Source organism: Nonomuraea sp. 3N208, assembly GCF_052245935.1.
In the GTDB taxonomy this organism is placed as follows: domain Bacteria; phylum Actinomycetota; class Actinomycetes; order Streptosporangiales; family Streptosporangiaceae; genus Nonomuraea.
This window is the reverse complement of record NZ_JBQQBR010000068.1, coordinates 1-42,937: the sequence shown is the minus strand read 5'-3', so window position 1 is coordinate 42,937 and position 42,937 is coordinate 1. Positions and strand designations below refer to the sequence as shown.

Below are 42,937 nucleotides of genomic sequence, written 5' to 3'. Positions count from 1 at the left end.
GGATCGCGATCGCGAACGACACCGACGCCTGCACGATCAGCACGGAGCCGATGTTCGGCAGCACGTGCCGGACCGCGATCGCGGTCCGGCGCCGCCCGGCGGCCCGGGCGGCGAGGATGTAGTCGGTGACCATGACCTGGAGCGTGGCGGCGCGGGCGACGCGGGCGAACGCGGGCACGGTGGCCACCCCGATCGCGATCATCGCGGTGAGCGTGCCGGCGCCGTAGACGGCGCCGAGCATGACGGCCAGCAGCAGCGCGGGGAAGGCGAAGACGAGGTCGTTGACCCGCATGATCAACTCCGAGAGCCAGCCCCACGGCGACATGCCGGCGATCATTCCCAAGGGCACCCCGAGCACGGCGGCGATGCCGACGGCCACGATGCCGACGTACAGGGTGGTGCGGGCCCCCACCATGAGCTGGCTGAAGGTGTCGCGGCCGAACTTGTCGGCGCCGAGGAGGTAGCCGTCGCCGGACGCTCGGAGCTTGCGTGCGGCGTCGACGAGCGTCGGGTCGTGCGGCGTCCAGAAGAACGACACCAGCGCGGCCAGCACCACCAGCGCCACGAGCGTGCCGCCGACGAGCAGCGCGGCGTTCATGCGGCCTCTCATCGCAACCTCGGGTCGAGCAGGTGGTAGGTCACGTCCACCACGAAGTTGATCAGAAGCACGGCGGCGACCAGCACCATCACCACACCTTGGACGAGCAGCAGGTCGCGCCCGGCCACGCCGTTGAGCAGCAGGTCGCCGAGCCCGGGGATGACGAAGACGCGCTCGACCACCACCGCGCCGATCAGCAGCGTGGCCAGTTGCAGGCCGAGCACGGTGACGACCGGGATCGAGGCGTTACGCAGGCCGTGCCGCCACAGCGCGCCGGTACTGCCCCTGCCCTTGGCGCGGGCGGTACGCAGGTAGTCGTCACGCATCACGTCCAGCACGGCGCTGCGGACGTAGCGAGTGAGCACCGCGCCCTGGACCAGACCGAGCGACAGCCAGGGGAGAATGAGGCTGCGCAGCCACTCCCCCGGGCTCTCGGTGATCGGCACGTACCCGCCGGACGGCAGCGCCTGCGCCTGCACCGCGAACACGAACACCAGCAGGATGCCCGCCAGGAAGGCCGGGACGGCGATGCCGACCTGACTGACCGCGCTGATGGCGGCGCCCAGGGGGTTGCGGTGGTGCACGGCGGCGAACGTGCCGAGCGGCACCGCGATGACCAGCGCCACCACCATGCCGCCGAGCACGAGCACCGCGGTCACACCCAGGCGGTCGCTGATCTGCGGGCCGATGGGCGAGCTGGTCACGTACGAGGCGCCGAAGTCGCCCTGGACGAGCCCGCCGAACCAGTCGAAGAACTGCGCGACGGCCGGCCGGTCGGTGCCGAACTGCGTGCGCAGCGCGGCCACCGCCTCCGGGGTGGCGTTGACGCCGAGCGCGATCTCGGCCGGGTCGCCGGGCAGCAGCGCCATGAACGCGAACACCGTCACTCCGGCCACGGCGGTGCTCGCGAGCAGCACCACCAGCCGCTTGAGCAGGTAAACGATCACTGCTTGGCGAGCGCGGTGAAGTCGAAGGCCTCCGCGATGGCGTTCTTCGGCAGCCCGGTGACGCCCTTCTTCGCCACGATCAGGTTGGGGAACAGGAACAGCCAGTCGGCCGCGGCGTCGTCGGACAGCAGTGTGGCGGCCTTTTTGAGGTCGTCGGTCTGCTGCTGCTCGGTGCCTTCGTCGGCGGAGGCGAGCAGCTTGCCGAACTCGGGATTGTCGTAATGGAAGTAGTACGACTTGTCAGCGAATATCCCCATGTCGCGGGGTTCGACGTGGTTGATGATGGACAGGTCGTAGTCGCCCTGCTTGAACACCACGTCCAGCCAGCGGGCCGGGAACTCCAGGGGCTCGATGTCGGCGGTGATACCCACCTGGGCCAGCTGCGACTTGACGACCTGGGCGCTGGCGACCGCGTACGGCAGGTTGGGGATGCGCATCTTGACGGTCAGCGTCTTGCCGCCGAGCAGTTCCTTGGCCTTGGCCGGATCGTACGGGTAGTCGCCGGTGCGGTCCTCGTACCACGGGTCGGTGGGCGGCACCATCGAGCCGATCAGCTGGCCGCGCCCGGCCCAGGCGGTGTCCAGCAGCGCCTTGTGGTCGATGGCGTGGCGGACGGCCTGGCGGGCGCTCTTGTCGTTGAACGGCGCGCGGGCGTTGTTCATCGACAACACGACCTCGCCGTTCGTCGTGCCCTCCACCGTCTGGAAGCGGTTGGGGTCGGCGAACTGCTGCAGCGACTCCGGTGCCTGGACGCTGGAGATGACGTCGATGCCGCTGGTCAGCAGCGCGTTGTTCATCGCCGTGGCGTCCTTGAAGTACTTCAGCGTGATCGACGACAGCGGCGGCTTGGTGCCCCAGTAGGAGGGGTTGGCGTTGAGCTGGATGGAGTCGCCGCGCCGCCACGAGCCCAGCACGTACGGACCGGTGCCGACGGGCTTGTTGGCCAGGTCGGCGACGCCGGTGCGGCTGAACATCGCGCCGAGCCTGGTCGCCATCGAGTAGAGGAAGCCGTTGCTGGGCCGTTTGAGTGTGACGACGGCGGTGGAGTCGTCCTTCTTCTCCACCTTGTCGACCACGTCGAGCTGCGACTTGATCTTCAGCTTCCAGTCGCTCTTGACCCGGTCGAGCGAGAACACCACGTCATCGGCGGTGAACGGCGCCCCGCTGCTGAACTTCACGTTCTTGCGCAGCGTGAACGTGTAGGTCTTGCGGTCAGCCGAGACGTCCCACTTCTCGGCCAGCAGCGGCACGACCTTGCCGGTCTGATCGAGCTTGACCATGCCCTCGTAGACGTTGACGAGCAGCGCCTGCGGGATGGCGGCGCCTTCGGTGGAGGTGAAGTCCAGGTTCGCGGGCTCGGCCACGAAGCCGACGGACAGTGATTGGGCCGCGGGGGTGGAAGTGCCGCCGCCGGAGTCGCCGCCACAGGCGGCCGCGCTCAGCAGGAGACCGCCTACGGCGATCCAGATTCCGATGCGCCTCATGTCTTGCAGCCTCCTGGCTAGTGCACTGGTCGGACCAGTAGGCTACGCACATTGCCAGCCGACGGCGGCTCGGGTCAAGGGGGACGTCCATGAGTGGTCCGCAGTTCGAGCCGGTGCGCACCGTACGTGCTTATGAGCGGATCGTGGAGCAGATCGAGGGGGCGATCGAGAGCGGCGCTCTCTGCCCGGGCGGGCGGCTGCCCAGCGAGCGCGAGCTCATGGTGCAGTTCTCGGTGAGCCGGTCCACCGTGCGCGAGGCGCTGCGGGTGCTGCAGGCACGCGGCCTGGTGCGCTCGCGGCCCGGCGACCCGAACGGCGCCGAGGTGCTGCCGTTCTCACCTGCCGCCTTGCACAAGTCGATGACCACGCTGGCTCGGGTGGCGGAGCTGTCGCTGGGAGAGCTGGTGCAATTCAGGATGGTGATGGACGGGGCGGCCATCCTGCTGGCGGCGCGGCTGCGCACCGAGGAGCAGCTCGCCGAGATGGCCGCGGCCGTGGAGCGCATGAAGGAGGCGGACAGCGAGTCCTTCAGCGCCGCGGACGTCGCCTTCCACGACGTGGTGGCGCGGGCCAGCGGAAACACGCTCATCCAGGTCTGCACGGACGTCGTGCGGTCGGTCGTGGTCGACCTCGTCGCCGGTAGGATCGCCGTCGCTCCCGACCAGGAGGCGCTGATGCGCCGGAGCATCGCCCACCACGAGGAGGTTCTGGCCGCCGTGCGCGCCGGCGACGGCCCGCTGGCCGCCCGGCTTTCGCGCAGGTCGATGTACGACTACTACGCCGGCTACGTTCTCGAGGAAGAGCGAATCGCCATGCAAGCCCTCCTAGAGTGATTTGCCCCACACAGTGCTATCTTGCACGCGTGGGCCGCGGGGATGAGAACGGGCTGACAGAGGCCTTCCTGCGCGAGCCGCGCCGCTACACCAGCCACCAGGTCGCCGAGATGGCGGGCGTGCCGGTCTACCGCGCGCGGCGCTTCTGGCGTGCCCTGGGCTTCGCGAACGTGGCCGACGACGCCGTCGAGTTCACCGATTCGGACGTCGAGGCGCTCAAGACGCTGCTCGGCATGGTCAGCTCGGGCCTCTACGACGAGGAACACGTGCTGCTGATGGCCCGCTCGCTCGGCGGGGCCACCGCGAGGCTGGCCGAGTCGCAGGCCGAGCTGGGTGTGGAGGCCCTGGACCAGGCGGGCGTGCCGCTGGCCGACCGGCCGCGGGCCTGGCGCCGGAGGGCCGAGCGGGTGGTGCCCGACCTGGCGAAGCTGCTGGTCTACGCCTGGCAGCGCCAGCTCGCCGCCGCCGCGGGCCGCATGGCCGACCAGGACATGAGCGCGGTACGGCTGGCCGTCGGCTTCGCGGACCTGGTCGCGTTCACCCGGCTGAGCAGGCAGATCACCAGCAGCGAGCTGGCCCGGCTGATCGACAGGTTCGAGGGCGGCTCCGCCGACGTCGTCACCTCCACCGGCGGCCGGGTGATCAAGACGCTGGGCGACTCGGTGTTGTTCGTGGCCGACAAGGCGCACGTGGCGGCCGAGATCGCGCTGCGCCTGGTCGAGACGCACGCGCGCGTCAGGGGCCTGCCGGAGCTGCGGGTGGGGCTGGCGTCCGGACCGGTGATCTGGCGGATGGGCGACGTGTTCGGCACCACCGTCAACCTGGCGAGCAGGCTCACCGCGCTGTCGCTGCCCGGCTCGATCCTGGCCGATCCGGCGATGGCCGAGGAGCTGGAGGGCGACCGGGCCTTCCGGCTGCGGCCGGTCGACAGGCTGTCGGTACGCGGGCTGGGCGAGATGGCCCCCTTCACCATCATGCGGGCCGAAGCCGGTTGACGGGCGTCTCCGCCAACCGGGCGGGAGCCGGTCGGCGGACAGGCAACCTGGCATCGCGCTCGATGCGTCACTACCGTCAGCAAGCTCTGACGGGAGGCATTCACGTTGGCTGATAGAGCCATATTTCAGGACTTCGTGGTGGCGAGGTCCGACCGGCTGTTACGCACCGCGTATCTGCTGACCCGCGACTGGGGCACGGCCGAGGACCTGTTGCAGGAGTCGCTGGCCAAGGCGTGGTTCGCGTGGCCGGGCATCGACGAGCCCGAGGCGTACGTGCGCAGGGTGCTGGTGACGACGTACACGTCCTGGTGGCGGCGCCGATGGCGCAGGGAGCTGCCCAGCGCGGATCTGCCGGACGCGGCGGTCGCGTACGACCCGGCGGGACCGCGTGAGGAGCTCTGGCAGGCGGTGGGCCGGTTGCCGGCCAGGCAGCGGGCGGTGATCGTGCTGCGGTTCTACGAGGACCTACCGGTGGCCGAGGTGGCCGGGCTGCTCGGCTGCCAGGAAGGAACGGTCAAGAGCCAGACCGCCAAGGCGCTGGCCAAGCTGCGAGTGGACGAGTCGATCGTGAAGGAGCTGCACCGATGACCGTGCAAGACCTGCGTGACGTCCTGCGGGAGCGGGCCGGGGCGCCGTCGCCGGCGAACCCGTACCGCCACGACCAGGTCCGCGCCCGCGTTCGCAGGACCCGCCTGCGCCGCCGGGTGGCGGCCGGCGTCGCAGTGGCGGCGGCGGTCGTGGTGGGGGTGGCGCTGCTGCCCGGCGAGCAGCCGCGCGAGACAACGGCGGTGGCCGCGCAGGCCGGGCCGGAGCTGCCCGAGCGCTTCACGGCCGAGGACGGCACGGAGTACCGCCTCCTGGCCTCGGCCACGATCAAGGCCAAGGGCCCGGAGAAGGCGACGGTCACCGTGCCCGTCTCCGGCAAGCCGCTGGACGTGGCAGCGGTATGCGACGGCGACTTCGCCAACGTGTCCCCACGGATCCGGATCGACGGCCGCGCCACTGAAGGCCCCGATTTCTCGCCGTGCATGAGGAAGAACTGGAGGGACCTGCGCCCGCTGACCGTGCCCGAGGGCGTCAGCGAGGTCACGGTCGAGTTCGACACGACCGTCCGCGGAGGGGGATGCGTCAGCGCCAAGCGGGGCGCGCCGTGCCGGCCGGTCGAGATCGAGCGGGCCGACTGGAGGCTGGCCGTCTACGAATGGACGCCGCCCGCGCGCCCGGTCGACCCGGGAGCCCTCCGCGACTTTCCCGGCAAGCTGGGCAGCATGAGGCTGGCCGACACGGCCTCGGGCCTGTGGGATCGGGACTCGTCCTTCACGCTCGTGGTCGAGAGCCGGGGCGGGAAGATCGGCATCGAGCAGCTGTGCGCGGGCGACCTGAGTCAGCGGACGTGGTTCACGTACGAGATCGACGGCAAGAGCACCAACTCGAGCGTGAACTGCGGCGTATGGACGAAGGGGCCGTACCCGTTGGCGATGAGCGAGCACAAGGTCCCCAAGGGCAAGCGAGTGACGATCACCGGCAGGGTTGGCCTGTGGGGGGAGTCGACGAACCGTCCGGTCCGCTGGTCGGCAGCCGTGTACGCGAAGTAGCTCACGTGATGGGACGCGCCGCCGCGATCGAGGGCAGGCCGGTGGGCGATGTCGAGCTGCGGCAGGACGGCGAGCCGATGGCGTCATCGCGGCTCAGAGTGGGCATGGACTTCCGGCAACGACTCACCCCAGGGACATCCCCCGTCCCCGTCGCGAGAGGCCGCTGACCGCATGCCGAGCTTTCCCGAGATCATGCATCGCACGTTCTTCCGCACGCTGTCGCTGCTCTCGCCCGCCGCGCAGGGGGTGCTCCTGCGCCGCTACTTCGATTGGTGGCATCGCAACCCGGACCCGTGGAAGCTCGCGACCGACAGCTACGAGCAGCAGAGGTACCTGTCCACGCTGCAGCATCTGCCGCCCAGGCCGTACCGGCGGATCATCGAGGTGGGCTGTGCCGAGGGGGTGTTCACGCACGCGCTCGCCACGGCGTACCCGGACGCCGAGATCACCGGGGTGGACGTGTCCGAGCGGGCGCTGGCGCGGGCGCGCGAGCGGGTGCAGGGCAACGCGCGGGTGCGCTTCGTCCAGGCGGACATCCTCAACCACCGCCCCGACGAGCGCTTCGACCTGGTGATCTGTTCCGAGACCCTCTATTACCTGGGCCGTACGGATCGCCTCCGCCGGGCCTCGGCGCGGCTCGGCGAGCTGCTCGCGCCCGGCGGCGTCCTGGTGGCGGTCCACCCGTGGCCGGAGGCCACCCGCCTGCACCACTACCTGGACAGGTCGCTGCCCCGGCTCGGGGAGGAGGTCTACACGGCGACGTACCGGCCGTTCGCCATCTCGATCTACGGCACGGAGCCGGCCTGACGTTTGCCCAGCAGGTCGGCGGCGAGCTGCCGCACCACCACGCGCTGGATCTTGCCGGTGGCCGTCTTCGGCAGCTGGTCCACGACCAGCACCTCGCGCGGGCGCTTGAAAGAGGCCAGGCCGTCACGGCAGAACGCGACCAGCTCCGTGGCGTCCACGGCGCGGCCCGCCGCCGGCACCACGCAGGCCACCGGCTTCTCCAGCCCGTCGGCGTCGATGTAGGCCACCACCGCGCACTCCCCTACCGACGTGTGCTCCAGGAGCCTGGCCTCCACCTCCATCGGTGACACCCAGATGCCGCCGGCCTTGATCAGGTCGTTGGAGCGGCCCAGGCAGTGGTAGAAGCCGTCCGCGTCGCGGGTGTAGGTGTCGCCGGTCCGGAGCCACTCCCCCTGGAACACCTGGCGGGTGGCGGCGGTGCGGCACCAGTAGCCGGTGGCGATGGAGTCGCCCCGCACGTACAGGTGGCCGGGCTGCCCGTCCGCGGCCGGGACGCCGAGGTCGTCGAGCAGCCTGGCCTCGTAGCCGGGCACGACCGTGCCCGAGCTGCCCGGTCGTACCTGGCCGGGCCGGTTGGAGATGAAGATGTGCAGGGCCTCGGTGGAGCCGAGCCCGTCGATGATGTCCACGCCGAACCGCTCGGTGAAGCGCCGGTAGATCTCGGCGGGCAGGGCCTCGCCGGCCGAGACGGCCAGCCGTACCGACTGGAACGCGTCGTCGGGGGCGTCGGGGGCGAGCAGGGCCGCGTAGAACGTGGGGCCGGCGAAGAACAACGTCGGCCGCTCCGCCGTCACACGCGCGATCACCCCGGCCGGGGTGGGCCTGGCCGGGTCGAGTATCGCGGTGGCGCCCGCGGCGAGGGGGAAGAACAGGGAGTTGCCGAGGCCGTAGGCGAAGAACAGCCGGGCGACGGAGAAGCACCGGTCGCCGGGGCGGATGCCGAGGACCTGATGCCCGTAGGTCTCGCAGACGTCGCGGATCGCGCCGTGCCGGTGCATGGCGGCCTTCGGTGCTCCGGTGGTGCCCGAGGTGTAGAGCCAGAGCGCGGGCGAGTCGCGCCAGCTGTCATACGCGGCCCCGGCGTCCTGGCCCTGCACTGCCACGGCGCCGCGGCCGGCCTCCAGCACGTCCTCCCAGCGCCGGACCCGCACCCCGGCGTCCGGCACGCCCGTGTCCGCTCCGGCCGCTTCCGCATCGGCGGGGTTGGTCAGGACGAGTGTCGTCACATCGGGGGCGGTCCGCAGCGCCTCCCGCACGGCCGGCTCGAACTCGGGGGTGGCCACCACGACCCGCCCCCGCGCGTCCCGGAACAGGGCGGCCAGCTCGGTGCCGTTGTACATGGTGGAGATCGGCACGGCGACCGCCCCCATCCGCATGACCGCCAGGATGGCCATCACCGTCTCGGGGCGGTCCGACATGACGAGCAGCACCCGCTCCTCCGGCCGGACGCCCACCTCCCGCAGTCCGGCGGCCAGCTCGGCGACGCGGGCGGCGAGGTGCGCGTACGTGACGGAGCTCGGAGCGCCCGCGGGCCCCGTCACCGCGACCTGATCGCCTCGGCCGGCTTCGACCTGCCGGTCCACGAGGTAAACGCTGGCGTTGAACGACTCCGGCATCATGGCCGTCCCCATCCGCAGGCGGACATTCGTAGGCGCATCCTCTACAGAGAACGGATAAGCCGTCAACCGCGCGTAGCATCAGAGATGCACGTACTCGTAGTCGAACGGCCGCCCGTTGATCCCGTTGCGCGGCGGCGCCACCCAGGCGGCGATCTTCCCCGGCTCGTACACCGGCCGCATCAGCGCCTCCACGTGCGCCTTGTCCGCGGCCGTCGGCAACCACCGGCCCCCGGCCGCCTCCCATGACGCCTCGTCGAGCACCCGCCCGTCCGGCGAGATGTGGTGCCCGGCGAACACCCCGACCCGGCGGTTGAACCCGACGTGCGGCAGGTAGAGCGTGGCCTCGAGGCCGTGGCCGGCGAGGATCCGGTTCCACCGGTTCACGCCGGTGGCGCAGTCGGCGACGTACTCGCCGCGCAGGTCCGCGTTGAGCGCGGTGAGCGCGGGCAGCTCCACGTCCACCAGCCGGCCCCGCTCGATCCCCGGCACGACGGCGGAGGCGTCGGCCAGCCGGTGGTCGTCGGCGCGCCGCTCCTCCTGCCAGCGGCCCTTGAGCCCAGCGCTGAAGTAGTTGGCGACATTGGTGGACGTCTCGCTGCCGAAGAGGTCGAGACTCACGCTGTAGTGGAAGTTGATGTACTTCTGGATGACGTCGAGCGGGATCCCGCCGTACGGCCCGATGTCGCCGGTGTCGTGCTCGCGCGTCAGCTGCGCCGTGCGCTCCACCACCCGGTCCACGCCCGTGGTGCCCACGAACATGTGGTGGGCCTCCTCCTTCAGCATGAACTCGCAGGTACGGCTCAGCGGGTCGAACGCCGACTCCTTGAGCGTGCCGAGCTGATACTTCCCATCGCGATCGGTGAAGTACGTGAACATGTAGAACGACAGCCAGTCCGGGGTCTCCTCGTTGAAGGCGCCCAGGATGCGCGGGGAGTCCTCGCTGCCCGAGTTGCGCAGCAGCAGCGCGTCCGCCTCGTCCCGCCCTGACCGGCCGAAATAGGCGTGCAGCAGGTAGACCATCGCCCACAGGTGCCGCCCCTCCTCCACGTTCACCTGGAAAAGGTTGCGCAGGTCGTACAGCGACGGGGCGGTCAGCCCCAGCCGGCGCTGCTGCTCGACGCTCGCCGGTTCGGTGTCACCCTGGATGACGATGAGTCGTTGCAGGTCGGCGCGGTGTTCACCGGGCACCCGCGGCCAGACCGGCCGGCCTTTGTGCTCGCCGAACGCAATGCGTCGATCGTCGTTCCGCTCGGCCAGGAAGATGCCCCAGCGGTAGTCGGGCAGCGGCACGTGGTCGAAATGCGCCCACCCTTCGCGGCCGACCGAGACGGCGGTGCGGAGATAGACGTCCCTGGTCGGCAGCGCCGGACCCATCTCCGCCCACCACTGCAGGAAGCGCGGCTGCCACGACTCCAGCGCCCGCCGCAACCGGCGGTCCTCCGAGAGGTCGACGTTGTTCGGAATGCGCTCGGTGTAGTCGATGGACACCTCAGACTCGCTTCCCGCCTAGGCTCACCTCTTCAAGGGCAACATCGTCATGTAGCTACGTCAAGGGGATGTAGACCAATGGTGCTGGGCGAACGGGATCCGGGCGAGGATGTTCGCGATGGCCGCGGCCGGATAGTCGATCATGTCGGCAGGTAGCGCACGGACGGGCCACCAGGTGATCTCCGAGCACTTGTGGGGCTCGGCGTTGTACGGCTCGCCGGTCCACTTCGCACGAGCACGAGGTGAACGTCGACGATGGCCCGGAAGCGGCTCGGCTCGGCGGATGGGCCGCGATCGACGGGCGAGCCGCCGTCGGCGGATGGGCGGCGGTCGAGGGCCTGAGTCCACTTCACCGCGACGGCGGCCACCTGGATCAGCTCGGCACGCAACCGGCCCGGGTCGGTCTCCGCGAACGCCTCCAGCACCTCCTCGGCCAGGACGTGCCGCCGCTGGTCGCGTATTCTCGCGGGGACTTCGTCACCACAGTCCTCGCCGTACGGAGCGGCCGAATCCGTCTCATCCCTGACCAGGTCCGACTCAGCCGCCGTACGCTCGCCTCCGGTGCCGTCGGGCAGCTCCTGCATGCCCCACCTCTCGTCCTGGGCCGCCCGCTCGGCGGTCACATCGGCGAGCACCCTCGCCAGCGAGCCCGGCACGCCCGCGTCGCCGTCATGTGTCATGACCCGGAAACGTAGCAGCTCACGACCGGGCAGGCCGGAAGCCGGGACCCAGGTCCATGGCTCCCGAGCACACATGGTCACGGAACGCCCGCGCCGCCGGAGTCAGCCGCTCCCCCGCCGGCCAGCTCACCCCGATCGTCCGGAACGCGGGAGGCGACAGCGGGATCTCCACAACGCCCGAGCCCGGTATCACCGGGCGGGGTCCGGACTGCGAGCGGGGTAGGACGGCGACGCCGAGACCCGCCGCCACCAGGCCGCGGATGGTCTCCGACTCCTGGCACTCGAAGGCGATCCGCGGCTCGAACCCCGCCGCCGCGCACAGCTCGTCGGTGATCTGCCGCAGGCCGTACCCGTGCTCCAGGGCCACCTGCGCCTCCCCCGCCAGCTCGGCGGCCCGTACCCGCTCGCGCGTGGCGAGCCGATGCGCCGCCGGCACGGACAGGACCAGCTCCTGGTCGGCGAGCGGCCGGCTGTCCAGGTCCGGGTCGTCCAGCGGCATCGGGGCGACGAACACCAGGTCGACCACGCCCTCGCGCAGGTTCGTGAGCATGTCCTGGCGCGAGCCCTGCGCCAGGCTGAAGCGGGCGCGCGGGTGCCGCTCGCGGAAGCCGCGGATGAGCGACGGGACGAGCGTGCGGCCGAGCAGGTGCAGGAAGCCGAGCACGATGCGGCCGCTGTCCGGGTCGATCTCCTCCCGTACCTCGCGGGCGGCGCCGGTGACGGTGCTCAGCGCGCGGGCGGAGGCCGCGGCCAGCGTACGGCCCGCCCTGGTCAGGCGGATGCCGCGGCCGGACGGCAGCACCAGCGGGGCGCCGACCAGGTCGGACAGGGCGGCGAGGCGGCGGCTGGCGGTGGGCTGGGGGATGCCGAGGAGCTCGGCGGCGCGCGTCACGTGACCGGTCTCGCCGACGGCGGCCAGCAGGGCGAGGGCGGGCGCGAGGTGGGCGGCCAGCAGTTCATCGGATTCATCCATCACAGTATGAATTATCGCCTATTTCAGTATTAGACGTATTTATTAGCCTTGCTTAGCGTTGTGCAGGTGGTCATCCAAGCGCAGAGCGCTCCTGCACAGGTGGACACCCGGCGGGTGAGCGCGGCCGTCGCGGCGGCGGGGCTGTCGTCGTTCGCGCTGCTGTACGCGCCGCAGCCGGTGCTGCCGCAGCTGGCCGCCGCGTTCCGGCTCGATCCGGGCAGCGCGTCGCTCGCCATCGGCGTGGCCACCGGTGCGCTGGCGGTGGCGGTGCTGCCGGTGGCCGCACTGGCCGAGGCCGTGGGGCGGCGGCAGGTGATCGTCTGGTCGGTGGTGGTCTCGGCGGTGCTCGGGCTGCTGCTGCCGCTGGCGCCGTCCTTTCCTGTGCTGCTGGCCATGCGAGCGGTGCAAGGGGTGGCGATCGCCGGGTTCGCGGGCGTCGCGGCGGCGTACCTGGCCGATCACGTCGGGCCCGGCAGGCTGGCCGGCGCGGTGGGTGCGATGATCGCGGGGAACTCGGTCGGCGGGATGACGGGGCGGCTCGGCACGGGGTTCGCCGCCGGCCCGCTGGGCTGGCACGGCGCCCTGGCCGTGGTGGCCGGGGTCGCGCTGGCGTGCGCATTGTTCGCAGCCCTGACGTTGCCCCGCACACCGGGTCCCCAGCACGCCCCCTCGCCCGCCCATGACCCCGCGTCCTCCGGCGAACCGGCCGACGAGGCGCACGTCGAGCAGGTGCCGCGGGCCCATTCGCGTGCCGAGCGGGTGCGGCACGACGCGACGTGGCCCGGGCGCTCGAGGATGGACAGCACGCGGGCCGGGCGGAGAGGTGCCACTGTGGGGGTGCTCGTTCCGTGTGTGGTCGGCGCGCTCGCCACGGGCGCGTTCGTCGCGCTCTACAACGCCGCCGGCTTCCGTCTGGCCGCGCCGCCCCTCGCGCTCAGCCCCGCCGTCGCCTCACTGGTCTTCCTCTCCTACGCCATGGGCACCGCCTCCTCGGCCGCCGCGGGGCGGCTCGCGGCCCGTCTGGGGCGCACGGCGGCCCTGGTCACGTCCCTGATCCTGACGATGACCGGCGCCGCGCTCACCCTGCACCCCTCGCTGCCCGCGACGGCGCTCGGCTTCGCGATGCTGACCGCGGGATTCTTCGCGGCGCACGCCATCGCCAACGCCTGGGTGGCCGCCCAGCCGTCCCCACGGGCCCGCGGCCGGGCCGCGAGCCTCTACACCCTCTGCTTCTACCTGGGCAGCGGCGCGGGCGGCACGGCAGGCGCCATCGTGTACGGCCACGCCAGCTGGCCCTGGCTGATCGCCCTGACCTCGGCCTGGCTGCTGCTGGCCACGCTGGCCGTCCTCCTGAGAGCTAGGCGGGACCCAGCCGCGTGACGGTCACCGTGATCTTCTGGCGGCTCTCCGGCGGGCCCTGGTAGATGCCTTTGAGCGGCGGCACGTCCGAATAGTCCCGGCCCCGGGCCACCACCACGTGCGCCTCGCCCACGTACGTCTGGTTGGTGGGATCGAGCGGCAGCCACTCCCCCGCCCAGTACTCCACCCACGCGTGGCTCTGCCCCTCGACGGGCTCGCCGATCTCGGCGCTCGGCCGTGGATGCAGGTAGCCGGAGACGTAACGGGCCGGCAGCCCGGCGGACCGCAGCAGCCCCGCGGTGAGCTGCGCCATGTCCTGGCAGACACCCTTCCCCAGGTCCCAGGCCTCCTGCGCGGAGGTCTGCACGCCGGTCGAGCCGGGCATGTACTCGACCCGCGCCGCGACCAGCTCGCAGATCGTCGCGGCCGTCTCGTGCGGGTCGCGGCCCAGCGCCTGCGTTCTGGCCAGGTCCTCCAGCTCGGCGTTCACGGCGGTCATCGGGGTGCGCCGCAGCAGCTCCTCCATCGACGGGTCCGCTGGCGTGACGGAGGACTTGGGCCGGCGTGGCCCGCTCGTCTCGACCCTGCTGACGGCCTCGACGGTCAGCGACCTGTGCGGCTCGGGCACGTCGAACGCCGTCACCGTGGTGCCCCAGTAGTCCTCGTACGTGTAGGTCGGCACGGCCGGGCTCACTTTGACGCGACTGGACAACACGCCGTGCGCGGGCGTCATCCGGAGCTCGTTGTAGGAGGAGCGCGCCTCGCCGTCGTACTCCACGTGCGTCACGTGGGAGACCTTCACGCGCCAACCCATGCCATCGCCTCCCTGTGCTGGAAGAACCGCTTCGTGATGGCCTCGCCCGCGGCCGCGCACGCCTCCTGAAGGGTGCCGAGCAACTCGGGCAGCCGGTCGCTGAGCTCGTCCAGGTCGCTGTACTCGAGCCCGGCGCGCACCCGCCCGATCGCGGCCTGCGCGGAGTCGGCCACCCCGGCCCTGGCCGTATCGGGGGCCAGCGCCCGCAGGCATTTCTCCGCGGTCAGCAGCGAGTAGACGACCGAACGCGGGAAGAGCCGGTCGAGCAGCAGGAACTCCAGCACCGCGCTGTCTCTGGCGCCGTGCGTCCTGGTGAACGACTCGTCGGCGCCGCTGGCCTGCAGCAGCAGCCGCCAGTCGCTGGCCAGGTGCACGGCCAGGAGCCTGGTGGTCATGTCGACGCGCTCCAGGCTGCGGCCCAGCACGATGAAGCGCCAGCAGTCGTCCCTGCTCATGGTGGCGTCGGCGAGGCCGAAGAACAGGGCGGCCCGCTCCCGGACGAACGCCAGGTACGCGTGCGGGGGCAGGGTCTCCAGCTTGGACCGATGGTGCCAGGTGACGTTGAGGCATTCCCACACCTCGCTGGACAGCACCTCGCGCACGCCTCGCGCGCTGTCCCTGGCGGAGCTGACGGAGGAGGCGATCGAGGCGGGCTCGTCCAGGTCGTAGGCCAGGCGCCGGATCACCGCCTGGGGGCTGACGGGCGCGGCGGGGCTCAGACCGAGCACGGCGTAGAGGGAGCGGCAGGTGTCGGGCTCGTCGAGCATGCGGTGCACGGACACGTCGAGGAGCCTGGCGGTGTCGTCGGCGCGTTCGACGTACCTGCCGATCCAGTAGAGCGTCTCGGCGATGCGGCTGAGCAGCGGGCGCGTCATTGCTGGTCCCCTTCCCAGGCCGCGGTCCTGCTGGGGCTCCACTGCGCGGCGCTGGGCGCGGCCACCGCGACGGGGGCGGCGGGCGCGCAGGCCTCGCCGACCACCCACGTGTCCTTGGAGCCGCCTCCTCTGCTGGAGTTGACCACCAGCTCGCCTTCCGGCAGCGCGACGCGGGTCAGCCCGCCGGGCAGCAGCCAGACGTCGTCGCCGTCGTTGACGGCGAACGGCCGCAGGTCGATGTGGCGCGGCGCCGGTCGCTCGCCGACCAGGGTCGGCGAGGTGGACAGCAGCACCGGCCGCTGGGCGATCCAGCCGCGCGGATCCTCGCGTACGGCCTGCCGCACGGCCGCCAGTTGCTCGGGCGTGGCGGCGGGCCCGATCACGATGCCCTTGCCGCCCGCGCCGTCCACGGGTTTCAGCACCAGCTGATCGGCGTCGGCCAGCACCTGGTCGCATACGTCCGGCTCGTCGAGCCGGTAGGTCTCCACGTTGGGCAACAGCGGCGTCTCTTCCAGGTAGTAGGCGATCAGGTCGGGCACGTACGTGTAGATGAGCTTGTCGTCGGCGACCCCGTTGCCCACGCCGTTGGCGATCGTGACGTTGCCGGCGCGGGCGGCGTTCACCACCCCCGGGCAGCCGAGCACGGAGTCTCCGCGGAAGTGCAGCGGGTCGAGGAAGTCGTCGTCGACGCGGCGGTAGAGGACGTGCACGGGGCGCCGCCCGTACGTGGTGATCATGTAGAGGCGGTTGTTCTCGCAGACGAGGTCGCGGCCCTCGACCAGCTCCACGCCCATGAGGCGGGCCAGCAGCGCGTGCTCGAAGTAGGCGGCGTTGTAGACGCCGGGCGTGAGCAGCACCACGGTCGGGTCGGCGACGCCCGCGGGCGCGGCGCCGCGCAACGCGGCGAGGAGCCTGGCGGGGTACTCCTCGACGGGGCGCACGAACTGCTCGGAGAACAGCGTGGGGAGCGTGCGGGTCATGGCCAGCCGGTTCTCCAGCACGTAGCTCACCCCGCTGGGGGTGCGGACGTTGTCCTCCAGCACGTGCAGGACGCCCTGCTCGTCGCGGATCAGGTCGGTGCCGCCGACGTGGATGCGCACGCCGTTGGGCGGGCGCCAGCCGTGGGCGACGCGATGGTAGTGGGGGCTCGAATGCAGCAGCCGCCAGGGGACCACGCCGTCGTGGAAGACCTGGCGGTCGCCGTACGCGTCGTCGAGGAACGCCTCCAGGGCGCGGATCCGTTGTCGCACGCCACGCGTCACGAGATCCCACTCGGCGGCGTCGATGACGCGTGGGATCAGGTCGAGCGGGAAGGGCCGCTCGACGCCCGCGTAGTCGAAGGTGACCCCGCGATCGGTGAACATTCTGGCGAGCTGATCGGCCCTGGTCCGCAGCTCGCGTGCGCCGAGCGGCTGGAGTGCGGCGAACAACGCCTGGTATTGGCGGCGGGGCACGCCCGGCCGCTCGAACATCTCATCCCACGCTCCGGCCATGACATACGTATCAAAGATGTCCGCCATGACCGATTTATAGGAAAAGTATGTTTCGGGCAATGGCCTCGTATGTTACAACCGCACGGAGCGTTCGAGGGAGTCGGTCAGCCACAGGTGGGTGGAGCCGAGGGTGGCCACCTCGCCGCTGACCTCGGTCACCAGCCGCCAGTAGCGGCGCATCCGCGGCTCCCGGTCGTAGGCCACGTCGGCCAGCAGCCGCCGCCGGAACTCCGGGGTGTCGCCACTGCCGCGCACGTCGGCGTGCGCCGTCACGAACCGCTCCAGCTCCGGCCCCTCGCGGGGGGCCTCGCCCGCCAGCACCCTGGGCGCGGCCAGCGCGCACGCCTCACCCACCCCGGACATCAGCGCGCCCTCGTCGGAGATCAGCTCGATGTTGACGCGGGCGCGCTCCAGCAGGGCGCGCGTCAGCGATCGGTCGGCGGCCAGGCCGACCAGCTCGGCGTACGCGACCACCTGCGACGGCGTCGGGTTGATGGGCGGCTCCGGCACGGCCATGGACACGAACGCCGTGAACATGGCGTCGGAGATCGGGGCCAGCATCGCGCGCCGCCAGAAGTCGATCACCGCGTCGCGGGCGGCGGGCCCGCACTCCACCGCGGCCAGCAGCTGCAGCCGGGCGGCCCGCTCGGCCGGTCCGGCCTCCTCGACCGCCCGCAGGGAGGCCCGCCGCCAGGCCAGGCCGGCGAGCTGGATGTCGAGCGCGGCCCGCTCGGCTGCGACGACCTCGCCCACGGAGCGTTCCCCGTCGAGCACCTGCCTGATGGAGACCAGTCCGAGGCCGAGCCCGCGCAGCCTCCTGACCAGGCCGAGCCGGTCCACGGCGGCCCGATCGAACCTGCGGTGGCCGCCCACGCTGCGTATCGAGTCGATGATGCCCTCGTCGCAGTAGAAGCGGATCGTCCGCACCGGCACGCCGGTCAGCCGGGCCAGGTCGCCGATCCCGAGCGTGTCATCGCGCAGCGCCCTTGGCCGAGCTCCGCTCGGTGTCCTGAGATGAATGTCCTCGCTTCGCTGCGGATTCATCTCAGGCACTTGAACCTCCACTGGACTGGAGTTCCTACGGTACCGGCGTACCCGTTCGCGACGATCGAAGGGAGTTTCGCCATGCTGGAGGTCGAACGGCTGGAGGAAGGGCTGCGGGAGCAGACCGCGGGGTTCGCCCGCGCGGCCGCCGGAGGAGATCCGCAGACCATGGTCCCGACCTGCCCGGAATGGCCGCTGCGTACACTCGTGGGGCACATCGGGCAGGCGCACCGGTGGGCGGCCGCGCTCCTGCGCAAGGGCGAGCCGCTGTCCGTGCCCGACCCGTGGCAGGCCGAGCCCGGGCCTCCGAGTCAGTGGGAGGAGTGGCTGCGTACGGGCGCCGATGACCTGATCGGCGCTCTCAGGGAGACCGGCGCGGACAAGGAGATGTGGACCTTTCTCGGCCCGCGGCCTGCGGTCTTCTGGCTGCGGCGGATGCTGGCCGACACGGCCATCCACCACTACGACGCGGCGGCCACCACGGGGGCCATGTTCGAGATCGCCGACGACCTGGCGGCCGACGTGATCGACGAGGGCATGGACATGCTGGCCGCCCCCGGCGCCGAGCAGCTCAAGCCGGAACTGGCCGAGTTGCGGGGCCGGGGTGAGCGGCTCGGCATCCGCCCCCGCTCGGGGGACGGCTGGGTGCTCATCCGGACGCCGGAGGGGCTGCGGTGCGAGCGCGTGCCGGTCCCGGCCGGCGCCGACGTGGTGGTGTCGGGCGCGGCGGCGGATCTCATGCTGGTGTGCTCGCGGCGCCTTTCCCTCGACGACGGCCGGGTGGAGATCGCCGGGGACCGCGCCCTGATGGATCACTGGCTGGCCCGGATGGCGTTCTGACGCCGGTCGGCGCCCGCCGAGGTTGGTGATCGCCGGCTCGCCGCCGGCACGGCGCCGGACGAGGCGCGGCGCCTGTGCGAGGACGCGACCTGCGGTCTCGAGCCGGCGCTGCGGGAAACCGAATTCGCGGACGGTATGTGGCGGCCGAGCTGGAGCAAACGAGCTGGCCGCCCGTGCGACGACTGCTGCTATTGCCGGCACGCGGACGGGCGACTGCTGCCATTGCGGCGAGTGCTGCCAACTGCTGCGACTGCTCGCTCTGACCTGCGTCTTTTATTGTCCAAAGGGCATTGGACAATATTCGGACATTGATCGCTTGGCAGCCGCGGCAACGGCACGCAACAGTGGTGACGGAAACAACGAACACGCCCAGCGAAATGGGGGAAAATTCGCATGAGAATTCGTGGGAAAGTCACGCTCACCGTCGCCGCGATGGCCGGCTCGATGTTCGCCTATTCAACGGCGGCGGCCCCGTCGTTCGCCGCTTCGAACACCGCCGCGGGCGCGACCGTATCCGCCGCCCCGCAGCAGGCGCTCGACGTCATCCGGGGCAAGACGCGCTGCTTCAGCTACTCCTACGGCGACGACGGGACCACGAGCGTCACCGTCTACTTCCACAACCGCTGCAAGCACTCGCGGGGGATCAAGATCCGGGTCGCGCAGGCGAAGGACGCCTGCATCTGGGTCCGCGGCGGCGACTTCGACAAGAAGAAGTTCAAGGGCCCGCACCCGACCGTGCAGTCCATCAAGGAAGTCTCGCACTGCGGCTGACGTCCTGATTCCGTACTCCATGCCGGGTCCCGGCCGCGTTGCCGGGGCCCGGCCCCATATGGATGGCTTTGGTAGCCTCCGTGAGATGGCACAGTCGTCCGGATCACAGGACGAAGCAGCGGCGTCGCGGCGAGGGCGCAAGCCGATCCGGCCGGATCCGGAGTCCGGCCCCCTCGCCCTGTTCGCACACCGTCTGTGGGAGCTCAAGGCACAGGCGGGTGACCCGTCCTTCGCGGAAATGGCCTCCCGCCTCGGCGCGGCGGCCTCGAAGTCGTCCCTGGCGGCCGCGGCCCGCGGAAGCGCACTGCCGACCTGGGAGACGACCTGGGAGTTCGTCCGGGTGCTTGCGGTCGAGCGGCTGGGACAGGATCCCGAAGAGGCCAAGCGCGAATGGCGGGCCCGCTGGGAGCAGGCCGCGAGCGCCACACACACCGATGCCGCGCCCCAGGCCGTCCCGCACACCGAGACCGCGCCCCATCCCGCCGCAGACCTCGAGACGGTGGCCGGGCCCACCGAGACCGAGGCACTCATGGTGCAGCATCCCGAACCCCGAGTCCGATCCACTCCTGCCACATCCCTGATCGCGGCGGTCGTGGCCGGCGCGGCCGGCGTCGGGGCCGCGCTCTTCGCCTGGCTGGCCCCGGCCCAGGAGCAGGCCGAGCCCGCCGCCCGGAGCACCCCCACCCCATCGGTCTCCTTGTTCGACGACTCCGTCTTCGAGGGGGACGTCACGCATCCGGACGGGACGGTGGTGCGGAAGGGGGCGGAGTTCACCAAGGTCTGGCGGATCAGGAACGCCGGCACCGTCCCCTGGACGAACCGCTATCTCACCCGCCTGAACGACACCCCGTGCAAGGCTCCGAAACGGGTCGCGATCCGCCCGGTCCGGCCGGGCGAGTCCGTCGAGATCTCGGTACGCGTCCGCGCCGCCGCCTCCCCCGGCCGATGCAAGATCTATTGGAAGATGACCGACAAGGCCGGGGCTGAGTTGCTTGCCACCAAGAAACCGATCTTCCTGGACGTGGTCGTCGCCTGACCGCCAGGGCTCGAAGAGCGTCCTGGCCGCGTCGAAGGACTGCCCTGCCACGTCCTCCTCGGCCCGCCGGTACGCCTCGATCACGGCCTCGGCCAGCGCCTGCGACCCCAGCCGCAGCGCACGGGTATCGATGCGCAGCGCAGTCAGTGACCCGGACGGCGACAGCTCCACCGCCACCGGCCCCATCAACACCTTTCCGCCAGTCTCCAGAACGGCATCGCATGAATGGAGTACCAGCCGCGCTAGCGGTGCGCTAGCCGTGGGCTATCAGGGGCGTGGAGGATGCCGTGCCGTGGGTCTGCGCTCGTCGCGTGCCGGGTTCTGCTCGGGGCGCTCTTCGCGGTCGCTTGCGTTCACCAAGCCGCGCAACGGGCCTTCGCCCGCTGATCGGAGTTCGCCACCACGACCACCGACGGTGAGCCGATCTCCGGGAACTGCATCGCGGACATCCACGCCATCATCCTGCGAAAGCTTTTCTGACCCGAACGATAGGGAAACACACATGAACATCATCGGGAAACTAGGTGACCGCATTCTGGCGGCAATCGTCCCGGAACGTCACGCCGCTGCGATCGATTGCTACTACGCCTACAAATGTGGACGTGCCGTGAGATACAGGGCATATTGTTGCAACGGAAACTGTGGTTCCTACACCGTAGCACCCACGTGCGGTTTTTGTTGCGCATAAAGTCGCAGGAAAGGTCAGGGCCGGTCGCCTGAAAAGCCCGGGCGGCCGGGTCGCCCCAGAGGATGCGCCATGCGCGACGCCGTACGGTTTTCAACGCACTTCGCATCACCTGGAATTGTCACGTGTTAACCGCTGCGTTCCATCAGGAATGGTGCGCGTTCATCCATTCAGGGGTCTCCCTGAGCAGCTCGTCCAGATCCTCCAGGAGCTCCTCCTCGACGCTCCCCGCCCGCGCCAGCTCCTCCACCCGCTGGCACAACGCGGCCTCGCGCCCGGCCCCGACGGTCGCGCAGCTCCCCTTGAGCCGGTGCGCCAGCGCCGCCACCTCAGGCAGATCGCCGTCCCGCGCCGCCCGGAGCAGGTCCTCGAACGTCCGCCGCGCCGTCGCCAGGTACGCCTGCGCGACATCCGCGACCGCCTCCGCCGACAGGCCCGCCAGTTCGGGCGGAAGGCCGGCGTACGACGCCCACTCCGGAATCTTGGCGAGCACCCGCGGCCAGTCCACCGGCTTGGCCAGATGGTCGTCCATGCCGGCCTCGAGGCACCGGATCCGGTCGTCCGGCATGGCCGCCGCGGTCATCGCGATGATCGGGGTATGCGCCTCCTCGCGGCTCCTGATCTCCTCGGTCGCGGCCAGGCCGTCGAGCACGGGCAGCTGGCAGTCCATGAACACCAGGTCGTACCCGCCGGCCAGCACGGCACGCACCGCCTGCTCGCCGTCGTCCACGGTCTCGACTTCGTGCCCGGCCTGCCGCAGGACGAGCATGGCCACCTGCCGGCTGACCTCGTCGTCCTCGGCCACCAGGATGCGCACGCCTCCGGAGGCGCCCGCGGCGACCGGTGTGCCCTCGCGCGGCTCCCCGGGGCACTCGGCGGTGCCCAGGGCGTTCTCCACGGCGGCGAGCAGGCGGCGGCGGCTGAGCGGCCGGGTGATCGACTGGACGGCCCGCTCCCCGGCGGCCGGCCAGGCGAAGCGGGCCCGGCCAGGCGTGACGACCACGACGACGCTGGTGGCCTGGAGCAGCGGGTCGTTGAGTATGGCGTGCGCGAGCGTCTCGCCCTCCTCGGCTGCGCCGGCCTCGCCGGAGCCGAGGTCGAGCGCGACCACGGCCAGCTCGTACGGGCTGCCGCCGGCCGCCGCGTCGTGCAGGCAGGCCAGCGCGGACCAGGCGTCCCTGGTCTCCTTCACGGACAGTCCCGCGTCGGACAGGTACCGCCCGGCCAGCGCCCGGTCCTCGGGGCGCGGGTCGGCGACGAGCGCACGCCGCCCCTGCAGCGCCCCCGCCCCCGGCTCGGACCACGTCAGAACGTCCACCGGCAGCCGCACCCAGAACCGGCTGCCCACTCCTTCCACGCTGTCCAGCCCGATCTCCCCGCCCATGAGCTCGGTGAGCTGCCTGGCGATGGCCAGGCCCAGGCCGCTGCCGCCGGTCCTGCGGGTGATGGGCGAGTCGACCTGGCGGAAGACGCCGAAGACCCGCTCCCGGTCGTCGGGGCCGACGCCGATGCCGGTGTCGGAGACGGCGAACCCGAGCACCACCCGCGCGGCGCCCGGCTCGCCCTCGTGCAGCGTGACGTGCAGGTCGACACCGCCCTGGACGGTGAACTTGAGCGCGTTGCCGATCAGGTTCGTGAGGATCTGCCGCAGCCGTGCCGGGTCGCCCGCCACCTGCCGCGGCACGTGCTCGTCGAGCCGCAGCGTGAGCCAGAGCCCTTGCTCGTAGGCGAGGGGCGCGAGCGGCGCCACTACCTCGTCGCACAGGCGCGGCAGGTCGAACTGCGTCGCGTCGACCTGCAGGTGACCCGCCTCGATCCTGGACAGGTCGAGGAAGTCGTCGAGCAGGCGCAGCACGTTCTGGGCCGACTCCTGGCCGGTGGTGGCGTAGTACCGCTGCTCGTCGTCCAGCCGGGTGCCCATGAGCAGCGAGTTCATACCGAGCACGCCGTTGATCGGGGTGCGGATCTCGTGGCTGATCTTGGCCAGGAACTCGGACTTGGCGCTGGAGGCTTTGACCGCCTCGTCCCTGGCGTCGGCGAGTTCGGCCGCGTACCTGGCCAGCGTGGCCTGCGCCCGGCGGCGGCCGCGCGTCGTGTGGATCTGGATACCCAGGCCGATGAGGATGAGCAAGGCGAGCAGGGCCGCGACGGTCATCACGTTGCCGCGCAGTTGCTCGGCGGAGGCCAGGGCCTCGGAGGCGGCGACCTCGGCGGTTACCGTCCAGCCGACGCCGGAGATGGGCTCGGAGGCCGACAACACCGTGCCGTCGATACCGCGGAAGTCGCCGCTCCACGTACGCCCGGCCAGCGCGGCGTCCACCCGCGGGTCCTCGCGCAGGGACGTGAGGGCGTACAACTTCCTGGCGGGGTCGGCGACGAGCACGCCGGTCTGGTCGGTGATGAGCAGCTGGATGTCCTGGGCCTCGGCGGCGTCCTTGGCGAACCGCTGGATGGCGTCCAGGCTGTAGACGACGGTGAAGATGCCGAGCATGCGCTTGCGATCGGCGCTCGGAATCGGCACGGCCACGGCGACGGCCCTGGACAGGTCGCGCATCGTGGGCGTGTACGCCTGCGAGACGTACGGCTGGCGCAGGTCGCGCACCGCGCGGTACCAGTCGGTGTTGCCGATGTCCTGGGGCAGCGCGCTCTGCGGCTCGGCGCCCAGCATGTCGCCTTCGGGCGAGATGAGGATCAGGCCGCTGACGCCGTCGCGCATCTGCTTCAGCTCACCGAGGTAGCCCTGCAAGGTGGCGGCTGTGGCGTTCTCGACCGCGTCACGTATCCGCGGCTGCTGGGCGAAGGCGCTGACGAGCTGCTTGAGCGAGCCCATCTGCTGGTCCACCACGACCCTGCTGACCGACGCGGTCGTCTTGACGCGGTCGGTGATCTCGTCGCGTACCGCCTGCTCCGACAGGGTGATGCTGGAGGAGGTCAGCAGTGCCAGGGGCAGCAACCCGAGCAGCGTCCACAGGGCCGTCACCGCGAGCAACCATCTCACCGGCGTCCGTCTCCCTGTCGTTCGGGCCCTGTCACTCGGGTACAGACTAGGAGGGATCGGGCGCACATGGGAGGATCGGCGTGAGCAGAATGCGCTAAAGTCGATCTTATTTAATAAAAGCCTCCTAAGCTGCTCAGAACCGCTGTCAGTAGAAGCGAGGAGCGTGGCGATGCCTGTATCCAGGGACATCACCGTTCTCATCGTGGACGACGACCCGGTGGTGACCGCCGCGCTCCAGGCGCAGGTGAATCGGGTCCTCGGGTTCAGGGTGGTGGGGATCGCGCACAGCGGGCACGCGGCACTGGCGGCCGCGAGCAGGTTCGCTCCCCGCCTGGTCCTGCTCGACCTGCATCTGCCGGATCTGCCCGGGCTGGAGGTGGCGCACCGGCTGCGCCGGCCCAACCAGCCACCGACCGACATCATCGTGATCTCCGGACGCAAGGAGTCGGCGACGGTACGCGCGGCCATCCAGCGTGGCGCCCTCTACTACCTGGTCAAGCCGACCAGGGCGGGCACGCTGGAACAGACGCTGCTGCGGTACGCGGCCACGACGGAGCAGCTGGAGTCCGGCGGCCGGTTCACCGAGCAGCAGGAGATCGACCGGATCTTCCGCCTGCTCCACATCGACCACGTCGACCGGCCGAAGAGCATCTCCGCGGCCACCGAGCAGGCCGTGCTCGACGCGCTGGCCGAGGTCGAGGAGGACGTGTCGGCGAACGAGCTGGCCACCTCGATCGGCGTCAGCCGCGCCACCGCCCGCCGTTACCTGGAGCATCTGGCCGACCGCGGCCTCGTGGAGGCCCGGCCGAGGTACGGCCCCACCGGCCGTCCGCAGCACCGGTACCGGTCGCGGTGAGCAGGTTCAGGGCCCTGCTCGCGGTGCTGCTGTGCCTGCTCCCCGCGGGCTGCGCGAGCTCTGAGGCGGCGGCGTTCCCCGAGGGCTCCACTATGGCGCGCATCAGGGACCGCGGCGTGCTGGTCGTGGGCATCAAGTTCGACCAGCCGATGTTCGGCTACAAGGACCCGGCGACCGGGCGGATCACGGGCTTCGACGCGGAGATGGCCCGGCTCGTGGCCAAGGACCTGACCGGCAGCGAACGCAACATCCGCTTCATCGAGACCGTCTCGCGCGAGCGCGAGAACTTCATCTCCCAGCAGGTCGTGGACCTCGTCATCGCCACGTACTCGATCACCCGGGCCCGTTCCCAGCTGGTGAGCTTCACCGACCCCTACTACAACGCCGGGCAGGACCTGCTGGTCAGGGCCGCCGACACGCGCATCAACGGCGTGTCGGACCTGCCCGGCAAGACGGTGTGCACGGCCAAGGGCTCGACCTCCGCCGATCGGCTGCACAACGAGGTGTCCGGCGAGATCCTGGCGGTTGTGGACGGCTACAGCGAGTGCGTGCCGGCGCTGCTGACCGGCCGCGTCGATGCGATCAGCACCGACGACACCATCTTGCTCGGCCTGCAGGCCCAGCATCCGAGCGCGAGCGCGATGCGCCTGGTCGGCAAGCCGTTCGGCAAGGAGCCGTACGGGATGGGCATCCGCAAGCACGACACGGCCTTCCGCGACTACCTCAACGGGCTGATCGCCCGCTGGCTGGCCGACGGCCAGTGGGACCGGGCCTACCGGGACACCATCGGCGTCTCCGGGGCGACGTCCGACGAGTCCAAACCTGCTCACCGCTGACCAGAATCGCTAACTTCTGAGCAGAACGATCACAAGCCTTTCCGCGGAACATGCGGCTCCTACGGTTACGCCAACGCTGACCGAGAACAAGGAGCGTGCGTCATGACCCAGGCGGACCTGATCGTCCTGGACCAGGTCAACAAGCGCTACGGCGAGCACCGCGTGCTCAGGGACGTGAACCTGACCGTCCGGCGGGGCGAGGTCGTCGTCGTCATCGGCCCCTCCGGGGCGGGCAAGTCGACCCTGTGCCGCGCGATCAACCGGCTGGAGACCATCGACTCCGGCACGATCACCGTGGACGGGACGCCGCTGCCGGCCGAGGGCAAGGCGCTGGCCCGGCTGCGGGCCGAAGTGGGCATGGTCTTCCAGTCGTTCAACCTCTTCGCACACAAGACCGTGCTGGACAACATCGTCCTGGGGCAGGTCCACGTGTTGAAGAGGCCCAAGGACGCGGCCGTGCGCAAGGCCCGCGAACTGCTCGACCGGGTCGGCATCGGCGGCCAGGCGGCCAAGTTCCCCGCCCAGCTGTCCGGCGGGCAGCAGCAGCGGGTGGCGATCGCCCGCGCGCTGGCCATGGAGCCGAAGGTGATCCTGTTCGACGAGCCGACCTCGGCGCTCGACCCCGAGATGGTCAACGAGGTGCTCGACGTGATGACCTCGCTCGCCCGCGACGGCATGACCATGGTCGTCGTCACCCACGAGATGGGCTTCGCCCGGCGGGCCGCCGACCGGGTCGTGTTCATGGCCGACGGCGAGATCGTCGAGCAGGACACCCCCGACGGCTTCTTCGGCGCGCCGAGCAGCGAGCGTGCCCAGTCCTTCCTCGCCAAGATCCTCACTCACTGACGTCATCGAAGGAGCCCCCAATGTTTGGAAGATCCCTTTATGCCGTTTTCGCCGTCATGGTTCTGGCCACCGCGTGCGGCGGCGGGTCGGAGTCGTACGCCTCCGTCGTGGACAAGGCCAAGAACGACAAGAAGCTGGTCATCGGGGTGAAGGCGGACCAGCCGGGTCTGGGGTTGCGCACACCGGACGGCACGTTCGCCGGGTTCGACATCGAGGTCGCCAAGTACGTGGCCCAGGAGCTGGGCGTCGATCCGGCGAACATCACCTTCAAGGAGACCGTGTCGGCCAACCGGGAGGCGTTCATCGAGCAGGGCCAGGTGGACCTGGTCGTGGCGACGTACTCGATCACCGACGCCCGCAAGCAGAAGGTGTCCTTCGCCGGGCCGTACTTCGTGGCCGGGCAGGACCTCCTCGTCCGCGCCGACGACGCGGCGCTGAACGGTCCGGATGCGCTCAACGGCAAGAAGTTGTGCTCGGTCGCCGGCTCGACCCCGGCGCAGAAGGTCAAGACGGAGTATGCCAAGGAGGTGCAGCTGCAGGAGGAGCGGACGTACTCGGCGTGCGTGGACCGGGTGCTCGGCGGTCAGCTCGACGCCCTCACCACCGACAACGTGATCCTGGCCGGCTACGCCGCGCAGCACGCGGGCAAGCTGAAGGTGGTCGGCAAGCCGTTCAGCACCGAGAAGTACGGCATCGGGCTGAAGAAGGACGACACCGCCGGCCGCAAGGCGGTCAACGACGCGCTGCAGAAGATGTTCTCCGACGGCAGCTGGACGAAGGCGCTGCAGGCCAGCGTGGGCGCCTCCGGCTTCGCCGTGCCGCAGGCCCCGCAGCTGGAGCGGTACTGATCCATGGAAGCGTTGCTGTTCGAACGTGACACCATCCTGGTCGCGTTCTGGATGACGGTACGGCTGACGGCGGTCAGCGCGCTCGGTTCCCTGGTGCTGGGGACGGTGCTGGCCGCCATGCGGGTGGCCCCGCTGGCCTCCCTTCGCGGGGCCGCGAGCGCCTATGTGTCGGTGGCCCGCAACACGCCGCTCACGCTGGTGCTGCTGTTCACCGGCCTGGGCATCGGCGCCAACCTGGGCGTGGAGCTGTCGGACGACATCGCGACCAACAACTTCTGGCTCGCGGTCATCGGGCTGACCGCCTACACCTCGGCGTTCGTCTGCGAGGCGCTGCGCTCCGGCCTCAACACGGTACCCGTCGGGCAGGCCGAGGCGGCCCGGTCGCTGGGGCTCGGCTTCGTCAAGACGCTGCGGCTGATCACGTTGCCGCAGGCATTCCGCGCGGTCGTGGCGCCGCTCGGCAGCATCCTCATCGCGCTGACCAAGAACACCACGATCGCGCTGGTGGTCGGCGTGAGCGAGGCGTCCGTGCGGATGCGCGAGATGATCGAGACGTACGGGGACCAGGTGATCCAGATCTTCCTCGGCTTCGCGGCCGGGTTCGTGCTGCTGTGCCTGCCGATCGGGCTGCTGTTCGGCTGGCTGTCGAAGCGGATGGCGGTGGCCCGATGAGCTACGCCAACCTGTACGAGGCGCGGGGGCCGCGCGGCATCCGCCGCAACCGGGTGCTGGCGGCGGTGGTCGCGCTGGTGCTGCTGGCGATCGCGTACGTCGTGTACGTGCGCTTCGACGAGAAGGAGCAGTGGGCGGCCGAGAAGTGGCTGCCGTTGCTGCGGGGCGACGTGTGGGCCACGTTCATCCTGCCCGGCCTGGCGGGGACGCTGGGCGCGGCCGTGGCGGGGGTGCTGCTGGCTGGGCTGTTCGGGCTGGTGTTCGCGGCCGCCCGCATGTCCGACCATCGGTGGATCCGGGTGCCGGCGGCCATGGTGGTGGAGTTCTTCCGCGCCGTCCCACTCCTGCTGCTGATCTTCTTTGCCTTCTTCGGCTCGTTCGTCCTCATCGGCGTCAACATCTCGGCCTTCGCCGCCGTCGTCTTCGGGCTCACCCTCTACAACGGGTCGGTGATCGCCGAGATCATCCGGGCCGGGGTGCAGAGCCTCCCGAAGGGGCAGCGCGAGGCGGCGTATGCGGTCGGCATGCGCAAGGGGCAGGTCATGCGCCTCGTGCTGCTGCCGCAGGCGCTGCGGGTGATGACGCCCGCCCTGGTCAGCCAGTTCATCGTGCTGCTGAAGGACTCGGCGCTCGGGCTCATCGTCGGCTACGACGAGCTGGTCGACCGGGGGCTGAACGGGATCGCGGCCAACTTCTCCAACGTCATCCCTGCGGCGATCCTCATCGCGGCCATCTTCATCCTGATCAACCTGTCCCTGGACCGGCTGGCCCACCGGCTGGGCGCGGCGTGACCGACGATCTCCGGTTCGCGGTGCGTGGCCTGTGCGGCGGGCGGAAAGCACGAGGTCATGGCCCAGAACGTGCTCGACGGCCCGCTGCTGAACAAGGGCACCGCGTTCACGTGGCAGCCCGAGTACCGGCCGGCCTGAGGCGCGGGACAATGATCCCATGGCGCTCACCCCCGGCCCGCTCGCCGGCTCCCCTGGCCCCTTTTCCGGTCGTAACCTCGCCGACCTCGCTCAAGACCTCCGCCGCGGACGCGCCACGTCGGCCGAACTGGTCGAGCAGGCCCTCGACGCGATCGCCACGCTCGGCCAGGCGCTCAACGCCTTCGTCACGGTGGACGCGGCCGACGCGCGGGCGGCCGCACGGCGAGCGGACGAGGAGCTGGCGGCGGGCACGGATCGAGGGCCGTTGCACGGCATTCCGGTCGCGGTGAAGGACCTCATCATGATCGCCGGGCTGCGGGTGACGATGGGGTCGCGGCATTTCGCCGGCCACGTCCCCGAGGCCGACGCCGAGTGCGTGGCGCGGCTGCGCCGGTCGGGCGCCGTCATCGTGGGCACGACCACCACGCATGAGTTCGCGTACGGCCCGACAGGCGACCGCTCCGCGTCCGGGCCCGCACACAACCCGTGGGATCCGGACCGTATGACGGGCGGCTCCAGCGCCGGCAGCGCGGCGGCCGTCGCGGCAGGCCTGGTGCCGCTCGCGCTCGGCACCGACACGGGTGGCTCCGTCCGGATCCCGGCGGCGCTGTGCGGAGTGGCGGGCTTCAAGCCGGCGTACGGCGCGATCCCCGCGGACGGCGTGTTCCCGTTGTCACGGACCCTCGACCACGTCGGCGTCCTGGCGGGCGACCCTGAGGACTGCCTGCTCGCCTACACCTGCCTGACCCAGCCGACCGGCCGAGGGGACGAGGGCCCCGCACACACCGCCCTGCCCATCGGCCGAGAAGACGGCCGCCCGGCACATACCACCCCGCCCACCGGTGGGCAGAGCAGCCGGCCAGCAGACAATGCCTGGCCCGGCGGGCTGCAGGACACCCGCCCAACGGACCCTGCCCGAGCGGACCATCCGGAGGTCGGGGGTCCCGTCCGGGTGGCATGGCTCGATCCCGCCGGGCTGTTCGACGGGGATCCGCGCGTGGTGCGGGCGGTGCGGGCGGCGGCCGGACCTATGGAGGAGGTCGGCCTGCCGCCGGGCCTGGCGGACGCCCTGCGGGACACGTACACCGTCATCCAGAGTTGTGAGACGGCGGCCGTGCACGCCGACCGGCTGGCCGACGCGCCCGAGCTGTTCGACCCTGAGGTGCGCGAACGCCTGGGCCCCGCTATGGAGGTGCCGGGTTGGCGGTACGTCCGCGCCATGGACGCGCGGGCCGGGCTCGCCGAGGCCGCTGGAGCGCTCTTCGACGGCCACGACGTGCTGGCCCTGCCGACCGTGCCGATCATCGCCCCACCGCTCGGGGCGCGCGAGAGCGAGATCGACGGCAAGCCGGCCGCCGTCCGCGCCGCCTTGCTCGCGCTGACCAGCCCGTGGAACGTCCTGGGCCTGCCCGCGTTGACCGTCCCGGCCGGGACGGTGGACGGCCTGCCGGTCGGCCTCCAGCTCGTCGGCCGCCCCGGCCAGGAGCCCCTGATCTTCGAAGCCGCCCGCACACTCGGGCACGCCGGCGCGCAGAGCTGAAGCCGCCCGGCCAGTGCCGAAGTTGCCGGATCAGTGGGTTGCGGCCGCCTCCGCGTGGACGAGGTGCATACCCTCGGGCAACCCCGTGACCGAGGCCGTGCCGTCGTGGCCGATGCTCACCTCGACGTCGTGCCCGGCCACCCGTAGCCCGCCGACGGTCAGCGCGCCCAGGACGGCGCCGGACAGCGGGCGCAGCAGCGCCCGTCCCTCGGGCACGTCGGGGTGCAGGCCCAGCGCCGCGTGCGCGATGGTGAGCGCGGCGGCGGCCGACCAGGCCTGGGGGCGGCAGGCGGCGGGATAGGCCACGGGGCGCCCCACCCGCTCGCGGGCGTCGCCCGCGTACAGTTCCGGAAGCCGGTAGCCGAAGGACTCGGCGGCGTCGAGCAGCCCTTCGGCGAGCGCGGCCGCCTCCGCGTCGAAGCCTTCGCGGGCCAGGCCGGCGAGCACGATGGCCGTGTCGTGCGGCCAGATCGACCCGCAGTGGTAGGACAGGGGGCTGAACCCGCGGTCCCCGGACGACATCGTGCGCAGGCCGAAGCCCTCCGCCATACTGGGCGCCGTCAGCAGCGCGGCGACCTCGGCCGATTCCTTCCGCGACAGCAGCCCGGTGCCAAGGAGGTGGCCGACGTTGCTGGTGAGGGCGTCCACCGGCCGCTTGTCGCGGTCCAGCGCCAGCGCGGGGAAACGGCCGTGGGCGCCGTCCACCCAGAAGGCGGCGCGGAACCGCTCGGCCAGGGCTTCGGCGTACTCGCGCCACCGGGCGGCGCCGGGCATGCCGAAGGCATCCAGGAGGGCGGCCCCGTCCAGGGCGGCCCGGTGGGCGTAGCCCTGCACCTCGGCCAGCGCGATCGGCGGCTCGGCCTGGCCACCGTCATGGAAGCGCACCGCGTCGCCGGAGTCCTTCCAGCCCTGGTTGGCCAGGCCGCGGCCGCTTGCGTCGACGTACTCGATGAATCCGTCACGGTCGGGGTCGGCGTGGTCGGCGAGCCAGCCCAGGGCGGCCTGCAGGCCGGGCAGCAGCGCCTCGACCTCCGCCTGCGGCATGCCCCAGCGCCAGGCGTCATGCAGGAGGCTGATCCACAGCGGGGTCGCGTCGATGGTGCCGTAGTAGGCGGCGGGTAAGCGGCGGTCCTCCTCCCCGAGGGGGAACGCGTTCCGCCGCAACTCGTGCATGATCTTCCCGGGCGCCTCGCCGGTGTGCGGGTCGAGGCGCTCGCCCTGGCGGCGGGCCAGGACGCGCAGGGTGCTCGCGGCCAGCCCGGTGCCCAGGGGGAGCAACATCCGGGCGGCCCAGATGCTGTCCCTGCCGAACAACGTCAGGAACCACGGCACGCCCGCGCCGATGAAGGTGTCGCCGGGCGCGCCCGGCTCGGCCAGGCGTAACGAGCGCAGGTCCGCCAGGGCCTGGTCGAGGAGCCGGGCGATACGGCGATCATCGGCGGTGACGCGCGGCACGCTCCACTCGGGCGGCCCGGTGGCGGGCACGACGACGGCGGCGGGGTCGTGCACGGCCAGGCCCCAGCTCAGCGTGGTACGGCCACCCGGGGGCAGCGTGACCTCCCACGTCAGGTGCGCGTGCGCACCCGCCTGGGCCCGCGCGCCGCGGCCGGTGACGGTGACGTGCGTCGTCTCCGACCTCCACGACAGCCTCCCCTCGCCGGCCAGGGTGGCGACAGAGGGCGATGGGGTGGCGGCAGGCGGGCCGGCGACCGAGGGCGAGCCGGTGACGGCGGGCGGGTGCGAGGTGGCGGGTGAAGCGCTGGCGCGGCCTGACTTGACGTCTTCGATCGCGGCGAAGTCGCAGGCCAGCTCGACGGTCACCGTAGCCGTCACCGGCCCGGACGCGGTGGAGGTGATCTCTATGTGCTCGTCCATCCCGTACGGCCCGAGCTCGCGAACCCGGTCCAGCCGCACCGTGGGATCGGCCGTGCGGTCGCCGAGCCACCTGGCCAGCGCCACGAACCGGGTCCGCCCCGCCCCGGCCGGTGCGTGCCCGACAGCCTCCGGCTCCCGTCCGTCGACCAGGAGCCGGGCCAGCGACAACACCCGGCGGTCGGCACGGAAGAGCCCTTGCACGCCGGCCGGGCGGATCTGGCCGTCGGGGCCGCTGAGGGCGCTCGCGGGCGCCATGACCGTACTGACCAGGTCGTGCAGCAGCGGCTGAAGCACGAAGACTCCCTCTCTTGACAGAAGCGTGCCGGGGGTGGTGCTGTTCATCCCGAAGTTCCTGGTGCTGAACCACCTCGGCCTGTACGACAGCTACACCGCGCTCATCCTGCCCGTGATCGCGGACGCCACCGGGGTGTTCATCATGAAACAGTTCTTCGAGTCGATCCCGCCGACCGTGGAGGAGGCGGCCCGGGTCGACGGCGCCGGAGTGTTCCGCACGTTCTGGTCCGTGGTGCTGCCGATGGCCCGGCCCGCCCTGATCACGCTCACCATCATCTCCTTCCAGGGCAGCTGGAACGAGTTCCCGCACACGCTGGTCGCGGTGCAGAGCCCGGAGTTGTTCACGCTGCCGCGCGGGCTGGCCGACCTGGTGAGCGGGTCGCTGGGCAAGGGCACCCAGTACCCGCTCAAGCTGGGCGCGGCCTTGCTGGCCACGATCCCGGTGGCGGTCGTCTTCGTGGTGTTCCAGCGTTACTTCGTCCGCGGCGCCAACGAAGGCGCCGACAAGGGCTGAGCGCCGATCAGCCGGAGAACAGCTGGGTGAGCTTCATGAACAACCCGTACACGCCGTACGCGAAGGGCAGCCCCACCCAGGCCCACGCCAACGCCATCAGCCCGGTCCGCGTCCTCATACCGCCTGTCCCTTCTCCATCACTCGTGCTTCGGGCCGCTCGTGGTACCTGTCGTGCACCGGCCGGATCAGCTCGTTGGCGACGAATCCCACCGCGAGCAGCCCGATCATGATGAACAGCGAGGTCGTGTACAGGTCGGGCCCGGACCGCCCGGCCTCCTTCTGCGCGTCGGCGATCGCGTTGACGATCAGCGGGCCGAGCACGCCCGCGGTGGACCAGGCGGTGAGCAGCCGCCCATGGATGGCGCCGACCTGGTAGGTGCCGAACAGATCCTTCAGGTACGCGGGGACGGTCGCGAAGCCGCCGCCGTAGAAGGACAGGATGCCCAGCGCGCACATGATGAACAGGGGCTTCGACGACGCGCCGGCCAGCGCGATCACGAGGTACAGCAGCGCGCCGACGCCCAGGTAGACGCGGTACATGTTCTTGCGCCCGATCAGGTCGGAGGTCGACGACCAGACGAACCGCCCGGTCATGTTCGCCAGCGACAGCAGCGCGACGAACCCGGCCGCCGCTCCCGCCGCGACCGCGGTCGGCGTGCCCGCGAAGAAGTCGATGATCATCGGCGCGGCCTTCTCCAGGATGCCGATGCCGGCGGTGACGTTGCAGCACAGCACCACCCACAGACAGTAGAACTGCGGCGTGCGGATGGCGTTGCGGGCCGAGACGTCGGCCGTGGTGATCAGTGGCCGTCTGGCGACCGCGGGCGGCGTCCACCCTTTGGGTGTCCAGCCCTCCGGCGGGACCCGTACCAGCAGCACGCCCATTGACATGAAGACCGCGTAGACCAGGCCGTGCACGAGGAACGTCGTGGCGATCCCGCTCGTGGTCGGCCCGAACGCGTCCAGCATCTGCGCCGACCACGGCGAGGCGATGAGCGCTCCCCCGCCGAATCCCATGATCGCTATGCCGGTGGCCATGCCCGGCCGGTCAGGGAACCACTTGATCAGCGTCGAGACCGGAGAGATGTAGCCGATGCCGAGCCCGATCCCGCCCACGACGCCGTAGCCGAGCACGACGAGCCAGTATTGGCTGATGGCCACGCCCAGCGCCGACAGCAGGAAGCCGGAGGAGAAGCAGGCCGTCGACACGAACATCGCCCACCTGGGCCCGTTGCGCTCCACCAGCGTGCCGCCGAACGCCGCCGACAGGCCGAGCATGACGATGCCCAGTTGGAACGGCAGCGCGCTCTGCGTGCCGGACAGCTGGAGCGACGACTCCAGCGGGGGTTTGAACACGCTCCACGCGTACGCCTGCCCGATGGCCAGGTGCACCGAGAGCGCCGCCGGCGGCACGAGCCACCGGCTCCAGGTCGGGTCCGCAACGGTACGAGAGCGACTGAGGAAACCTGTCACGCCTCACGGGTAACACATACGGTATGCCGTATTTTGAATCCCGACGCTCTTTACGGTGAGCGGTCAGATCTTGTCGGCGAACGGTTCAACGCGGGTAGGCGCCGCCGTCCAGGCTGAGCACCTGGCTGGTGAGGTAGCCGTTGCGCAGCACGGCCATGGCCAGGTCGGCCACCTCCTCGGGCCGCCCGAACCGCCCCACGGGCAGGTCGCCCGGCCTGGCCGTGGCCGGCAACATCGCGGTGTCCTCGATCAGCGCGGGCGCCAGGGCGTTCACCGTCACGCCGCGGGCGGCCACCCGCGCGGCCAGGAAGTGCACCAGCCCGTGCAACCCGGCCTTGGACGCCGCGTAGTGCGGGCCGACGATGCCGCCGGTGAAGCTCGCCACCGATGACATGAACAGCACCCGGCCGAACCCGCGCTGGGCCATCCCCGGCAGCGCCCCCTGCGCGAGCAGGAACGGCGCCCGCAGGTTGACCGCCATCGTGCGGTCCCACGTCACGGCGTCCACCTCGGTGTACCCCTGCTGGACCGCGTACCCGGCGTTGGCGATCAGCAGGTCCACCGGGCCCAGCGCCTCGGCGGCGGCCGCGAGTATCAGGGCCGGCGCCTGCGGGTCGGCCAGATCCCCCGGCAGCGCCACCGCGTCCACGCCGGCCGCCCGCGCCTCGGCCACCAGCCGCTCGGCGGGGGCGGCGCGGGAGCCGTACGTGAAGGCCGTCCTGACCCCGGCGGCGACGAGCTCCCGCCCCAGCGCCTGCCCGATGCCGCCCGACGCGCCGGTCAGCAAGGCCACCCGGCCATTGAGTTCGATCATGTCGTCAAGTCTTTCCCTGTGTGCTCATCCGTAACTCGCGGTCCACCTGGACGGTCTACGGTGCCGCCCATGACGATGCGCAGGTTACTCGCGAGCGTGCTGGCCAGTGTCCTGGCCGGCGGTACGGTCGCCGTTGTGCTGATCCAGACACCACCCGCCACGGCGGAGCGCCGCGGCCAGGCGCCCATCGTGATCGGGCACCGGGGCGCCAGCGCGCACCGGCCCGAGCACACCCTCCTGGCGTACGAAGCGGCCATCGCGATGGGCGCCGACTACATCGAGCCCGATCTCGTCTCCACCAAGGACCACGTGCTGGTGGCCCGGCACGAGAACGAGATCTCTGGCACGACGGACGTGGCCGCGCGGCCAGAGTTCGCCGGCCGGCGCACCACCAAGACCATTGACGGCCGGCCGATCACCGGCTGGTTCACCGAGGACTTCACGCTGGCCGAGCTGAAGACGCTGCGCGCCAAGGAGCGCGTGCCCGACCTGCGGCCGGACAATACTGCCTTCGACGGGCTCGCGGAGATCCCGACGTTCGAGGAGGTCGTGCAGCTCGCGCTCAAGCACGGCGTCGGCGTCTACCCCGAGACCAAGCACCCGACGTACTTCGACTCCATCGGCCTGTCGCTGGAGGAGCCGCTGCTGGAGGTGCTGAACCGGCACCGGGTGCGCAAGGCGTACATCCAGTCCTTCGAGACCGCGAACCTGCGTGACCTGAGCGGCAAGACGCGGCTGCCGCTGATCCAGCTGATCACGGCCACCGGCGCCCCGTACGACTGGGTGGCCGCCGGCGACCCCCGCACCTACGACGACATGGTCAAGCCGGAAGGGCTGCGCGAAGTGGCCGGCTACGCCGACGGCATCGGCGTGGACACGCGGCGCGTGGTGCCGGTGGACGCCGCGGGCAAGACCCTGCCGCCCACGACGATCGTCGCCGACGCCCACCGTAAGGGGCTCGACGTGCACGTCTGGACCATCCGTAACGAGAACTCCCAGCTCCCGGCCGACTTCCGGCTGGGCAACCCGGCCAGCCCCGTGTACGCGCGGGCGACCGGCGACGTGATGGGCTGGCTGTCCAAGCTCCTGGAGCTGGGCATCGACGGCGCCTTCTGTGACGACCCGGCCATGGGCCGGGCCGTGGTGGCCAAGCGTTCCCTCTAGCTCAGGTGCGGCGCCAGCGGGACTCGCCGAAGCAGTAGGCGGCGAACAGCAGCAGTCCCCGCGCCACCACCACGAGCAACCAGGGCCCGGCGGGCGTGTCGGCGAAGCGCCTCAGCGCGGCGTCGATGCCGCCCGCCGCGCCTTCGCCTCGTATCGCGCCCGTTCCGCTGTGCTCCTTCATGGGTGGGCCGGGAACCACCGGGGTGTCACGGAAACGGTCTTCCGCGCCTCGCCCAGTCGCCGGTTACCGAAGGTCAGTAGAAAGCCTCGGTCCCCGTCAGGGATGACCCGGCGGAGCCGGGACAGACCGGAGCGCATGGCGCGGCCCCAAAGGGCCAGACTGGTCGGCGCTATCGTCGATGCACTGCTTGATGATCTCGGTGGGGTTCGCCACGGGAAACGGCGAACTAGATGGGTGACCCGATGGGGCCGTGCATGATGGCGTGGTTGACGCGGTGAACTCTTGCGCAGGGAGTGGGGAAGACTCCCTTGAAGGAGTTTGACGAGTGTGCCGGCGGCGACCTGGGCGGGTAGGGGCGCAGTCCTCCTCGCCGTTGGACTCGCGTAGCTCGGCGTGAAGCCCGCACACCTCAATCATGATGTCTCGCAGTGCAGCGTCACGTCGTCGAAGGCGTTGCTCCTGTACGCGGTGACATCTACCAGAGGACATGCATCGCGGGTAACCATCGTGCTTACCGTGTGGATATTCCGTCTGCTCGCTCGTGGACGGGATGATGTGTTCGAGTTGGTGGGGCAGGAGTGGCTGGTGGGGGAGGTGTTGCCTGCGTGTTGGCGGGTCGGAAGTATCGGCTGGAGTTCGATGCCGGACAGCGACTGTTCGCTGAGCGGCCGTCACGCCGGCGAGAACGGCGTGTCATGGATGGCACCGCCGCCGGTCAAGGCCGCCGACGGACCCAGCGATACGGGGTTCCTGGCGACAGGTGAGGCCAGACGGTACAAGCGGCTTCAACGCCGGCTCGCCCGGGCGAAGAAGAGCTCAAACCGGCGCCGGCGGGTTGTCCGGGCGATGGGGGATCTGCTGCGGCGGGCGCGGTGGCGGCGCGCGGACTTCAATGCCCAGGCCGCGCACCGGCTCACCCGCGACAACGCGATCGTCACGCTGGAGAAGCTGAACATCCGGGCGATGACCGCATCGGTCGCGCCGAAGCCCGACCCCGGCAAGCCGGGCGCCTACCTAGCCAATGGGCGCGCGGCGAAAGCCGGACTGAACAGATCGATCTTGGGTAAGGGCTGGTACGGGCTGGAGGTCGCGTTGCGGTCCAAGGCCCGCTACACCGGGACCGACATCCGGGTCGTTGATCCCGCGTACACGTCGCAAACCTGCTCGAACCCGGTCTGCGGGACGGTGGATGGCAAGTCCCGCGAGAGCCAAGCGGACTTTCGATGCACCTCCTGCGGGCATGTCGAGCACGCCGACGTGATCGCTGCGAAGAACATCAAAACCAGAGGACACGCGGCCGGGCTGGTCGTGTCAGGGCGTGGAGACCCCACCAGGTCGGTGAAGCGTCAAGCACCCCGTACCACAGCACGCGGTGCCTCAACCGCGCCGCGAGCTGCCGCTTGAGCGGCACGGGAATCCCCTGTCTTCGGGCCGGGGCGCATGTCAAAGTAATCGAGTGACCACCGACACCGACCAGCACGGACTGGCGATGAGCGGAGCGAATGCCGCCGCGACCCGGCACTACGACCGGGCGATCGACGAGTTGCTGCACTTCCGGGTCGAGGTCGACGCCGAGGCGCACGCGGCGCTGGCCGAGTCGCCGGACTTCCCGATGGGCAACGTCCTGGCGGCGTATCTGGGGCTGCTGACCACCGAGGTGGAGGACGCGCGCACGGCCCGGGTGCGGTTCGGGGCGTTCCGCCGCAGGATCGACGAGTCATCGCTGCTGCCGCGTGAGCGTGCGCATCTGGCGGCCGTGCAGGCGCTGCTCGACGGCGACTTCCTGACCTGCGGGACGCTGCTGGGCGAGATCGCGCTGGTGCATCCGCGCGACGCACTGGCGCTGGCCGCCGGGCACCAGATCGACTTCTTCACCGGCGACGCCCGCTCGCTCCGCGACCGGATCGGCGGGGCACTCAGCGCCTGGCGCGAGGACGACCCGCATTTCGGGCATCTGCTGGGCATGTACGCCTTCGGACTCGAGGAGGCCGGGCACTACGACCGGTCCGAGGAGGTCGGGCTGCGGGCGGTCGAGCTCAACGCGCGCGACGTGTGGGGCATCCACGCGGTGGTGCACACCTACGAGATGCAGGCCAGGTTCGGCGACGGGCTGCGCTACCTGGACGCGCGGCTGCCGGACTGGTCGAGCGGGACGTTCTTCAACATCCACACGTGGTGGCATTACTGCCTGTACGCCCTGGAGGCCGGCGACGTGCCGCGGGCGCTGGCGGTCTACGACTCGGTGCTGGCCGACGGGCAGTCGTGCATGGAGCTGCTCGACGCGGCCGCCCTGTTGTGGCGGCTCCATCTGGAGGGGTGGGAGCAGCACGAGCGCTGGCGGGCGCTGGCCGACGCGTGGCCGGTGCGGGTCGCCGAGCCGTTCTACGCGTTCAACGACATGCACGCCGTCATGTCGTACGTGGGCGCCGGGCGGGTGGGGGACGCGGAGAAGCTGATCGCCTCGCGGGAGGCGTACGTGCTGGCGCCGCTGCCTGGAGTGACCAACCAGGACATGACACTGCGGGTGGGGCTGCCGGTGTGCCGGGCGATCGTGGCATTCGGGCGGGGTGATTACGCGTCGGTGGTGGATCTGCTGTATCCGATCCGGCATCGGGTCAACGAGTTCGGCGGCAGCCACGCGCAGCGGGACGCCGTGCAGAAGACGTTGCTGGAGGCCGCGTTGCGGGCCGGGGCGCGGGACGTGGCGCGGGTGCTGGTGAGCGAGCGGATCAACGTGCGGCCGTGCAGCCCGTACAACTGGCTCAAGCAGGCGGCGCTGGCCGACGTCCTGGGCGACCGGGGTGCGGCGGCCGCCGCCCGGCTCCGTGCCGGGGAGCTCGTGCGCGCCACCTGAGGTGTGGATGTCGCCCGGGAGCATGTGGCAAGTCGCGTTCCGTGAGAAGATCGAGATCATGATCGGTTTGCTGCCAGGCTCAGGCCGTCGCGATCGCCATGCTCTCGCGACGGCCACCCCCCTGATCCTCGTGCCGCGTTCGCGGATGCCCGCCCGTACCGGCGTCCCGCCCTTCGACGCCACGCCAGATCGTGCGGCATGTTCGCGCGCCATGGCCGGGTTCACGCGCGCGGGCGCCGGCCCGGTCGCATGCTGACCATGCAGCGAGGAGACCGCACGGAACCGACCCCCACCACGGCGCTTCCTCCCGGCGTGACCAGCGCCGGCCAGCTCCCACCGCCTCTTGGTCAGCCCCCTGTTCCCGATGTGCCGGTGGCCGGGCAGGTGCCGCCCACGTCCGACGGGATGGAGGCGGGGCGGATCCCACCACCCACGTCCGATGTGACTGGGGCCGGGCGGGTTCCGCCGCCTCCGTCCGGTGTGACCAGCGTCGGGCAGCTGCCCGGTCTGCGACCTCGCCGGCGGCCGCGGGACGGGGGCGAGGCGGGCGGTGGCGACGTCGACCTGGTCGACGCGCTGGACCCGCTGGCCTGGCGCACGGTGGCCGCCTGGCTGCACGACAAACCCTCCGCGGCCACGCGGCAGGTCGGTTTGCAGGTGCTGGCGTCGTTCCTGAGCTGGCTGCGCGACACGGAGCCGGCGCTCGAACTCCTCGCCGTCACCGGAGCCCATCTGGACGCCTACTGCGAGGTTGCCCGCACCGGCGCGCTCACCCGCACGCCGTCCCGCAGGCCGCTGGCGAGCAGGACGGTGGCCAGAAAACGTTCCGTCCTGCTGTCCTTCTACACCTTCGCCTGGCAGTGCGGCGTGGTACGGCACAACCAGGTTCCCGGCCAGCAGGTGACCAGGAACCGCCGCGGCGCCGGCACGCGTACGCTCACCAGGGATGAGCGCCGGCAACTGCGCCAGGGCATCGCGCGCCTGGCCGCCGACGGCCGCACGGCCGAGGCCGCCGCGGTCGCGCTGCTGGAGCTCACCGGCGCCGCCGTGGACGCGCTGGCCGGCCTGACCCGGCAGGACGTTCACAGCGTGGCCGACAGCGCCGGCAGCCGGCCCGCCGTCATCACTGTGCATCATGGCCGGGACGACGTCGTCGCCTTCCCTGTCTCGCCGCTGGCCCGCCCGCTGCTGCGCGTGTTGTGCGCCAGCCGCCCCGCCGGCGAGCCGCTGATCAGGCGATCCGACGGCCGCCCTGTGGACCTCGACTGGCTCAGGGACGCACTCGCCGACGCCGCCCTGGCGGGTGGCGTCCCGGAGCAGCGGGCCCGCGACCTGCACCCGCACATGCTGCGCGCCGCCACCGTCACCGACCTCCTGGACGACGCCGGCACCATGCCGTCCCCGCGACCACACCCCTGACCCCCGCCGCCTCCGGGATTGTCGGGAGTGACCGGTAGTGTTTCGGCACATGGATCGGCAACTCACCCTGATGGTCGTGCACGCCCACCCCGACGACGAGTGTCTCAGCACCGGCGGCCTCCTGGCCCGCTACACCGAGGAGGGCATCCGCACGGTCCTGGTCACCTGCACCAACGGCGAGCAGGGCGACGACTGGGACGGCATCAAGCCAGGCGAGGCGGGCCACGACGACGCGGCGGTGGCCGTGCGCCGGCTCGCCGAGCTGCGCGAGTCGGTCGCCCACCTGGGCATCGACCACCTGGAGCTGCTCGGCTACCGCGACTCCGGCATGGAAGGCTGGACGGCCAACAGCCACCCCGACGCGTTCGCCAACGTGCCCGTCGAGGTGGCCGCGGGCAGGCTGGCCGCACTGATGGAGCACTACCGCCCGCAGGTGGTGGTGACCTACGACGAGACGGGCGGCGGCGGTTACGGCCACCCGGATCACGTCCAGGCCCACCGCATCACGGCCGCGGCGGTGGAGTCGACCGGCATCCCGGACAAGTTCTACTACACGGCCATCCCCCGGTCCGCCATCAAGCGCATGTTCGAGATGACGCGCGAGCACGGGATCGACCTCGGCTTCGAGCCTTCCGACGACTTCGGCACGCCGGACGAGCGCGTCACGAGCATCGTCGACGTCACGCCGTACGTCGAACGCAAGCTCAAGGCGATCAAAGCCCACGAGAGCCAGGGGGAGAACATCTTCCTGTTCCGCATGCCGCAGGAGGCCCAGGAGCAGGCGTTCTCGCACGAGGCGTTCGAGCGGGTGCTGTGCAAGGTGGACGCCCCGGATCACGAGGAGGATCTGTTCGCGGGCCTGCGGGACGGCTAGGCTGCACGGCATCCCGAACATTATTCTGGCCCGAAACCGATTCTGACCGAACATGATGCTGGGGGCCGCCATGGGAAGCGTCGTCAGCTACCAGCTCAAGGACTCCGTCGCCACGATCACGATGGACGACGGCAAGGTCAACGTGATCTCGCTCCAGATGGTCACCGAGCTTAACGCCGCCCTAGACCAGGCGGCCGCCGACTCGGCGGTCGTGCTGCTGGGCGGCCGGGACGGGGTGCTGTCGGCCGGGTTCGACCTGGGGACGCTCAGGGCCGGCGGCGGCGAGGCGGTCGAGCTGGTGCGCGGCGGGTTCGAGCTGGCGGCGCGACTGCTGTCGTTCCCGGCTCCCGTGGTCATGGCCTGCACCGGGCACGCGGTGGCGATGGGCGTGTTCCTCCTGCTGTCCGGGGACTACCGAGTGGGGGCGACCGGCCCGTATCGGCTGGCCGCCAACGAGGTGGCGATCGGGATCACGATGCCGTACGCGGCGATCGAGATCCTGCGGCAGCGGCTCACCCCCGCCGCCTTCACCCGGGCGGTGACGCTGGCGGAGGTCTTCTCCCCCGACGACGCCGTCGCGGCCGGGTTCCTGGATCGGGTGGTCGAGCCGGCTCGGGTGTGGGACGCCGCCCGTGCCAGCGCGGAGTCGCTGACCGCCCTGGATCTGGCCGCGCACACGGCGAGCAAGGCACGGGCCGGCGGCCACCTGCTGGAGGCCGTGCGTGCGGGGATCGCCGAGGACTTCGGAGCCGCCACGACGCCTCTATGACACCACGCCATGGTGCTACTAGTTGTAGTCAGGCATGCGGTCTTGGTGAGGGGCGGTATGGATCTCATCCCGGTCGTGAGCTACGAGCGGGCCAGCGTGGAAAGGCGAAGGACGAGCGCACTGAGGTGATCTCAGAGAAATAATTCGGGGCGATTGGGGATTTCTGGGACGCAGGCGGTGCCGTTTCGGGCCTTTCGGGAGGAGTCGTCGAAGGCCGGAGACAGGCGTGGAGCCTCCGGTAGATG

At 71.0% G+C, this 42,937-nt stretch carries 41 protein-coding genes; 24 read left to right on the top strand and 17 right to left on the bottom strand.

Annotation, left to right across the window (positions count from 1 at the left end):
- From ACTWPT_RS55395 to ACTWPT_RS55385, 3 genes are all read right to left on the bottom strand, one after another.
- On the bottom strand, nt 1–598 hold a 598-nt coding region (locus ACTWPT_RS55395; RefSeq protein ID WP_443185619.1), incomplete at its 3' end, for an ABC transporter permease.
- Nucleotides 599–606: 8 nt separating this feature from the next.
- The gene (locus ACTWPT_RS55390; RefSeq protein ID WP_443185618.1) at nt 607–1,545 is read right to left on the bottom strand and encodes an ABC transporter permease; all 939 of its coding nucleotides are present in this window, start codon (nt 1,543–1,545) and stop codon (nt 607–609) included.
- On the bottom strand, nt 1,542–3,029 hold the full coding sequence (locus tag ACTWPT_RS55385; RefSeq protein ID WP_443185617.1) for an ABC transporter substrate-binding protein: 1,488 nt from the start codon (nt 3,027–3,029) through the stop codon (nt 1,542–1,544). Before ACTWPT_RS55385 ends, ACTWPT_RS55390 begins: the two co-directional genes overlap by 4 nt.
- An 89-nt stretch (nt 3,030–3,118) precedes the next feature.
- On the opposite strand from ACTWPT_RS55385, the gene ACTWPT_RS55380 reads away from it, so the two are divergent.
- The 6 genes from ACTWPT_RS55380 to ACTWPT_RS55355 all read left to right on the top strand — a co-directional run bounded on the left by ACTWPT_RS55380 (nt 3,119) and on the right by ACTWPT_RS55355 (nt 7,259).
- Complete coding sequence (locus ACTWPT_RS55380) at nt 3,119–3,862, top strand: FadR/GntR family transcriptional regulator (RefSeq protein WP_443185616.1); 744 nt, start codon at nt 3,119–3,121, stop codon at nt 3,860–3,862.
- Between the two features lie 29 nt (nt 3,863–3,891).
- Entirely contained in the window at nt 3,892–4,857 is a 966-nt protein-coding gene (locus ACTWPT_RS55375; protein WP_443185615.1) for an adenylate/guanylate cyclase domain-containing protein, read from the top strand.
- A 105-nt stretch (nt 4,858–4,962) separates the two neighbouring features.
- Nucleotides 4,963–5,445, top strand: coding sequence for a SigE family RNA polymerase sigma factor (locus ACTWPT_RS55370; protein WP_443185614.1), 483 nt, complete (start codon nt 4,963–4,965; stop codon nt 5,443–5,445).
- The gene (locus tag ACTWPT_RS55365) at nt 5,442–6,452 is read left to right on the top strand and encodes a hypothetical protein (protein ID WP_443185613.1); all 1,011 of its coding nucleotides are present in this window, start codon (nt 5,442–5,444) and stop codon (nt 6,450–6,452) included. The genes ACTWPT_RS55370 and ACTWPT_RS55365 overlap by 4 nt, the downstream gene beginning before the upstream one ends.
- A gap of 5 nt (nt 6,453–6,457) precedes the next feature.
- Nucleotides 6,458–6,619 (top strand): hypothetical protein, encoded by a 162-nt coding sequence (locus ACTWPT_RS55360; RefSeq protein WP_443185612.1) that lies wholly within the window; start codon nt 6,458–6,460, stop codon nt 6,617–6,619.
- Between the two features lie 4 nt (nt 6,620–6,623).
- The gene (locus ACTWPT_RS55355) at nt 6,624–7,259 is read left to right on the top strand and encodes a class I SAM-dependent methyltransferase (RefSeq protein ID WP_443185611.1); all 636 of its coding nucleotides are present in this window, start codon (nt 6,624–6,626) and stop codon (nt 7,257–7,259) included.
- Here the strand turns inward: ACTWPT_RS55355 and ACTWPT_RS55350 are convergent.
- From ACTWPT_RS55350 to ACTWPT_RS55335, 4 genes are all read right to left on the bottom strand, one after another.
- Nucleotides 7,238–8,878 carry a benzoate-CoA ligase family protein gene (locus ACTWPT_RS55350; protein ID WP_443185610.1) on the bottom strand — a complete coding sequence of 547 codons (1,641 nt, stop codon included), beginning with the start codon at nt 8,876–8,878 and terminating at the stop codon, nt 7,238–7,240. The two genes, ACTWPT_RS55355 and ACTWPT_RS55350, sit on opposite strands and share 22 nt — an antisense overlap.
- Before the next feature lie 78 nt (nt 8,879–8,956).
- Nucleotides 8,957–10,366, bottom strand: a complete 1,410-nt coding sequence (boxB, locus tag ACTWPT_RS55345) for a benzoyl-CoA 2,3-epoxidase subunit BoxB (RefSeq protein ID WP_443185609.1) — start codon at nt 10,364–10,366, stop codon at nt 8,957–8,959.
- Between the two features lie 140 nt (nt 10,367–10,506).
- Entirely contained in the window at nt 10,507–11,046 is a 540-nt protein-coding gene (locus ACTWPT_RS55340) for a hypothetical protein (RefSeq protein ID WP_443185608.1), read from the bottom strand.
- Nucleotides 11,047–11,065: 19 nt separating this feature from the next.
- The gene (locus tag ACTWPT_RS55335; protein ID WP_443185607.1) at nt 11,066–12,019 is read right to left on the bottom strand and encodes a LysR family transcriptional regulator; all 954 of its coding nucleotides are present in this window, start codon (nt 12,017–12,019) and stop codon (nt 11,066–11,068) included.
- A 66-nt stretch (nt 12,020–12,085) separates the two neighbouring features.
- Between ACTWPT_RS55335 and ACTWPT_RS55330 the strand changes: the two genes are divergently transcribed.
- Nucleotides 12,086–13,399, top strand: a complete 1,314-nt coding sequence (locus tag ACTWPT_RS55330) for an MFS transporter (protein ID WP_443185606.1) — start codon at nt 12,086–12,088, stop codon at nt 13,397–13,399.
- Here the strand turns inward: ACTWPT_RS55330 and ACTWPT_RS55325 are convergent.
- Genes ACTWPT_RS55325 through ACTWPT_RS55310 form a run of 4 tightly spaced genes read right to left on the bottom strand, consistent with a single transcriptional unit; the run spans nt 13,377 to nt 17,604 of the window.
- Nucleotides 13,377–14,192, bottom strand: a complete 816-nt coding sequence (locus ACTWPT_RS55325; RefSeq protein ID WP_443185605.1) for a transglutaminase family protein — start codon at nt 14,190–14,192, stop codon at nt 13,377–13,379. The genes ACTWPT_RS55330 and ACTWPT_RS55325 overlap by 23 nt on opposite strands.
- Nucleotides 14,177–15,067, bottom strand: coding sequence for an alpha-E domain-containing protein (locus ACTWPT_RS55320; protein WP_443185604.1), 891 nt, complete (start codon nt 15,065–15,067; stop codon nt 14,177–14,179). Before ACTWPT_RS55320 ends, ACTWPT_RS55325 begins: the two co-directional genes overlap by 16 nt.
- Nucleotides 15,064–16,587, bottom strand: a complete 1,524-nt coding sequence (locus ACTWPT_RS55315; RefSeq protein WP_443185603.1) for a circularly permuted type 2 ATP-grasp protein — start codon at nt 16,585–16,587, stop codon at nt 15,064–15,066. The genes ACTWPT_RS55320 and ACTWPT_RS55315 overlap by 4 nt, the downstream gene beginning before the upstream one ends.
- A 45-nt stretch (nt 16,588–16,632) precedes the next feature.
- Nucleotides 16,633–17,604: a helix-turn-helix domain-containing protein gene (locus ACTWPT_RS55310; RefSeq protein ID WP_443185602.1), complete on the bottom strand. Its 972-nt coding sequence runs from the start codon at nt 17,602–17,604 to the stop codon at nt 16,633–16,635.
- A gap of 81 nt (nt 17,605–17,685) precedes the next feature.
- Here ACTWPT_RS55310 and ACTWPT_RS55305 point away from each other — a divergent pair, with 81 nt between their 5' ends.
- The 3 genes from ACTWPT_RS55305 to ACTWPT_RS55295 all read left to right on the top strand — a co-directional run bounded on the left by ACTWPT_RS55305 (nt 17,686) and on the right by ACTWPT_RS55295 (nt 20,251).
- The gene (locus ACTWPT_RS55305) at nt 17,686–18,444 is read left to right on the top strand and encodes a maleylpyruvate isomerase family mycothiol-dependent enzyme (RefSeq protein WP_443185601.1); all 759 of its coding nucleotides are present in this window, start codon (nt 17,686–17,688) and stop codon (nt 18,442–18,444) included.
- 393 nt (nt 18,445–18,837) lie between these two features.
- A complete protein-coding gene (locus tag ACTWPT_RS55300) occupies nt 18,838–19,215 on the top strand; it encodes a hypothetical protein (RefSeq protein ID WP_443185600.1) in 378 nt (125 codons plus the stop codon).
- Between the two features lie 85 nt (nt 19,216–19,300).
- On the top strand, nt 19,301–20,251 hold the full coding sequence (locus ACTWPT_RS55295; RefSeq protein WP_443185599.1) for an NBR1-Ig-like domain-containing protein: 951 nt from the start codon (nt 19,301–19,303) through the stop codon (nt 20,249–20,251).
- A gap of 830 nt (nt 20,252–21,081) precedes the next feature.
- On the opposite strand, the gene ACTWPT_RS55290 is transcribed toward ACTWPT_RS55295, so the two are convergent.
- On the bottom strand, nt 21,082–23,934 hold the full coding sequence (locus ACTWPT_RS55290; RefSeq protein ID WP_443185598.1) for a response regulator: 2,853 nt from the start codon (nt 23,932–23,934) through the stop codon (nt 21,082–21,084).
- Between the two features lie 169 nt (nt 23,935–24,103).
- On the opposite strand from ACTWPT_RS55290, the gene ACTWPT_RS55285 reads away from it, so the two are divergent.
- From ACTWPT_RS55285 to ACTWPT_RS55255, 7 genes are all read left to right on the top strand, one after another.
- Nucleotides 24,104–24,790 (top strand): response regulator, encoded by a 687-nt coding sequence (locus ACTWPT_RS55285; RefSeq protein ID WP_443185597.1) that lies wholly within the window; start codon nt 24,104–24,106, stop codon nt 24,788–24,790.
- The gene (locus tag ACTWPT_RS55280; RefSeq protein WP_443185596.1) at nt 24,787–25,626 is read left to right on the top strand and encodes a glutamate ABC transporter substrate-binding protein; all 840 of its coding nucleotides are present in this window, start codon (nt 24,787–24,789) and stop codon (nt 25,624–25,626) included. Before ACTWPT_RS55285 ends, ACTWPT_RS55280 begins: the two co-directional genes overlap by 4 nt.
- Nucleotides 25,627–25,728: 102 nt before the next feature.
- The gene (locus ACTWPT_RS55275; RefSeq protein ID WP_443185595.1) at nt 25,729–26,472 is read left to right on the top strand and encodes an amino acid ABC transporter ATP-binding protein; all 744 of its coding nucleotides are present in this window, start codon (nt 25,729–25,731) and stop codon (nt 26,470–26,472) included.
- A gap of 20 nt (nt 26,473–26,492) precedes the next feature.
- Complete coding sequence (locus ACTWPT_RS55270; protein ID WP_443185594.1) at nt 26,493–27,320, top strand: glutamate ABC transporter substrate-binding protein; 828 nt, start codon at nt 26,493–26,495, stop codon at nt 27,318–27,320.
- 3 nt (nt 27,321–27,323) lie between these two features.
- A complete protein-coding gene (locus ACTWPT_RS55265; protein WP_443185593.1) occupies nt 27,324–27,992 on the top strand; it encodes an amino acid ABC transporter permease in 669 nt (222 codons plus the stop codon).
- Nucleotides 27,989–28,783: an amino acid ABC transporter permease gene (locus ACTWPT_RS55260; protein WP_443185592.1), complete on the top strand. Its 795-nt coding sequence runs from the start codon at nt 27,989–27,991 to the stop codon at nt 28,781–28,783. Before ACTWPT_RS55265 ends, ACTWPT_RS55260 begins: the two co-directional genes overlap by 4 nt.
- Before the next feature lie 157 nt (nt 28,784–28,940).
- The gene (locus ACTWPT_RS55255) at nt 28,941–30,461 is read left to right on the top strand and encodes an amidase (RefSeq protein WP_443185591.1); all 1,521 of its coding nucleotides are present in this window, start codon (nt 28,941–28,943) and stop codon (nt 30,459–30,461) included.
- A gap of 30 nt (nt 30,462–30,491) precedes the next feature.
- Here the strand turns inward: ACTWPT_RS55255 and ACTWPT_RS55250 are convergent, their stop codons facing one another.
- The gene (locus tag ACTWPT_RS55250) at nt 30,492–32,630 is read right to left on the bottom strand and encodes an amylo-alpha-1,6-glucosidase (RefSeq protein WP_443185590.1); all 2,139 of its coding nucleotides are present in this window, start codon (nt 32,628–32,630) and stop codon (nt 30,492–30,494) included.
- A 25-nt stretch (nt 32,631–32,655) separates the two neighbouring features.
- On the opposite strand from ACTWPT_RS55250, the gene ACTWPT_RS55245 reads away from it, so the two are divergent.
- Nucleotides 32,656–33,144 carry a carbohydrate ABC transporter permease gene (locus tag ACTWPT_RS55245; RefSeq protein ID WP_443185589.1) on the top strand — a complete coding sequence of 163 codons (489 nt, stop codon included), beginning with the start codon at nt 32,656–32,658 and terminating at the stop codon, nt 33,142–33,144.
- 7 nt (nt 33,145–33,151) lie between these two features.
- Here the strand turns inward: ACTWPT_RS55245 and ACTWPT_RS55240 are convergent, their stop codons facing one another.
- The 3 genes from ACTWPT_RS55240 to ACTWPT_RS55230 all read right to left on the bottom strand — a co-directional run bounded on the left by ACTWPT_RS55240 (nt 33,152) and on the right by ACTWPT_RS55230 (nt 35,431).
- Entirely contained in the window at nt 33,152–33,262 is a 111-nt protein-coding gene (locus tag ACTWPT_RS55240; RefSeq protein WP_443185588.1) for an MFS transporter small subunit, read from the bottom strand.
- Nucleotides 33,259–34,617, bottom strand: a complete 1,359-nt coding sequence (locus tag ACTWPT_RS55235; protein WP_443185587.1) for an L-lactate MFS transporter — start codon at nt 34,615–34,617, stop codon at nt 33,259–33,261. The genes ACTWPT_RS55240 and ACTWPT_RS55235 overlap by 4 nt, the downstream gene beginning before the upstream one ends.
- An 85-nt stretch (nt 34,618–34,702) precedes the next feature.
- Complete coding sequence (locus ACTWPT_RS55230; protein ID WP_443185586.1) at nt 34,703–35,431, bottom strand: SDR family NAD(P)-dependent oxidoreductase; 729 nt, start codon at nt 35,429–35,431, stop codon at nt 34,703–34,705.
- Between the two features lie 69 nt (nt 35,432–35,500).
- Between ACTWPT_RS55230 and ACTWPT_RS55225 the strand changes: the two genes are divergently transcribed.
- Nucleotides 35,501–36,595 carry a glycerophosphodiester phosphodiesterase gene (locus ACTWPT_RS55225; RefSeq protein WP_443185585.1) on the top strand — a complete coding sequence of 365 codons (1,095 nt, stop codon included), beginning with the start codon at nt 35,501–35,503 and terminating at the stop codon, nt 36,593–36,595.
- A gap of 1 nt (nt 36,596) precedes the next feature.
- Here the strand turns inward: ACTWPT_RS55225 and ACTWPT_RS55220 are convergent, their stop codons facing one another.
- A complete protein-coding gene (locus ACTWPT_RS55220; RefSeq protein ID WP_443185584.1) occupies nt 36,597–36,776 on the bottom strand; it encodes a DUF1206 domain-containing protein in 180 nt (59 codons plus the stop codon).
- Between the two features lie 393 nt (nt 36,777–37,169).
- Here ACTWPT_RS55220 and ACTWPT_RS55215 point away from each other — a divergent pair, with 393 nt between their 5' ends.
- From ACTWPT_RS55215 to ACTWPT_RS55195, 5 genes are all read left to right on the top strand, one after another.
- Complete coding sequence (locus tag ACTWPT_RS55215; protein ID WP_443185583.1) at nt 37,170–38,180, top strand: RNA-guided endonuclease InsQ/TnpB family protein; 1,011 nt, start codon at nt 37,170–37,172, stop codon at nt 38,178–38,180.
- 52 nt (nt 38,181–38,232) lie between these two features.
- Nucleotides 38,233–39,630, top strand: coding sequence for a tetratricopeptide repeat protein (locus ACTWPT_RS55210; protein WP_443185582.1), 1,398 nt, complete (start codon nt 38,233–38,235; stop codon nt 39,628–39,630).
- A 258-nt stretch (nt 39,631–39,888) separates the two neighbouring features.
- A complete protein-coding gene (locus ACTWPT_RS55205; RefSeq protein ID WP_443185581.1) occupies nt 39,889–41,049 on the top strand; it encodes a hypothetical protein in 1,161 nt (386 codons plus the stop codon).
- A gap of 49 nt (nt 41,050–41,098) precedes the next feature.
- On the top strand, nt 41,099–41,923 hold the full coding sequence (locus ACTWPT_RS55200) for a PIG-L family deacetylase (RefSeq protein ID WP_443185580.1): 825 nt from the start codon (nt 41,099–41,101) through the stop codon (nt 41,921–41,923).
- A gap of 52 nt (nt 41,924–41,975) precedes the next feature.
- Nucleotides 41,976–42,692 (top strand): crotonase/enoyl-CoA hydratase family protein, encoded by a 717-nt coding sequence (locus ACTWPT_RS55195; RefSeq protein ID WP_443185579.1) that lies wholly within the window; start codon nt 41,976–41,978, stop codon nt 42,690–42,692.
- Nucleotides 42,693–42,937 lie beyond the last annotated feature (245 nt).

Excerpts from the sequence above, each read along its gene's own strand:
- ACTWPT_RS55225 (WP_443185585.1), top strand. The coding sequence starts at position 35,501 with ATGACGATGCGCAGGTTACTCGCGAGCGTGCTGGCCAGTGTCCTGGCC.
- ACTWPT_RS55340 (WP_443185608.1), bottom strand. The coding sequence starts at position 11,046 with ATGACACATGACGGCGACGCGGGCGTGCCGGGCTCGCTGGCGAGGGTG.
- ACTWPT_RS55300 (WP_443185600.1), top strand. The coding sequence starts at position 18,838 with ATGAGAATTCGTGGGAAAGTCACGCTCACCGTCGCCGCGATGGCCGGC.
- ACTWPT_RS55385 (WP_443185617.1), bottom strand. The coding sequence starts at position 3,029 with ATGAGGCGCATCGGAATCTGGATCGCCGTAGGCGGTCTCCTGCTGAGC.
- ACTWPT_RS55325 (WP_443185605.1), bottom strand. The coding sequence starts at position 14,192 with ATGGGTTGGCGCGTGAAGGTCTCCCACGTGACGCACGTGGAGTACGAC.
- ACTWPT_RS55295 (WP_443185599.1), top strand. The coding sequence starts at position 19,301 with ATGGCACAGTCGTCCGGATCACAGGACGAAGCAGCGGCGTCGCGGCGA.
- ACTWPT_RS55380 (WP_443185616.1), top strand. The coding sequence starts at position 3,119 with ATGAGTGGTCCGCAGTTCGAGCCGGTGCGCACCGTACGTGCTTATGAG.
- ACTWPT_RS55315 (WP_443185603.1), bottom strand. The coding sequence starts at position 16,587 with ATGGCGGACATCTTTGATACGTATGTCATGGCCGGAGCGTGGGATGAG.
- ACTWPT_RS55355 (WP_443185611.1), top strand. The coding sequence starts at position 6,624 with ATGCCGAGCTTTCCCGAGATCATGCATCGCACGTTCTTCCGCACGCTG.
- ACTWPT_RS55205 (WP_443185581.1), top strand. The coding sequence starts at position 39,889 with ATGCAGCGAGGAGACCGCACGGAACCGACCCCCACCACGGCGCTTCCT.
- ACTWPT_RS55310 (WP_443185602.1), bottom strand. The coding sequence starts at position 17,604 with ATGAATCCGCAGCGAAGCGAGGACATTCATCTCAGGACACCGAGCGGA.
- ACTWPT_RS55200 (WP_443185580.1), top strand. The coding sequence starts at position 41,099 with ATGGATCGGCAACTCACCCTGATGGTCGTGCACGCCCACCCCGACGAC.
- ACTWPT_RS55335 (WP_443185607.1), bottom strand. The coding sequence starts at position 12,019 with ATGGATGAATCCGATGAACTGCTGGCCGCCCACCTCGCGCCCGCCCTC.
- ACTWPT_RS55285 (WP_443185597.1), top strand. The coding sequence starts at position 24,104 with ATGCCTGTATCCAGGGACATCACCGTTCTCATCGTGGACGACGACCCG.
- ACTWPT_RS55195 (WP_443185579.1), top strand. The coding sequence starts at position 41,976 with ATGATGCTGGGGGCCGCCATGGGAAGCGTCGTCAGCTACCAGCTCAAG.
- ACTWPT_RS55260 (WP_443185592.1), top strand. The coding sequence starts at position 27,989 with ATGAGCTACGCCAACCTGTACGAGGCGCGGGGGCCGCGCGGCATCCGC.
- ACTWPT_RS55275 (WP_443185595.1), top strand. The coding sequence starts at position 25,729 with ATGACCCAGGCGGACCTGATCGTCCTGGACCAGGTCAACAAGCGCTAC.
- ACTWPT_RS55270 (WP_443185594.1), top strand. The coding sequence starts at position 26,493 with ATGTTTGGAAGATCCCTTTATGCCGTTTTCGCCGTCATGGTTCTGGCC.
- ACTWPT_RS55240 (WP_443185588.1), bottom strand. The coding sequence starts at position 33,262 with ATGAGGACGCGGACCGGGCTGATGGCGTTGGCGTGGGCCTGGGTGGGG.
- ACTWPT_RS55320 (WP_443185604.1), bottom strand. The coding sequence starts at position 15,067 with ATGACGCGCCCGCTGCTCAGCCGCATCGCCGAGACGCTCTACTGGATC.
- ACTWPT_RS55265 (WP_443185593.1), top strand. The coding sequence starts at position 27,324 with ATGGAAGCGTTGCTGTTCGAACGTGACACCATCCTGGTCGCGTTCTGG.
- ACTWPT_RS55365 (WP_443185613.1), top strand. The coding sequence starts at position 5,442 with ATGACCGTGCAAGACCTGCGTGACGTCCTGCGGGAGCGGGCCGGGGCG.
- ACTWPT_RS55220 (WP_443185584.1), bottom strand. The coding sequence starts at position 36,776 with ATGAAGGAGCACAGCGGAACGGGCGCGATACGAGGCGAAGGCGCGGCG.
- ACTWPT_RS55255 (WP_443185591.1), top strand. The coding sequence starts at position 28,941 with ATGGCGCTCACCCCCGGCCCGCTCGCCGGCTCCCCTGGCCCCTTTTCC.
- ACTWPT_RS55305 (WP_443185601.1), top strand. The coding sequence starts at position 17,686 with ATGCTGGAGGTCGAACGGCTGGAGGAAGGGCTGCGGGAGCAGACCGCG.
- ACTWPT_RS55350 (WP_443185610.1), bottom strand. The coding sequence starts at position 8,878 with ATGATGCCGGAGTCGTTCAACGCCAGCGTTTACCTCGTGGACCGGCAG.
- ACTWPT_RS55230 (WP_443185586.1), bottom strand. The coding sequence starts at position 35,431 with ATGATCGAACTCAATGGCCGGGTGGCCTTGCTGACCGGCGCGTCGGGC.